This window comes from Actinoplanes sp. NPDC051861, from assembly GCF_040681145.1.
Lineage (GTDB): Bacteria > Actinomycetota > Actinomycetes > Mycobacteriales > Micromonosporaceae > Actinoplanes.
Genome location: NZ_JBFAYE010000002.1, coordinates 621,877 through 677,786, shown reverse-complemented (window position 1 = coordinate 677,786; position 55,910 = coordinate 621,877). Strand labels below are relative to the sequence as shown.

Genomic DNA, 55,910 nt, shown 5'->3' with positions numbered 1-55,910 from the left:
ACCCGGTCGCGCCGCACGCGGCGGCGGTGAAGGCGATCCGTTCCCGGCTCACGTGGTGGCTCAGCGCGGAGTCGGACGAGATGGGTTACGGCCTCGCGCTCGTCGGCGTGGCGGCGGCGCATCTGGGCCTGGCCGAGGAGGCCCATTCCGCGCTGAGAAGGATCATGGATGCCTATTGGCGCCCGAATCTGGTGCCGACCCACAATCGCGACCACATGTTCAACGTCGATCTGGCCGGCGGCTTCCCGGCGCTGATGGTCGCGATGCTGCTGCGCAGCCGTGACCTCACCGCGGACGGGGTGGCCCGCTTCGACCTGCTGCCGGCGCTGCCCGCCGCCTGGCCCCGCGGCACGGTCCGCGGCCTGGTCGCGCGGGGCCCGGTCGTCGTCGACCTCACCTGGTCGCCGTCCGGTTTCGAGGCCACGCTGACGTCGCCGGTCGACCGCACCGCCGAGGTGGGCCACCCCGGGGGCCGCACCACCGTCGCCCTCGTGGCCGGGCGGCCCGCGAGGATCAGCCCTTGACGGCGCCGATGATCACGCCCTTGGTGAAGTGCCGCTGCACGAACGGATAGATGATCAGCGCCGGCACGATCGTCACCACGACGACGGCCATTTTGATCGCCAAACTGGGCGGGGTCGAGTTGCCGAGGCCGGGGATGTAGACGGCGGCCCCCGACGACGCCGGCGACTGCCCGGCCAGGATGAACTGCTGCAGCACCCGCTGGACCGGCTGCAGGTCGTTGCGGTCGATGTAGAGGACCGCGTTGAAGAAGGCGTTCCAGTACCCGACGGCGTAGAACAGGCCCACCACCGCGGTGACCGCTTTGGACAGCGGCAGCACGATCCGCGTCAGGATCCGGAACTCACCGGCGCCGTCGATGCGGGCGCTGTCGATCAGCTCGTTCGGGATGCTCATGAAGAACGCCCGCAGCACGACCAGATTGAAGGCGCTGATCGCGGTCGGCAGGATCAGGGCCAGCAGGTTGTCCTTGAGACCGAGCCCGGTGACCACCAGGTAGCTGGGGATCATGCCAGGGTAGATCAGGAACGTCAGCAGGAAGTAGAACAGGATCGGGCGATGGGCCAGGGTGCCGGGGCGCGACAGGCCGTACGCGGCCAGCACGGTGACCACCAGGCTCAGCGCGGTGCCGACGAACGCGACGAACGTGCTGACCAGGATCGCGTCGGTGATCTGCCCACCTCGGAAGATCACGACGTACGCGGCGGGATCGAACTCGCGCGGGAGGAAGACGTACCCGCCCGCCTCGTTGATCGTCTTCTCGGAGGAGAGGCTGGTGATCAGCACGACCCAGAGCGGCACGAGGACGGCCGCCACCACGAGGGTGAGTACCGTGCCCTTGCCCAGCTGCCCGGCCAGTGAGGGCTTCTCCTCCCACACCGGCCGGAGAGTGTTCCCACGTACGCTCATGATTTTGAATAGATCCCTTGCTCGCCGAACCGGTGCGCGATCTTGTTGGCGCCCACGATGAGCAGGAGCCCGACCACCGCCTTGAACAGGCCGGCGGCCGCACCGACGCCCCATTGCTGGACCGCGATGCCCTGGTAGTAGACGTACGTGTCGAGCACCTCGGCCGCTTCCCGCCCGACCGCCTCGCGCTGCAGGACGAACTGCTCGAAGCCGACGTTGAGCGCGTCGCCGAGACGCAGGATCAGCAGCAGGACGATGACCGGGCGCAGGCCGGGCAGCGTGATGTGCCACAGCCGCCGCCACCGGTTGGCCCCGTCCGCGGCCGCCGCCTCGTAGAGCGAGGTGTCGATGGCCGCCAGCGCCGCCAGGAAGACGATCATGCCCCAGCCGGCGTCCTTCCAGACCGCCTGCGAGGTGATCAGGAAGATGAACGTGTCCGGGTTGGTCATGATGTCCGGCGCGGTGAATCCCGCCTGGCGCGCGGTCTGCGCGATCAGCCCGGCGCCGCCGAGCATCATCTGGAACAGCGAGACCACCAGCACCCAGCTGAAGAAGTGCGGCAGGTAGACGACGCTCTGCACGACCGACCGGACCCGCGGCGACATGATGCTGTTGAGCAGGATGGCCAGCGCGATCGGGATCGGGAAGTAGAACAGCAGCTGGAACGCGGTGATCGAGAGCGTGTTCACCACCGAGTCCCAGAAGGCCGGGTTCTTGAACAGGTACTCGAAGTTGCCGAACCCGATCCACTCGCTGTACAGGAACGCCTCGAGCGGGTCGTCGCCGGCGAACGGGTTGTAGTCCTGGAAGGCGATGATGTTGCCGAGCGCCGGGATGTAGTGGAACACCAGCAGCAACAGCATGGCCGGGACGCACATCAGCAGCAGCGGCCAGTCCCGGCGCAGGCGCGCGCCGAACGACAGCTGCTTACCGGGGCCCAGCGGCGCGGTGGAGCGCGGGGCCGGCTTGGTGCCGGCCCCGGTCTCCTCGATCGGTGGCGCGCTCATCAGCGGCCGTTGTCAGCCAGGACCTTGGCGTAGAAGTCGCGGGCCGCGTCGCCGCCGCCGGCCCTCCACTCGTCGACCACCTTCGGCAGGTCGGAGAGCGGGCGACGACCACGCTGGATGTCCGTGATCTTGTCGTCGGTGGGCTGCTGGATGGCCGCCTGCTCGGAGGGGACCTCCACCTTGATGCCCTCCCACGGGTTCTTCTCGAGGTACTGCGCGGCGTCGTTGCCCCAGGTCACGAAGTCCTTGGCGTACGAGGGGATGTCCGGGCCGCCGACCACGACCGGGGGACGGCCGCCGAGGAAGATGAACTGGTTGGCGAACTCCTTGACGTACAGGTCGTTGGTGACCGGCGCGCCGCTGGCGTCCCGCTTGAAGTGGGTGCCCTCGACGCCGTAGTTCTGCAGTTCCCACTCCTTGGTGCCGAACGGCGCCGCGGTGTAGTTGAGGACCCGCAGGAGCTCCTGGACGCGCTCCTGACCGAGGTCCTTCTTGATGAACGTCCACATGATCGACGGGGTGCCCTGCCAGCGGACCGGCGGCTTGCCCTTGTCGGCGCCGAAGACCTTGACGGCCTGCATGTTGAAGGTGGGCGTGATCTGCACGGCCGGCCGCCAGACCTCCTTCCAGGCACCGCCGCCGTCGGCGAACATGAAGATCTTGCCGCCCTTGAAGAGCGTCTTCACGTCGCCGCCCTTGGTGCTGGCCAGGTCGGGGTGGATCAGCTTCTCCGCGTAGAGCCGGGTCATGAACTCGACGGCCCGCGCGTACTCCGGGGTCTCGTAGCGGTGGTAGACCTTGCCGTCGGCGGCCTTGGCCCAGCCGTTCTGCGACCCGGTGTTGCCGCAGATCTGCAGAACCTCCTGGAAGATGTCGCCGAACGCCCACTCGCCCTTGTCCGGGTTGGTCATCTTCTTGCCGAAGTCGTAGACCTCGTCCAGCGTGGTCGGTGCCGCGATGCCGCGCTGGTCGGTGACGTCCTTGCGGTAAAAGAGGACGGTCGGGTACGGCGAGTCGGTCGGGAACGGCACGCCCATCAGCTTGCCGCCCCACACCGAGTCGTTCCACGCCTTGGTGTCCAGGCCGGCGAGCAGCGGGTACGCGTTGACCTTGTCACCGGACAGGTGTGGTGTGAGGTCCTCGAACAGCACGTGCACGCCCTCGGAGAACCGGGCCAGCTTGTTGATCTCCCAGCCCGGGATGCAGGTCAGCTCCGGTACGTCACGGGCGCCCAGCATGGTGTTGAGCTTGTCGCCGTACGTCACACCGTCCTGGATGCTGAAGTTGATCACCGCACCCATGTCCGCGTTGACCGCCTCGACCAGCTTGTTGGAGGTCGGCGGCGCGGGGCCCCACCACGGCGTGGTCGCGGTGACCGGCTTGCCGCTGGTCACCGCCTTGTCGGTGACCCCGTCGACGAGCGTCGTCGGGTACTTCACGTAGCCGTCGGCCATCGGCCGCACACCCTTGACGTCCGGCTGGACCAGGGTCGAGTCCTTGAACGTCGGCACCACGCCGGCCGCCTGCTCGGCGGTGGTCGCCGAGCCGCTCGTACCCGGGTCCTTGCTGCAACCGGAGAGCAGCCCGCCGCCGGCCACCGAGGCCGCGCCGAGGCCGACCAGCCCCAGGAAGTTCCGTCTGTTCGTTGACGCGCCCTCGAGCGGGTTCCGCACGGCGCACCACCCTTCCGTTATGGGAATAGTTTGGCTAGCGTCTAAACTAAGTACATCGAGGACAAGCTAACCGACGTGGCGAACCCTGGACAAGAACCATTTGGGAGCGCACCCATCGGAGCTGATGCGGCAAGATGACGATGCGGACAGTGAGCGGCCGGGCCGAGAGCGGAGCTTGATGTGAAGACCCAACGGGCCGACTTCACCGACGTGCGGGCCACGAACCTCGCCGTGGTCCTGCGTCATCTGCGTGTCAACGGCCCGAGTTCCCGCGCCGCCATCGCCGCGTCGACCGGCCTCAACAAGGCGACCGTCTCCAGCCTCACCAGCGATCTCATCGACCAGCGGCTGCTGCGCGAGACCGGGCTCACCGGCAACCGGATCGGACGGCCGTCGACCGCGCTGGCACTCGACGGTTCGGCGTACGCGGCGATCGGCCTGCAGGTCACCGCCGACCGCCTGACCGCGCTCGCCGTGGACTACGCCGGCGAGCAGCTGCTGCTCTGGCACCGGGTCTTCGAGAAGGGCCGGGTCAGCGCGATCACCGCCCTCGCCCAGCGCGCCGCCTCCCGGGTGCGCCAGCAGGGCCGCCACGTCCTCGGCCTGACCGTCGCCGTCCCCGGGTTCGACCGGTTCGGCGCCGACCTGGGCGGCGTGCTCTCCGGATCGCTGCGCCAGCCCGACCTCAGCGTCGCCGTGGCGAACCACACCGGACTCGCCGCGGTCGCCGAGTTGCGCCACGGCGGATACCCCGACGGCACCAACCTCGCGTACGTCACCGCGGCCGCCGGCATCGAGGCCGGCCTCGTGGTGGACGGGCGGCTGCTGCCCGACGCCGGCCGGATCGGCCGCTTCTCCCTCGGCCCGGCGGGAGCGCCCACCCTGGAGGATCTGGCCGGCGTGGGCCAACTGGTCCGCCGCGTCCTGCAGGGCGCGGACCCGGAGTCGCTCGCCGATCTCTCGCCCGCCGTCGAGCAGGTGACCGCCCAGGCCAGGGCCGGTGACACCGGGACTCTCGCGGCGCTCGACGACACCGGTCGCTATCTCGGCCAGGGTCTCGCCCTGGTGGCGAACCTGGTCAATCCCGAGGTCATCGCACTGGGCGACCACTACGCGGCACTCGCCACGTGGCTCGTCCCGGCGGCCGAGGCGGAGATGGCCCGGCACACCGAGAGCAGCGCCCGCCTGGTCGCGTCCGCCCTCGGCCTGCACGCGGCGGCCCTCGGCGGCGCGGTCGCCCACCTTGATCGCATCGACACCGGCGAACTTCCCGCGCATCCCAGAGATTGATGGATTCATGGCTATCGTGCCTTGACCCAGACGTAACAGGGTGCGAGCCTCAGGGAACTCCGAGAAGAAACATCTGCGAAATCACTCGCGGAGGCTTTACTCGCTCGGTTGTCGAAGCGCTTCGACGTGGCCCTTCGACGACCGGGCTCGGCCCCGAAGGACCACGTTGTGAACGAATCCCCCTTTCGTGATCCACAGCAGAAGCTCGCAACGCGGGTCTCCGACCTCCTGGGCCGGCTCAGCCTCGCGGAGAAGATCGGCCTGCTCCACCAGCACCAGGCACCCGTGCAACGACTCGGCGTGGCCGGTTTCCGCACCGGAACCGAAGCTCTGCACGGGGTCGCCTGGCTCGGCACAGCAACCGCTTTCCCCCAGGCGGTAGGGCTGGCCAGCAGCTGGGACCCGGACCTGCTGCGCCGCGTCGGCACGGCGGTCGGCACCGAGGTGCGCGCGATGCACCACCGCGATCCGGACAACGTCGGGCTCAACGTGTGGGCGCCGGTGGTCAACCTGCTCCGCGACCCACGGTGGGGCCGCAACGAGGAGGGCTACGCCGAGGACCCGTGGCTGACCGGGGTGCTGAGCACCGCGTACGCGGGCGGGCTGCGTGGCGACCATCCGCTCTGGCTGCGGACCGCGCCGACGCTCAAGCACTTCCTGGCGTACAACAACGAGACCGACCGCTGCCTGACCTCCAGCAACATGCCGCCGAGGGTCCTGCACGAGTACGAGTTGCCCGCCTTCCGCCCGGCTCTCGCCGAGGGCGCCGCGGTCGCCGTGATGGCGTCCTACAACCTGATCAACGGCACCCCGGCGCACCTCAGCCCGCTGATCAACGAGACGCTGCGCACCTGGACCGAGGACGACGTGATGGTCGTCGGCGACGCCTGGGCGGTGCACAATCTCGCCGGTGACCAGCACTGGCACGACGATCATGTGGCCGGTTTCGCGGCCGCCGTCCGGGCCGGCGTCGACTGCCTCACCGAGGACCACGACGCCACGATCGAACGCCTCACCGAAGCGGTCGCGACCGGCCTGCTCACCGAGTCCGACGTGGACGCCGCGGTGCGGCACATCCTGTCGGTGCGGGTCCGGCTCGGCGAGTTCAACCCGCCGGAGAAGGACCCGTACCGCGACATCGGGCCGGAGGTGATCGACTGCGCGGAGCACCGGGTGCTGGCCCGTGAGGCGGCGCGCGCGTCGGTGGTGCTGCTGAGCAACGACGGCATCCTGCCCCTCGATCCGGTGCCGGGCACGATCGCGGTGATCGGCCCGCTCGCGGACGCGGTTCTGGACGACTGGTACAGCGGCGAGGCTCCGTATCGCACGACGCTTCGCGCGGCTCTGGCCGACCGCATCGGCGCCGGCTCGGTGCTGCATCACGAGGGCGTGGATCGCGTCGCCTTACGCTGCGCGTCCGGCTTGCTCTTCGCGGGTCCTTTTTTGACGGTACGGGCAAACGACACCGTTTCCGACGACGCCCTTTTCGACCTGCTGGACTGGGGGCAGGAGACGTTCTCGCTGCGTTCGGTCGCCACCGGCGGTTCGGTGGGAGCCGAGGGGCTGGGCCCGTCGGCGCACCGGCTGGTCACCGATCGTCCCGGTCCCAACGGGTGGGAGGTCCGCGAGACGTTCCGGTTCGAGACCGCGCCCGCCGGCGTCCTGCTGCGTCACGTGCAGAGCGGCCACTACCTGGCCGTGGACGCCGACGGGCTGGTGCGCACCTCGGCCGCCACCGCCGACGACGCGACCGTGTTCACTGTGGACGCCCTGATCGACGGGGTCGCCGCCGCCGCTGAGGTCGCCGCGGCCGCGGACGTGGTGATACTCGCTCTGGGCAACCACCCGCTGGTGGCCGGCCGCGAGACCGAGGACCGGCGCGACCTCGATCTGCCCGGCACCCAGGACGACCTGATGCGCGCCGTCGCCGCCGCCAACCCGCGCACGGTGCTCGCGCTGACCAGCAGTTACCCGTATGCCGTCGGCTGGGCGAAGGACCACCTCCCGGCCCTGCTCTGGTCCTCGCACGGCGGCCAGGAACACGGTGCCGCCCTCTCCGACATCCTCTTCGGCAGCGAGCCCACCGGCCGTCTCACCCAGACCTGGTACACCGACGCCACCCACCTGCCCGACCTGCTCGACTACGACATCATCACGGCCGACGCCACCTACCTCTACTACCGAGGCACCCCGCTCTTCCCGTTCGGCCACGGTCTCGGCTACACCCGCTTCGGCCACTCCGCCATGTCCGTGAGCGCACCCGTCGCGGACCTCGGCGACACCGTGACCGTCTCCGTCGACGTGGTCAACGAGGGCGAGCGGCCCGGTGTCGAGGTGGTTCAGCTCTACACCCGGCAGCAGCGGTCGCGCGTGAAACAGCCGGTGCGCCGGCTGCGTGGGTTCCAGCGCGTCCGTCTCGCACCCGGCGAACGTGCCACGGTTCGCTTCGAGATCGCCGTCGACGATCTGGCCTTCTGGGACGTCACCCGCTCCCGCTGGGTGGTCGAGGACGCGGTGCACACGATCGCGGTCGGCCGCTCCAGCACCGACTGGGCCGCCACCGCGACGCTGCGGGTCCGCGGCGAGCGGATCCCCGCCCGCTCCCCGGGCGCCGGCCTGCGCCTGATCGACAACGACGGTTACGCCGAGACCGTTCCCGCCCCGGACGACGCCCTGCGCAGCCTGGCACCGGGTGCCTGGGCCGTCTTCGACGACGTCGACTTCGGCACCGGCCTGACCTGGGTCCGGGCTCAGGCGTCCGGGCCCGGCACCCTGACCCTCAAGCTGGACGACCCCTTCACCGGCCCGGTCCTGGCCACCCTCCCCGCCCCACCCCACCCGGCGGACCTGGTTGCTCAGGTCGCTGTCTCCGGGGTCCGTTCGCTTTACGTCCTGTTCGAGGACCCCGGTCTCACCGCCACGACAATCTCCTTCACTCCCTGATTCCGTCGTGCCAGAGTTGGCGGCGGACAGAGGGAGGCGGGGATGACCTCGGTTGGGCAGGTCGTGGCGTTCGCGGGGGTGATCGCCCTGGCGGCGGCGTCACCGGGGCCGGACTTCGCGGTGGTGGTGCGACGGTCGGTGGTGGCGGGACGGCTGCACGGGATGGCCGCGGGCCTCGGTGTGGCCGTGGGGGTCTTCGTCTGGTCGGTGAGTGCCGCCATGGGTGTGGCGGCACTGCTGGCCGCGTCGGCGATCGCCTTCACCGTGGTCAAGATGGCGGGCGCGGCCTACCTGCTCTGGCTCGGCATCACCGCGCTGCTGGCCGCCCGCCGCGCGGGGACCGCACTCGACGATCCGGATCGGCCGCGGGAACAAGCGCGCGTCTGGACGTCCTTCCGCGACGGCCTGCTGTGCAACGTGCTCAACCCCAAGGCCGGCGTCTTCTTCGTGGCGGTGCTCCCCCAGTTCGTCCACACCGGCGGAGCAACGGCCGACGTCCTGCTGCTCTCCCTGACCGCGGTCGTCATCACGATCGCCTGGTTCAGCACGGTCGCCAACCTCGTGGCCGCCCTCCGCGGCTTCCTCTCCCGCCCAGCCGTCCGCCGCTCCCTCGACGCCCTCACCGGCACCGTGATGATCGCCCTGGGCCTGCGCCTCGCCGCCTCCACCACGCCCTGACCCGTGATCTTGGGCACCCCGCGGATGCCCAAGATCTCGGAGAGGGCGTCAGGGGGTGCCGGTCACCGTGGTGCCGGAGCGGGTCACGTGGTAGGTCAGGGTGTCGCCGCTCCAGAAGTAGAACTTCAGGGTGACGGGAGCGCCGTCGGTGACCTCGGCGAAGAAGTCGGGGGTCAGCTTGATGGCGCCGGCGGGATAGTCCGGGGTGAACGCGCGGTCGAACTCCTTGAACGGGGTCCAGCTGTGCGGGCCGGCGTTGGAGCCGTCGGCGTACGTGGCGGTCATGGTGGCGAGCCGGTCGCCGTTGAAGGTGGCGGGGATCGCGTAGGCGTCGGTGGTGCCGGTGGCGGCGGCCAGGACCGGGGTGTCGAACGTGACGACGTCGAGGCGCCAGGGCACGCCGCGGGAGAAGCGGAGTGACAGCGCGGCCTTTACCCCGTACCCATGAAGGTTTGTCAGTCGCTTGAGCAACCCGGCAGTGAGGGTGAGCTGATCGCCGGAGACGGTGTAGTCGGGGCCCCGCCGCAGGGTGGTGTTGCCGAGGCGGACGTGGGTGAAACCGGTGCCGTTGAGGTTGAGCGTGATGGTCCGCGCGGTGACCGGTGCCGAGCGGCGCACGAAGAGCAGATCGCTGGCCGCGGTGCCGGAGCGGGTCCGCCAGCTGGAGCTGATCTGGCCGAAGAGCTCGGTGTCGCGCCAGAGCAGGGCGGTGCGGTCGAAGTGCTGGCCGTTGTCCCACAGCATCGTGGCCACGCCGCGGGCTCGCGCCTGCGCACCGAACAGCTCGAAGAACTTGAGCTTCTCGCCCTGCTCGATGGTGCCGGTGTGCCGGTCGAAGCCGAGCAGGCCGTACTCGCCGATGACCGTCGGGATGCCCTTGGCGACGAACGACGTGTGCACGCGGGTGAACATGTCGAGCAGGTCCTGTTGCGCGGTCGCGTCGAAGCGGTAGCCGCCGGCGACGTTGACGCTGAACGGCCAGTAGCCGTAGTAGTGCACGGTCGCGATCAGGTTCGGGTCGTTCAGCGCGGTGAACGTCGCGGTGAGGTTGTCGAGGTGAACCTGGTCGGCGGAGGTGTGCAGGGTCGGCAGAACGAGCGGCCGGGTGGTGTTGCCGCCGCCGGAGCCGCGCACGATCCGGTGGAAGGACGTGTTCAACTCGGCCAGCAGCGCCGCCGGGTCGCCGCCGTTGAACTGCGGCTCGTTGAGGCTCTCCAGGACCAGCCGCGGTGACGTGTTCCGGAACTCCGCCGCGACCTGCGTCCAGATGGCGTTGTAGCGGGCCAGCACGGTGTCGTGGTCGGCCGCCATGTTGTTGATCCACTGCCACGAGTCGTGGTGAATGTTCAGCATGACGTAAAAACCGTCGTCGAGCGCCCAGTCGACGACCTCCCTGACCCGGTTCAGATATGCCGGGTCGATGGCGTAGTCCGGCGCCGGGCCCTGGTGCTGTCCCCAGGTCACCGGGATGCGGATGCTCCGGAAGCCCTGGGCGCGGATGCCCTCGAGCAGCTCCGGGGTGACGCGCGGGTTGCCCCACGACGTCTCGTCGTCACCGGTCGAGTCGAACGTGTTGCCGAGGTTCCAGCCGGGCTGCATGGCGGCGACCACCTGCGCCGGGGTGCGCCCGGCTGGTGCGGCCTGTGCGGGGCCGGTGGTGATGCCGATTGCGGTGATCAGGGCGAGGACGAGGCCGGCGCCCCGTGCACCTCGCTTGCCGAGTTGACGCGACATGACGCTCCTAGCGAGGACATGCGGACTGATCTCGGCAGATTATGTTTGGAGGTCAAACTATGTCAATCGATGGACGGCACAGTGACGGGCCACCCGGGCAAGCAGGGGATGCAAACCTAGCCGAGGTGGCCCGTGTGTCTGACCGGGGTGACGCGTACCGTCGCGTCGTCGAAGGGTGTCGCCAGCGCCGCCATTCCGGCGAGGTGAACGCACGATGTTCATCGCACGAAGGCCTACACTCGGTGTATTCCACAGAAAGGCTGACTCACGGAGAACTGCACTTTCCAAAACCGATTCAGGCCGCCTCACCGCGAATTGCAGACGATGGCTTCGACAGGTACGCTCCCGGCTTCTGAGCTGCAACTTTGCAAGTTGCATCGCGTTTGGCCCCGATAGGTCCCTCCTAACTGGAATTGGCACATCCAATCGGCGTTCACGCATTGTCGTGAGGCTATTGCTCTTCGTACTCTGATGGTCAACTGTCATCGATCCAGATGAGTACGGGATGCGGGCCACTTTGCCGAGTGCCCGCGGGGAGGGCAGCCATGCTTGTCAAAGTCATCGACATCATCACTGACGACGAGATGCACAAGGCCGCCTGGGAACTCTACGAGCGAGCACTCGGAGAGATGCGTTCCCTCGCAGTACAGCGCCACCTGATGTACCAGTCGGAGTTCGGCGAGGTCATGCTGGACCAGCGAATCGAGAAGTACCTCTGTTACAGCGATGAGGGTGTCCTCGTGGGGCTCGCCACCTTCAGCAACGACCTGTCCGCGATGCCGCTGATCTCACCGGAGTACTTCCAGCGCCGCTGGCCGGAGCTCTACCGTCAGCACCGCATCTGGTACGCCGGCTTCGTCGCGGTCGACCGCGATTCGCGCTCCTCACGGGCGCTGCTGGAACTCATGGAGGCGATGTACAACACCGCTTCGAGCCAGAACGGCATGATCGCCCTCGACTTCTGCCGCCACAACGACATGAAGCGCAACATGGGTCGCGCCACCGAGCGGATTCTCCGCCGCTTCGCCGGCGGTGTCATGCGAGCCGAACGCATGGACGAGGAGCAGTTCTGGTCCTACGAGTTCCCGGAAGCCGCCTGATCCCAGCGGAGGGGTCACACCATAGGCGGCCTCCACATCGACCAGATCGGCGGCCCGTCGGGTAGGTCGATCACGGACCGGACCCGGTATCCGTGCCGAAGGTAGAGGTCGCGGTTGCGCGGATCGTTCGCCTCCAGGTAGGCGGGGATCCCGGCGCGGTCGAGCCTGGCGTGATGACGGTCGAGAAGCTGGCTTCCCAGGCCGCGATTCTGCTTGCTCGGGCGTACCGCCAGGAATGCCAGGTAGTGGTGGGGCTCCAGCGGGTGTTCGGCGTCGAGTGCGGCGTCCAGCTGCTGGACCCGATCGATCGCGCCCTCGGTCGCCTCCTTGACCCGCCGCTCGTAGTCCATCGGCGGCGGGATCATGGACGTCAGCGGGAACCAGAGCGCGACGCCGTCCATCCGTCCCGAGTCGTCCGCCGTCCCGTACACCTCCCCGTACTGGACGGCGTGCTCGACGAAGATCTCGAAGTAGCGTGGCGCGTTCCGGCGGCGTTCCATCGGGTCCGGGGTGAGCCAGCGAGCGACCGGCCCGTCCCACATCGCGTCGGACACCAGCTCGGTGATCTCGGCGGTGTCGAGCGGTGACACGTGCCGGACAACGAGCTCCTGAACGGCGTACGTCATTGACCTGTCCCTACCTGATCGACGACTGCTGCATGGGGTTGTTGACGGGAGCGGCGGCGTGCGAGTGCGGGCGGTTGATCATCGCGATGTCGAGAATCGCCCGGCCGTCACCACCCCGCCCGATCGACGCGTAGGCCTGCGGCCGGGTGCGCTTCATGATGAAGGCCCAGAGGACGCCGAGGATGGCGCAGACGACGTATCCGACCGGGAAGACCCATCGGAACGCCGAGCCCTCCGGGACCTGCAGGATGTCGCCCAGACCGATCACCGTGGCGTCCAGGACGACACTGAGCAGGAAGAACGCGATGATCGGCGCGACCATCGCACGCCACACGTTCTCCCGGCCGGGGTTGCGGAGGAAGAACGCGACGACCGCCGCGGACGCACTCCACATCAGGATCAGCACGCCCAGGCCACCGATCGTGGTGAGCCAGGCGAACAGGTACACCAGCGGGTCCGCGTCGATGAACGCGTAGAACACGATCACCGCGAGCGCCAGGACGCTCTGCGCGATCGAGCCGGTCACCGGCGCGCCGGTCCGCGGGTGCGTGTAACCCCAGATCCTGGGCAGCACGCCCTCACGGCCGAGGGCGAACTGATAGCGCGACACCGCGGCGTGGAAGGCCAGCAGGGCCGCGAAGATACTGGTCATGAAGAGCAGGTAGCCGATGCTGATCGCGATCTCCGGCACATGCGGGCTGACCAGGCTGAAGACGAGGTCCGTCTGCTGTTCCGCGGCCACCGCCACGATCCGGTCCGGGCCGGTGCTGACGGACATGGCCCAGGCCGAGAGACCGAGCAGCAGGCCGGCCAGGATGACCGAGAGATGGGTGGCCCGCGCGACGGTCCGGCGGGGGTCCTTCGCCTCCTCGGAGAGGACCACGGTGGCCTCGAACCCGACGAAGCCGGCGATCGCCAGCACCATCATGGCCGCCACCTCGGGGGTGAGCAGCTGGACGGGATCGAGCGTGGCGAAGCTGACGCTGCCGCCGGCCGGGTTGGCGACCATCACGAGGTCGTAGATCAGCACGACCGCGATCTCGGCGGCGAGCAGCACGCCGAGCACCTTGCCGCTGAGGTCGACCCAGAGCATGCCGAGCACGGCGACCAGGCCCCAGGCGACCAGGGCACAGATCTCCCAGGTGGCGACGATGCCGAACGCCTCCAGCACGCCGGAGGCGACCACTCCGAACAGTCCGAAGAGGCCGATCTGCATCATCGCGTACGCCGGTAGGGCGACGAAGGCGGCGGCCACGCCGAGCTCACGCCCGAAACCATGGCTGATGTACGAGTAGAACGCGCCGGAGTTGACGATGTGCCGGCTCATCGCCACGAAGCCGACCGTGAAGATCGACAGGATCGCGGCGACCACGAGGTAGACGATGGGGGCGGCGATCTGGCCGATCACCGCGTACACGGTGGAGATGCCACCGATGACCACGGTCAGCGGCGCCGCACCGGCGACGCCGAAGAAGACCACCTGCGAGACGCCGAGGCGGTTGCTGGCTAGCGCGCGCGAGATCAGGTCGGGTTCTGCGGCCCGGCGGCGCTCCATGAGCACGCGCTCAGCCCACATGTCGACGTTGTCGCGGCGACGTTGATGGCGGCCGACCGGACTCACCGCCGCCCGACCGCGAGGGCGGTGCCCACCGAGGACTCGGTGCACTCGACCAGCTCGCGCAGGTCGTTGGGGAGCGAGGCGATCATGCTCGGCAGGGCGTGGTAGATGTGTGGGTACATCTCGAAGCCGTACATGACGTGGCGCGTGAGCCCCGTGGCGACGACCAGGCCGACGAGCATCCGGTCGGTGAGGTTCAGCTCCATGCCCCGGACCAGCATGTTGGCGACGCGGGTCGACGCCCAGGCGGCAGCGTTGCGCTGGCGTGCCGAGTTGGGCATGTAGAGGACCTGCGTGCTGCCGAGCATGCGGCGCTTGGTGACCATTTCCACGGCGCCGACGCGCATCAGTCGCTCGGCCACCCGGAGTGCGGCGTCCTGTGACAGGAATGCGAGCCAGGTGTGCACGTCGCGGTGCTGTGGCTGCGCACAGAGGAAGTCGAGGATGTCGTGTTCGAGTGCGTCCCTGGGCGGACGCTGATCAATTACGAAGAGCTCGCCGTCGTCGATACCGATTCGGCCTTCCAAGACCAATTCGGCCAGTAATGCGGCGGCCAGACCCAGTCCGGTTGCACGAGGATGCAACCGGGACCGCCCGGTGCGGTCCTCGTGTGCGATCAGGTAATACTGGTCAGCCAACACTCCGCCCACGCCCCTTAGACGCAAGTTCCAATGATCATTTTTCCTATGTTGTAGGAAACAAGACAGAACTCGATGTCCGCAGCATCATGTACCCAACAGCAAGGTCAATACAAGAAGTACTAGACTTCTGGTCCGGGCCTTGATGCACAGCTCGCCATTTTCGATCATGAAAAAAGGCGATCATGAATAGGTGTTTCGGGACCATGGGGTGCCGGTCGTAATATCGACTGCATCAGGACCGTAGGGAGTCCAGGTGTCCGATATCGAGGGTCCGACGCTACGACGCCGCAGACTGGGTGCGGAGCTCAAACGATGCAGGGAGGCCGCCGGCCTCACCCAGCAGGACGTGTCCCGGCACTTCGAGTGGCATGCCGCCAAGGTCACCAGGATCGAGACCGCCCGGGTCGCCGTGACACCGCGCGACGTTCGTGACCTGCTCACCCTCTACAACGTGCGGGATCAGAGCTATCGCGAGGCGCTGGTGGAGCTCGCCCGGCTCTCCCGCGAGCGCACCTGGTGGACCGACTACCGCGACATCCTGCGCCCCGGCAACTTCGTCGGGCTGGAGGCGGCGGCGTCGTCCATGCGGACCTGGGAACCGGTCGTCGTGCCGGGTCTGCTGCAGACCGAGGCGTACATGCGGGCACTGATCAAGACCGGTCGCCCCACCGACCCCGAGCACCACATCGACCGCCGCGTCGCGCTGCGCCTGACCCGGCAGAGCCGGCTCGCCGGCGACCGGCCGCTCGAGCTGTCCGCCCTCATGGACGAGTCCGTGGTCCGCCGGATGATCGGCGGCGAGGGCGTCATGAAGGAGCAACTCGAACACCTGATCGAAGTAGCTAAATTACCGAATGTAATGCTCCAGATCATGCCCTTCACCGGGGGAGAACATCTGTTCCTTGGCGGGTCAGCGGCCCTTTTGGAATTCCGGGAGACCACCCATTTGGATGTTGTCTACCTCGAAGGGGTTGCGGGAGACTATTACGAAGAGCAACCAAGCGAGGTTGCCCGGTACCGGAAGGAGTTCGAGCGAATGAGCGCCAAGGCGCTCGATCATCGGGATACCATAAAGATGATCGAGAGTCTGCTCGTCGCGTAGCACTCCCGAAGAATCCTATATCGAAGGGAGGTGCTCGAGTATGCTCGCGCACCAACTCGACGGTGCCGTCTGGAGGAAAGCCAGTCGCAGTAACGGCAGCGGAGGTTCCAACTGCGTCGAGGTCGCGTTCCTCGACGGCAAGGGAATCGCCGTCCGTGACAGCAAGGACCGGACGGGACCGGCTCTCATGTTCACGCAGGCGGAGTGGACCGCCTTCGTGGACTCCGCCAAGGACGGCGAGTTCGACATCGTTTCGTAAGAGAGCCTACCGATAGCCGCACACCGATGGAAGCGCTCGGCACCGCCTGAACTTCCGCGATGTGCGACTTGAGAGGTCGCGGTGTTCCCCTTTCGGGGGACGCCGCGACACCCATTGCCTTGAGCCCTGTTGCCTTTGCGCAGCAGGGCTGTTTGGCGTTCTCATTCAGACTTGCGGGAGACCACCCATTTGGATGTTGTTTACCGCGAAGGCGGTGCGGGAGACTTCATTCGTTGGGGTGAACCTCAGAAACAATCAAACGAAGCATCGGCCCCATCACACCCCCGCAGACGAATGACGACCCGCGTGCAGGCGGGCCGTCATCGATCCGGCACAGCACCAGTGGGCAGGAGACCCGAAATGCCGCGTATCAAGCCGGACACACCCAGGTTATCGAAGCCCGAACCCCCTGACCAGCGATCAAAAGGTGACCAGGCATCGGTCGCCCGGGCGGTATTGAAGACCGGCGGAACCTTCGCCGCGGTGAACGCCGGAGTCCTCGGGACCGCCGGCCTCTGGGGCCTGGACCTCACTGTGGTCCTGATCGGTCTCGGCGGTGTGTGGATCATTCTCGCGTTGACCTTCGTTCTGGTTTACATCCTGATGAAGCGCTGACTAACGCGACCGGTTGTGATCAGTGGGTCACCCGGTGGAGCCAGCCGCCTCGCTGTTGGTCAGGCGGCCGGCAGGACGACCGGCCGGCGTGTTCCGGTGACCGTGGATTTGGCCCCTCGGGGAAGCAAAATCCGTACCGCGTCGGCCCGGGTCTCGGCGATCGTCGCCTCGCGCAGCAGGCTGTCACGGCTGCGGCGGGCGAGCTGAGCGTCGTGCCAGGCCGCCCGTTCGGCCCGTACGGCCCGCCGGTGCACGCTTTCCAGGTAACCGGCGATCGCCCGATGCACCACCGCCTCCTGCTCGACCGGGTGCAGCCGCGCGTCCCAGCCGCCACGTCCGTGCAGCGCGTCGGTCGACGCCACGGCGGGGAGCTCACCACGGGCGGCGGCCTCGTTCACGGCGCGGTGCAGGTAGCGCTCGCGGGCGGCGTACTCGAAAGTGGTCTTCGCAGTGAACGGTGTGCCGAAGGCCGCCGTTGCCCCGCTGCGAGCCCTGCGCGCCTCCGCGTCCTGCCATGCCTGCCAGCTCGCGTCGGCCCACTGAGCAGCGGCTTCCCAGTGATCTTGCCAGCGCTGCACCGCGTACCCCGCCTGATCTGCCGCCACCCGCACCTCCTCGGCGTAACGCACGGCCTGGCCCGCCTCCTGCCCCCGCCGGAGGCGCTCGGCCTCCCGGCGCTCCTCCCGCCGGCGCAGCACGGCGATCGAGTCGATCAGGGCACGGCGGGGGTCGTGAACGCCGTGGGGGCTGGCCAGGACTACCAGCGCGGGCAGCGTGAGCAGCATGAGGAAGACCCAGATGGCGACCGGGGCCGGCTCGGTGAGCAGCATTTCGGCAAGCATGTTCATGGCGTTCTCTCCGCCTTGAGGGTTCCCTCAGTGCTTCGTCCGCTTCATCCGCTTTGGGAAGCGCTCCGAGAGGGTTCCGCGATTGATTGGGGCACGCGGACGACCCGGGCAGCGGGAGGCGCCGAGCTGCGCTTCGCGCAGCCGGCGGCGGCGAGGTGCTGTCAGGCTGCGTGAGCCTCCATCTGCGCCGGGTCAGGCGGCGGTGGGCGGGGCGCGGGAGGCGTCGGGGCCGGAGGAGCGCTGCGCACGGAGGGCACGCTGGGCGTCCGGCACCGGTCGGGTGGCGGCCGTGATTTCGGCGGCGCCGGCGGGTCCCGTGATTCCGGCGGCGCCGACGGGTCCCGTGATTTCGGCGGCGCCGACGAGTCCCGTGATTTCGGCAGCCCCGGCGGGTCCCGTGCTTCCGGCGGTCGCGGCGGTCGCGGCGGTCGCGGCGGTCGCGGCGGTCGCGGCGGTGCTGGTGGTGCTGGTGGTTGGGGTGGGGCTGGTGGGTCCAGCGGCTTTGAGGGCTCGGCTGGGGCCGGCGGGTGCGGCTGATGCGGCGGGCTGCTGGGCAGGGACCGGCGCCGCGAGGAAGGCGAGCATGAGCGCCAAAAGGAGAGGCAACGACCGGAGCGCATTGGCGCGTCGCGGGGTCGTCGTCACGGGTTCAAACTACCCAAAACGTCCTAAATCGCTCGTCTCGCCACGCCGACTTCAGATCATCTCGGGTACGCGATTCGGATGACATTCGCGGCTCCCGGATAAGCGGAGGCGTCTCGGATCGCTCACCTCAGCGGCCTGGCCGCCGATGGGCAGTTTCGACCCGGAGGCCACCCGGGCCGTTCGGGACGGGAGCGATCATGCGAATGCCAACCGGGGCGAAGGATCCGGTGCTGCTGGCACTCGCGGCGCTGTGCCTGCTGATCATCCCCTGGTTCCTGGTCGGGCCCGGCGGCACGGTCACCTCCTGGCTGATTCAGGCCGCCATCGACTACGTGGACGTGTACCTGGCCTGGAAGCTGGCCACCCACTCCCGGACGACGGTGGCGGGTCGTCGCTTCTGGCGAGTCGTGATCGTCGGCTGCGTCAGCTCGTCGATCGGTGATACGTACCAGACCGCTCTGCAGATCGCCCAGCCCGGCAACACCCGGACCAGTTTGATCCAGACCGGGTTCGTGGTCGCCGGGATGGCCACGGTCGTGGTGGCTACGCTGCGGCACCCGCTCGGCGGCGCCGGACGGCAGCGGCTGCGGCTCTGGTTCGACGCCGCCACAGTGCTCACCGGCGTCTCGGTCTTCCTCTGGTACTTCCTGCTGGCCGGCGAACTGAGCGGCAAGGAGGCCGCCGACCGCTGGGGCGCCGGCGTCACCACGATCGTCATGCTGCTCATCACGTTCGGCGTGCTGAAGCTGATCCTCAGCGGCACCGCGCCGTTCACCCGCAGCGCCGGAGGACTCGGCGCCCTCGGTGTGGCGGGCACCGCACTGGCCGCACCGCTGGCCACCGGCCTGTTCGGCGATCCCGGCCCCCAGGTCATGATCATCGTCGCACTCCTGCCGTGCGTGCTGCTCGCCATCGCGCTGCGCTTGCAGTACCTCCAGCAACCACGACTGGCCGAGCGCCAGAACGGCGGCCCGGCGGCCCGCTCCAGCCGCATGCCGTACCTCGCGGTGATCGCGACCCAGCTCCTGCTCGTGTACTCCCTCCGCGACGGTCACATCGACCTGCGCGTCTGGGGCGTGGCCATCGGCGCCGCCGCGATCACCGCGCTGGTGCTGGGCCGCCAGGTGGCGGCGCTGCGCGACAACGAGCGTCTGCTCGGCGAGTTGGACGAGCAGAGGGACCGGTTCCGCGCGCTCGTCCAGCACGCCTCCGACCTCACGCTGGTCGTCGACGAGACGAGCAGGGTCACCTACGCCAGTCCGGCGGCCGCCAGGGTGCTGGGCCTCCCGGCGGAGCAACTGCTGGGCACCGCGATGGTCGACCGCACGCACGCCGACGACATGCCCCAGGCCGGCGTGCTCGCGGCCGGCCTGGAGGCCAACCCCGGCATGGGCATCACCACGCAACTGCGCTGGCGGCACGCCGACGGCTCCTACCGCTGGCTGGACATCGTCGGCACCGACCTGCGCCACGACCCGAGCGTCGGCGGCGTAGTGCTGAACGCCCGCGACGCCACCGAGGCACGCGCCCTGCACGACGAGCTCGAACGCCAGGCCACCCACGACGCCCTGACCGGACTGGCCAATCGCGTGCTGCTGCAGCGCCGCCTGTCCGAGTCGCAAAGCCGCGTCAGCATGCTCCTGATCGACCTGGACGGCTTCAAGGAGATCAACGACCGCCACGGCCACCACGCCGGCGACAGCGTCCTGCGCACCGTCGCCGACCGCCTGACCGGCATCCTGAACACCGGCGAGGTAGCCGCCCGCCTGGGCGGCGACGAGTTCGCCGTCCTACTGCCCGACACCGGCCCGACCGAGGCCGCCGAACTGGCCGAACAGATCACCAGCATCCTCTCCGAACCCATGACGATCGCCGGCCTCCCCATGTCCGTGGGCGCCAGCATCGGCGTAGCAGCCGGCAACCACGACGACGGCGACGTCCTGCTACGCGAGGCGGACGCAGCCATGTACCGCCGGAAGAAACAGCGCAAGTCCCACGCTCCTGCCTGACCGCCCGCCCACCAGCGCTGCCCAGCCGAGCAGGGCGAGCAGGGCTAGGCAGGGCCGCGCCGGGCAAGGCGAGCAGGGCCGGGCAGGCGAGGCAGGTGGGCAGGCCGGGTAGGCCGGGTAGGCCGCGCAGACCGGGTAAGCCGCGCGGGCCCGGAGGACCGCGCAGACCGGGCGGGCCACACAGACCGGGCAGGCCACACAGACCGGGCAGGCCACACAGACCGGGTAAGCCGCGCAGGCCCGGAGGACCGCGCAGACCGGGGAAGCCGCGCAGACCGAGTAAGCCACGCAGGCCGGGTGGGCAGGGTCGGCCAGGTGGGCGGGGCAGGCCGGGCGCGGCGGCCGGGCGGACCGCGCAGGCCGGGTGGGCAGCGCTGGACAGGGCCGCCAGCAGCGCCCCGGCCCGAGAGGAGCCGAAGCGCTGCCACCAGCGCCGACTCCTAGAGCAGCATCCCGCCGCTGGCTTCGATTCGCTGGCCGGTGATCCAGCCTGTGCCCTCGGCGAGGAGGGCGGCGATCACGCCGGCGATCTCCTCTGGTTGGGCGACGCGGCCGAGGGCGGTCTGGCTGCCGATGTGGGTGCGGATCTGGTCGTTGTCGCGTAGGAGGCCGCCGCCGAAGTCGGTTGCGGCGGGACCGGGGGCCACGACGTTGGCGGTGATGCCGCGCGGGCCGACCTCCTTGGCCAGGTAGCGGGTGAAGACCTCGACGGCGCCCTTCATCGAGCCGTAGGCGGCATAGATGCCCTCGCCGGTGAAGCGGGCCAGGCCGGTGGAGAGGTTGATGATGCGGCCGCCGTCGGCGATGAGCGGAAGGAGTTTCTGGGTCAGGAAGAACATGCCGCGCCAGTGGACGTTCAGCATTTCGTCGAAGGCCTCGACGGAGGTGTCGGCGATTTTGCCGGCTCGGCCGACGCCGGCGTTGTTGATGAGGAAGTCGAAGTCGGTGCGGCCGAAGCGGTCCTCGAGTGTCTGGCGGAGCGTTGCCGCGAAGTCGTCGTAGGAGTCGATGTCGCCGACGACGAGCGGGAGCGCGATGGCGTCGATCTTCTCGCCGGGGTCGCCACGGTAGGTGTAGATGACCTCGACACCCGCCTCGATGAGGGCCAGGGCGGTGGCCCGGCCGAGTCCGCGGTTGCCGCCGGTGATCAGGGCGATTTTGGGCATGGTGGTGCCTTTCTGCGGGTTTGGAAATCTCGTTTACGCGACCGCGGAGAGCAGCTGGAGCTTCTCGTAGCTCACTGAGCCGGGCACCGCGGTGAAGACCAGCAGCGTCTGGAGCTGGTCGGGGTCGAACAGGTTCTGGCAGAAAAGATCGAGGGCGCCGAGCTCCGGATGGAGCAGCGTCTTGCGGTCAGTGTGCGACAGGCCGACCTTGTGCTCGGCCCAGATCGCCGCGAACTCCTCGCTCCGGGCGAGCAGAGCGTCGACGATCTCGCCGGCCCGGCCGTCGGGTGCCGCCGCATAGGCCGTGCGCAGCTGGGCCGCGAAGATCCGCCCGTGTTTCGGGTGGTGCTCCGCGGGATAGAGCCGCCGGGCCACCGGGTCGCCGGTGAACCATCTGAACCAGGCACTGCGGGCCAGGCCGGTGTATTTCGTCTCGTCACCGACCAGTGCCACGGCGAGCCGGGTCTGGCGCAGCGTCTCGCCATAACGCGAGATGACCATTGCGGGGGTGTCCTCGAGGCGGTCCAGGATGCGCATCACCCCGGGGCTGATGTGGTCGTCGCGCAGGAGCCGCTGCGGTGCCGGGTGCCCGCCGAGCCGGAACAGATGGTCGCGCTCGTCGAGGCCGAGGTGCAGGGCACGGGCGAGCGAGGCCAGCATCTGCTCGGAGGGCAGAGGCCCGCGCTGCTGCTCGATGCGGCCGTAGTAGTCAGCTGACATCCCGGCGAGCGCCGCCACCTCCTCGCGGCGCAGACCGCCGGTGCGCCGGCGCTGTCCCCGTTGCAGCCCGACATCCTCCGGCTGCAGTGCCTCGCGGCGAGTGCGGAGGAAGTCGGCCAGCTGTGCTCGATCCATGGACCAAGCTTGGCCCACCGACCGGACCGGATGAAGGGCGACTTCATCCTGGGACAACTAGTCCCTGGCTCCCGAGGGCAGAGCGACGGCAAGCTGTGTCACACCGGCCGCCAGGGCGTCGAACCCGGACTGACTGATGTCCTCGTCCTCCTGCAGGTCGGCGAGCTTCTCGGCGAAGTCCTCGAGCTTGTCACGGGCCTTCTCCGGGTCACGTTCGAGGCGTTTCGCCACGTCCTCGAGGCGGCGCCGCAGCGACCTGGCGTCGCCGTCGTCGAGTTCGTCGCGCTGCTCCAGCGAGTCCACCACGGCGATCAGGCCGGTGACCACGTCAGCCGCCCGGGGCGGCGACGAGAAAGCAGGAGAGGAGGAGGTGGAAGGAGAAACAGAGGGAGAGGCAGAGGGAGAAGGAGTCTCGGGTGGAGACGTGACCGGCCCAGTGACGACCGGCACCGCCGAAGGAGGGGAATCCCCAGATGATGAGATCAGCCACACCACCAGGAGCAGCAGCACCAGACCACCGCCGGCGCCGGCCAGCACCGCACGACGACGATGGCCGGCCGCGCGGTAGACACCGACCACCGGCAGCTCCGCCGTCGGCGACTGTTCATGCGACACGGGCGACTCATGCGACACGGGCGACATTAAAGCAGCCGGACGGGAAGTTCCTCCAGGCCACGAAGCAGCTGACCGGGCCGCCACCGCAGATCCTCCGGCGCGACGGCCAGACTCAGGCCGGGGTGCCGGTCCAGCAGTGCGGTGAAAGCGATCTGCGCCTCGAGGCGAGCCAGTGGCGCACCCAGGCAGTAGTGGATTCCGTGTCCGAACGCCAGGTGCGCGTTCAGCGTACGGTCAAGGCGCATTTGATCTGCCCCGGAGAATCGCTCCTCGTCGCGGTTGGCGGAGAGCAGGACGACCACCACCGGATCGCCCGCGGGCACAGTGACGCCGCCAATCTCCACGTCCTCGGTGGCGACCCGGAACGTGGACGTCTCGACCGGCCCCTCGAACCGCAGGAACTCCTCGATCGCGGTCGGCAGCAGGCTGCGGTCGGCACGCAGCCGCTCCCACTGGTCCCGGTCGCGCAGCAGCAGACAGGTGCCGTTGCCGATGAGATTGACGGTGGTCTCGTGCCCGGCGATCAGCAGCAGGAACACCATTGCGGAGAGCTCCGCCTCGGTGAGCCGGTCCTCGGCGTCGCGCACCTGGATCAGGCCGGAGAGCAGGTCCTCGCCGGGATGGGCACGGCGCTGCGCGATCTGGCCGAGGATGTAACCGACCATCGCCCGGATCGCCGGCTCCAGGCGGTCGCCGGACTGCGCTCCGGCAACGATCACATTGGACCACTCGCGGAACGCGTCACGGTCCTCGGCGGGCACGCCGAGCAACTCGCAGATGACCTGGATGGGCAGCGGGAACGCGAACGCGTCGATCAGGTCGGCCCGCTCGCGACCCTCCAGCGCGTCCAGCAGGTCGTGGGTGATCTCCGCGATCCGCGGCCGCAGCGCCTCGATCCGGCGGACCGTGAAGGCCGCCGACACCAGGCGGCGCAACCGGGTGTGATCCGGCGGGTCGACGGCGAGCATGTGCCGGGAGAGCACCGCCGCCGGGCCGTCCGCCCGGTTCGCCGTCCGCGACGAGCCGATCGAGAAAGCGGACTCTTTGGACAGTCGTGGGTCGGCCAGCGCACGGCGGGCGTCCTCGTAACGGGTGATCAGCCAGGCGTGCACCCCGCTGGGCAACCGGGTCCGGCGGACCGGCCCGGTGCGGCGCCACTGTGCATAGACCGGGTGAGGGTCGGCCTGGAAGGCCGGATCGGTGAAGTCGATCTGCGCGTCCTGGCTCACGGCATCCGACGATACCTGTCGATGAAGTCAGCCGGAGTGCCGTTTCAGCGCGGGCGATCGGCGCCGGCCCGGCGCGGCGAGCGGGGCGGTCGCAACGGCAGGCGCGGACGGCGCGGTGAGAGCCTGCGCGGCCGCCGGGGCCTCGGGCCCACGCAACGGAGGCGGGGTGGGTCGATGCTGGGCATGGGAGGCACTATCCGCCTCGTTTCGCACCGCCGCGACCGTATTGAGGCATTCTTAATGATCATCTTAAGGAGTGGTGAACCATCGACTACCCTTCCGGGGTCACCCCTGCCCCCGGACGGAGCAACCGCAGCACCATGACCTCTCGCCGTCGCCGCACCCTCAGTGTCGTTCTGGCCCTGGCAGCATTGCTCGCCACCGCCGCGTGCGGGCCACGGAGCGGAAACGGGAGCGGTGCGTCGGCCGCCGCGGCGTCCGCGGCACCGGAAGAAGCAGCGAGCGTACGCCCGAACATCGTCTTCGTGCTGACCGACGACCTGTCCGAGAACCTCGTGCCGTACATGCCGAACGTGCTGGCGCTGCAGCGGGAGGGCACGACGTTCACCAACTACACAGTGACCGACTCGCTGTGCTGCCCGTCGCGGGCGTCCATCCTCAAGGGACAGTTCCCGCACAACACCGGCATCTTCAAGAACCACGGGTCGGACGGCGGCTTCCGGCTGTTCCACAGCCGTGGCGAGGAGTCCTCGACGTTCGCCACCGACCTGCAGGCGGCCGGTTACAAGACGGCCTTCCTCGGTAAGTACCTGAACGAGTACAACGCGCGGAACCCGGGCGGGCTCGGTAAGCCGTACACGCCGCCGGGGTGGGACCTGTGGGTGGCCGGGGGGAACGCGTACGGCAACTTCAACTACGCGCTGAACGAGAACAACGTGGTCCGCAAGTACGGCAACCAGCCGCGCGACTACCTGACCGACGTGATCTCGGCGAAGGCGTCCGAGTTCATCACCACCTCGGCGGCGGCCGGCTCGCCGTTCATGGTGGAGGTGTCGACGTACGCGCCGCACAGCCCGTACACGCCGGCGCCGAGGGACGCGAACTCGTTCCCCGGCCTCAAGGCACCCCGCGGCGCGGCCTTCAACCGGCTTCCCGCGGACGCGCCGCCCTGGCTCCGCAACGTTCCGCCGCTCACCGCGGACCGGCAGGCGACCCTGGACGTCGAGTTCCGCAAGCGGGTGCAGGCGGTCCAGTCGGTCGACCGGATGCTCGGCGCGCTGCGGGCCACGCTCACCACAGCGGGCGTCGCGGACCGTACCGTAGTGATCTTCAGCTCGGACAACGGCTATCACCTGGGTGAATACCGTCTGCCGTCGGGCAAGCAGACCGCCTTCGACACCGACATCAACGTGCCGCTGATCGTTGCGGGCCACGGTGTGGCCGTGGCGCGCACGGTGACCGCCCCAGTGGAGAACGTCGACCTGCGGCCCACCTTCGCCGATCTGGCCGGTGCGGAGCCGCCCGCCGAGGCCGACGGGCGCAGCATCAAGGGCCTGCTCGCGGGTGAGACGCCGGCGAAGTGGCGGACGGTGTCGCTGATCGAGCATCGGGACCCGGCCACCGACCCCGCGGATCCGGACTTCCAGCACGACAGCGTGAACATCCCACCGGCCTACGACGCGATGCGGACCGTGCGGTACACGTACGTTAAATATGTCGATGGATCCCGGGAGTACTACGACCGGATGAACGACCCGCTGCAGATGCGCAACCTGGCCCGCAACCTCTCCCCCGCCGAGATCGCCGCCTTGGACAGGGCGCTGCTGGCGCTGACCCGGTGCGCCGGCGCCGACTCCTGCCTGGCAGCAGGCCAAGCGATCAACTAAAGGGCCAAGCGATCAACTATAGGGGCCAAGCGATCAACTGAAGGGCCGAGGGATCAGCTGAAGTCACTGGGCCACCGCTTCGGCGGCCCGGTGCGGAACCCCGGCGCGCTCTGCTGCTGGATCACCGGGTAGACGCTGGAGTGCGCCTGCCACGACGGCTGCGGCCGGGCCTCACCGCCGCCGGCCAGGCCGCGGATCAGCGCCTGCACCATGTCCTGCAGCGCCATGTGCAGCCGGGAGTCGGTGATCAGGCCGTCGGCGCCGACCGTGCTCATCTCCAGCGGGATCCGGATGCAGGCGGGCCGCAGCAGGCGGGCACCGGCGTGCTCGAGGACCGACTCCAGCGACGCGCGGGCGCCGTCGTCCTGCCCGGGACCCACGACCGAGAGCCAGGCCGCCGGTTTGCCGGTCAGCTCGCCACCGTCGACCAGCCAGTCGAGCAGGTTCTTCAGGCTGCCGGGCAGCGAGCCGGCGTACTGCGGGGTGCAGAAGAAGAGCGCGTCCGCCGCGACGGCCTGCTGCCTCAGCGCGGTCACGCTTTCCGGGAGAAAGGCTTCACCGGGTACGAAAGCCGGTAGTTCGCGCAGCCCGTCGAACAACACCGCGGTGATCCCCGGTGGCGCATGCCGGGCGGCTGTCCGCAGTGCGGCGGTGTGCAGGGCGCCGTCGCGGGTGCTTCCCGAGACCAGAAGGACGCGCGTCATGGCGCCGACGATACGGCCCATCGGGCTCCGACCGGTCGGTTCAACTCGCCCTTTAGTACCAAATGGGTCTCGGCGTATAGCCATGCCGGAACCGGGGCGGCAGCATGAGCAGACGGTCCAACGGGTGGAGACCGCCCAGTTCCGCCCTCCGCGCAGGAACTCGGAGCACGATGTCACAGCCGCCTACCCCGCCGCCGTACGATCCGACGCAGCCTTTCGGGCAGCAGCCGGAGTACAACCAGCAGCCGGAGTACAACGCGCCGGACAGCGCCCCGCCGACCGCGCCGTTCCCGCCGCAGTCGCCGTTCCCCGCTCCGGACAGTGCACCGCCCACCACGGCCTACTCACAGCCGCCGCCGACCGCGCCGTTCCCTCCTCAGGCGCCGCCCGCGCCGTTCCCGCCGCAGGCTTACCAGGCGCCGGACAGCGGCGCGCCCTACGGCCAGCCCTATGGCGCGCCGGAGAGCGCCCCGCCCTATCCGCCGCAGCCCTATTCGGCGCCGCCGTCGTCGGGTTACCCGCAGTCCCCCGGCTACCCGCCGCAGGCCGCAGGCTATCCGCCGCAGTCCCCCGGCTATCCGCCGCAGCCCGGATACCCCGCACCGCCGATGTACCAGCCGGTCATCGTCGGCCGGATCGGCCCACCCACCTCGGGCTGGGCGGTCGCGTCGATGGTGCTCGGCATCGTGGGCCTGGTGCTCTGCGTCTTCACCTGGGGCATCCCGTCGCTGCTCGCGATCATCTTCGGCCACATCGGACTCGCCGAGACCAAGCGCGGCGACAAGTCGGGCCAGGGCATGGCCGTAGCCGGCCTGGTCCTCGGTTACGTCCTGTTCGCGCCGGCCATCCTGATCGCCCTGTCCGGCGGGCTGAGCGCCCTGAGCACGCTGTAGATGACGAAAACCCCGCCCGGAGAACCGGGCGGGGTTTCGCTGTGGTGCGCCGCGTAGGACTCGAACCTACAACCCGCGGATTAAGAGTCCGCTGCTCTGCCAGTTGAGCTAGCAGCGCCTTCCAACGAGGGAGAACGTTAGCACACGGCCCGGTCAGCCCCGGCCACGGGGCAGGCAGCACTTCTTGTACTTCGCGCCGGAGCCGCACCAGCACGGCTCGTTACGGCCGGGCGGCCACGGCATGCCGAAGGCGGTCTGGCTCTCGTAGCCGGCTCGGACCACCGGGTCGGTCGGCTCACCACCGCTGCGGGCGGCGTAGGCGGCGAGCCCGTCGGCGGTTCCGGGCGCCATCGCCGAACCGGGCGCCAGTGCGCCGAGCGTCCTCTCCAGCTGGGCGCGATGTTCGTCCCAGGTCCGGCCGTAGACGTCGCCGAGCGACGGCCAGCGCATCAGCATCCGGTCGAACTCGGGCCGCGCCCAGAACAGCGGTGCCGGACCGGCCGGTGCCGAGTCGCCGTAGCCGTACTGGACCAGCAGGGCCGCCTCGTCCCGCTCGTCCGGGGGCAGGCCCAGCTCGCCCCGGATGCGCAGCCGGGCCCGCAGCAGCTCGGAGACCACCGCGACGCCGTCCTCGTCCGGTTCCTCCTCCCGGTCGAGCAGCGAGTCCAGGGCCGAGGTCAGCCACTGCTCCGCGATCGTCGCGCGCCCGCACTCCTCCATGGCCTCACTGAGGTAGGTCGCGGCGAACGCCTCCCGGACCAGGCGCGGGCGCAGGACGGCGAACTCGGCGGACGCGTCGTCATCGCGGCCCATGCGGGCCAGCAGCAGGCCACGGTAGGAGCGGGCGTACCCGTCGCCGCCCGGCTGGTGCACCGCCACAGCCCGGTCCACCAGCGCGAGAGCACCCGGCAGGTCGCCCTGGCGCTCGGTGGACTCGGCCGCCAAAGTCAGCGCGTAACCGGCGTCTGCCGGGTCGGCGAGCCGGTCGCGGTCGACGGCGTCGACGAGCCGGGTGATGAACGGCAACGGGTCCGCCGCGTGCAGAGCCTCGTGGCCGATCGCGTCCAGATCATCACCGGTGAGCACTCGTCACCCTAACCCGCGGTTCCGGTTCTGCTGCCCGACTCACTCTTCGGGGGAACGCCGTCGCCGGCGCGGGAGGAGCCCACGCCGGCGACGGTCTTCGGGGAACGGAATCAAGCTCGTGCCGGACGGCCGATCGACGACCGTCGCTGTCTCATTGTTGAGAGACAATCAGCCCGAGTCAACGGCTATTACCGAGAAATTTCCGAAACTTTCGGACGCAATGTGACCAGGGACTTGATGAATCGTTTCGATGCGCCGCGCCGAAACTATCAGGGACGGTTTTCGTAAACTTTCAGGCCCAGCGCGACGAACGCCTCGGCCGCGTCCCGATGGCGCGGAAGGCCGGCGAGGAACCTGCGCCACACCTCGAGGTCGTCACGCCACGCCGCCAGATATCGGACACAGAAGGCCGGATCGATCACCAGGGAGCGACCCCTGGCCCCGATCAGCGCCTGTGTCATCCGGTGCCGCCGGTCTCCGGCCGGCTGCTCGGCCAGCCGCCCCAGGATCAGGTCGATCATGCGGCGACGGTCGTCCAGGAACGCCCGCCAGTAGTCCTCGGTGGCGGCCTGCACCGGCCGGTCCTCGCCGGACAGGGCGAACAGCCCCTCGGCCAGGACGTCGCCGAACTCCTCGGCACGGGCGCGCGCGGGCGATAGGTACGGGTCGTACTCCCGCTGGCTCACCTTGCCGCACACCGCGACCCGCTCGATCCTCTTGCGCCCGACCAGGAACAGCCAGTCCTCGTTGTAGATCGTGGGGAAGAACGAGGTCTGCGACGTGACCCGTACGGCCATCGCGCCACCGCCCACGAACGTGTCCTGGGTCAGGTCGACCTCGCGGCGCGCGTGGCACACCACCGAGTTGTCCGGGAAACCCACGTTCTGCAGCGCCGCGACGTTGTGGGCCCGCAGCAGCCCCGCCGCCGTACGTATCGCGTCCGGCTGCAGGTCGGTGATGTCGTCGTCGAGGAAGACCACGCCGTGCCAGCCGAGCATGCGGGCCACCGTGATGCCCAGGTTGCGCTTGCGGCTCACGTCGTTGGGCCGGTCGAGCCCGATCATGGCAGCCTCACGCACCAGCGAGTCGCAGGCGAACGCGGGCAGCGCCGACCGCTCGGTGACGTCGACGGCGATCACGTGCGCGCCGATCATCTCGGCCTCGCGGCACACCGTCTCCGGCGACGACCAGCGGCTGCACAGCGCCACAACCGGGCGGGACAGCTCCTTGCCGAGGCGCAGCGCGTCACGGATCGCGGCCGGGTTGCGGATCGTCGGCACCACGATCGCGGGCACGTCGCCCGGCGCCGTGGGACCCGCGTGGACCAGCAGATGGCCGTGCGAGAAGCGATGGCCGATCCTGTGGGTCATGCCCTTCGCGACCATTCGTGCAGAACGGTTCCGTCGAGGGTCCAGTCCGGAGTGGTCATCATGCCCTGCACGATGTTGACCCGGGCCAGGATGCTGAACGTGGCGCCGGCGCCGAACCGGTCCTCCACGTAACCACGGTTGCGATCGCGGAAGCGGGGGTCGGTGAGCGTACGGACTGCCGCCAGCGTGCCCCGGCCGTAGTTGCCGTTGCAGATGGTCACCGTCCGCCGCTGGTTGAACGGGTTCGGGCCGCGGCAGAACTGCGCGACGTCCTGCACCAGCCGCGGGTGTGGCTCGGCCTCCTCGAGCACCGACCGGAAGACCTGCTCGCGGTCGCCGTCGAACACCCGGAACGCGCCGATGTCGGGATCCTCCTCGCGCAGCTCCTGGCTCACGGGAACCTCCAACGCGTCGATCACTGCCCCGGTCATGGGGTTCCAGTCCACACCACCCAGAAGTACGAGATGGTTGGTGAGATCGTTCGGTGTGAGCTGGCCGGCGAGCTTGCGGTTGACCGCCACGCCCGGATTCGCGGCGACCAGATGGCCATAGAGTTCCATCAGGGCGTCAAGATCAGCGTAGGTATACAACTCGATGTAATCCGGGCTTTCCGGAGATGTGTACTGCAGGTCGGCCCGCAGGTTCTTCGGCAGCGCGGCGCACACGATGGTGACCGGCGCCCGGTCCGGGAAGTGCCACATGCCCTCCTGTGGCGCCTTGGTGCCGAAGACACCGGGCGCCTCGAGCGAGGGCCGCAGATGGAACAGCTCCGCCCGCAGGTCGCGGAACCGCTGAAGCTCGGCCTCCTCGAAGTCGGCCACGTCTTTACCGGTGTCCCCGCCGAGAGCGAAGAACCGCGCGTACCCCTCGATCCGCTCCGGTGGCGGCACCGCCTTGCCGTGCTCCCAGGAGGAGATCAGCGGCACGCTCACGCCCAGCGCCTTCGCCAGCGCCTGCTGCTTCAGGCTCCCGCGCAGCTCACGTAGCCGGTGAGCCAGCACGTCCGCTCCGGGCTGAGCCATCACGCCACCCCTTCAGCAAGGTTAAAGAGGCACCTTAATGGGTGCACTGCCTCGATGGTCCATCTCGTCATCGAGTTGTTGCTTCAGACATTACTGAAGTTTAGCCTGAAGGCAATCCTAAGACTTAACCAAGGTTAAGGAGTTGGTCGAGGAGGTCCGATGACCCCGTCCGCACGATCACCGACCGAACGTCGGCACGTCAGATCCGCACCGGACAAGCGACAACGTCCCCGGCTGCCACCGAGGACGTTGCAGGTAATCCACCCAATCTGAGCAAAGGGGAGACACCATGCTTACGGTAACTCTGAACGCGGCCGAGTCGAACACCTCCGGTGGCCTCGTGGCGATCCTGTTGATGGCCGTCGTCCTGACGGCACTCGCGATCCGGCTGCTCAGCACGGCTCTCGGCCCGTTCCGCGAGGTGATCCGCGCGGCGACCGCGGCGGTCGGCAGCATCCTTCTCGTCTTTCTGATCCTGATCATGCTGATCGCATCGGTGGCGATGTCGGCCCGGAACTGATCAGCTCACTTCGGGATCGCCACCGGCGCCGGTCCCGAAGTGAGGCGGCGGGTACCGAAGTGACGGGCGTCGCCATCGGCAGGAGACGAAAGGCAACGATGCGGGACATCGACATACGACACGCCGGGCCCGCTGATCTCATCGTCCTGGAGCAGGTGTTCGGCCCGTTCCAGGCCGGCGTCTACCGGCGGCGGCTGGAGCTGCCGGGTCGCGTACTGATCGCAAGTGTCGACCGCAGGCCGGCGGCGGCGATGTTCGTCTCCACCGGGATGCCGGACGAACCGGAGATCGTGGAGCACCTCGGGCGGGTCCCGATGCTGCACCGGCTCATGGTGGTGTCGCACCGAAGGCGTACCGGCCTGGCCACCCACCTGATCGCCGCCGCGGAGGCCGGGCTGCGGGAGCAGGGATACCGCGAGGTGGCGGTCGGCGTCGATCTGGAGAACACCGTCGCGCTCCGCCTCTATGACCGCGCTGGTTACCAAGAGTGGTCGCACGGGCGACTGAAAACGTTCCGGGAGCATCTCGACGCCGACGGCAATGTGCGCATCACGCCGGACGAGTGTCTGGTCTTTCACAAAGACCTGTGAAGTGCGTCGCGTAGGACTCGAACCTACAACCCGCGGATTAAGAGTCCGCTGCTCTGCCAGTTGAGCTAGCGACGCTCGCCGTAACGAGGAAAACGGTAGCACGCTCCCAGGAGTTCCTTGAAATCGGATACTTCCCACCTCAAGGGGGACCCGCGACTTGCGTCCATGAGTCAGTATGTCTGCGCTGAGAACTCCAGAACGGGGCCCCACCGATGGTTGACGTCCGCCGCTCCCTGGCGGCGATCTTGGCACTCGCCCTGATCGCCCCTCTCGCCGCGTGCGGCGACGACTCGAAGCCGACCTTCTCCGATCCCGCTGCCGCTGAGCCTGCCGCGTCCGGCGGTCCGTCCGCCGCTCCGCTACCGGAGAGCACCACGGTGGCCACGCCGGTGTCACTCACCGTCACGCCGGCCAAGGACAAGAAGAACGTCCCCGTCAGCGCCGAGATCGGGCTGACCGTCACCGGCGGCGAGGTGACTTCGGTCACCCTCAAGGATGCCAAGGGCAAGGCCGTCGCGGGCGAGATGCGCGAGGACAGGTCCAGCTGGGTGCCGAGCAAGCCTTTGAAGACCAAGCAAGCGTACGAGGCGACGGTCGTCGCCACGGCGGGAGACGGCACCACGACGACTCAGACGACGTCGTTCACCACGATGGGCGCGCCCGGCCGCCGGACCGGGACGGGTCTCTACCTGTTCGACGGGAACACCTACGGCGTCGGGATGCCGGTCGTGGCCGAGTTCAACCCGGGCATCAAGAAGGCCGACCGGGCCGCGGTGCAGAAGCGGATGTTCGTGGAGACCAGCCCCGCGCAGCCCGGCACCTGGTCATGGACCGAGAGCGGCACGCAGGCGTATTACCGCGCACCCGACTTCTGGCAGCCGGGCACCACGCTGAAGGTGCGCATCGCGGTCGGCGGGCTGCCCACCGGCAAGAACATCTACGGCGACCGGGACCGCTCGGCGACCGCCAAGATCGGCCGCAAGCTGGAGATGAAGGTCGACAACGCGTCGAAGAAGATGACCGTGCTGCAGGACGGCAAGACGGTCAAGACGATGCCGGTCAGCCTCGGCAAGAAGAGCACGCCGTCGTCGAGCGGGACCATGGTGGTCATGCAGAAGATGGCACAGACCGTCTTCGACACCACCGACACCGACGGCGCGGACGGCTACCGCACCGAGATCCAGTACGCGCAGCGACTGACCTGGAGCGGTCAGTACATCCACTCGGCCCCGTGGTCCACAGGTGATCAAGGTCGCCGCAACGTCTCGCATGGATGCGTCAATGTCTCGCCGTCCAACGCGCGCTGGCTGTTCGACAAGACCCTCATCGGCGACCCGGTCACCGTGGCGGGCACCGGGGACAGGCTGGAGTACGGCAACGGCTGGACGCCATGGAACGTGAGCTGGGAAAAGTTCGCCGCGGGCAGCGCGCTGCCGGTGCCCTCCGGCCTCGGCTGACAGGTCACACCCGCAACGGAGTGGTTCGATGCCCCATCCGGGGTACATCGATGGAACCGGACCGGTCGCGGCACGAACCCGGGATTGGTCAACCGGCGATTTTGGAGCACACTTGGGCGCCGGGGAAACGACGCCGTAAGGGGACCAGGGAGATGGACGCAAGCCGAGCCGGTCACCGACGCCGATGGCGCACGGCCGTGGTCGCGCTACTGGCCGGAACTCTGCTGTTGACCGCCGCGTGCAGCGGCGGCGACGACTCGCCGTCGTGGCAGGGCGGCGGAGACGGTGCGGCATCCGAGGCGCCGTCGCCGGAGCCCACCCTGAGCACGGTCGCGGTGACCTCCCCCGCGCTGGACGCCACCGACGTCGAGACCTGGTCCGAGGTCAAGTACAACAGCGAGGACCCGAGCAGCACCACCGTCAAGGTGACCGACGCCAAGGGCGGCGAGGTCAAGGGCACCGTCGACAAGGACGAGAGCGTCTGGCGCCCGACCGAGTCGATGGACTGGGGCACGAAGTACACGGTGACCGTGACCGGCCCCGAGGCCGAGGGCAAGAACAACACCACCACCAGCACCTTCACGATCATGAAGAAGCCGAACAACCTCGTGCGCGTCACCAGCTTCCTCGGCGACGGCAACAAGGTCGGCGTCGGCATGCCGTTGATCATGAAGTTCGGGCGGGCGATCCCGGAGAAGTACCGGGCCGACGTCGAGCGCAAGATGGTGGTCACCGCCACTCCGGCACAGGAGGGCACCTGGCACTGGATCAGCGCCACCGAGGTCCACTACCGCCCGAAGGTGTACTGGAAGGCCGGCTCCAAGGTCTTCTACAGCGTGAAGCTCAAGGGCGTGAAGATGGGCGACGGGTGGTACGGCCGGTCCGACCTCACCGTCGACCTGAACATCGGGCGCTCGTTCGTCATGACCGTGTCGAACAAGACCAAGAAGATGACGGTCAAGCAGGACGGCAAGGTCATCAAGACGATCCCGGTGAGCCTCGGCAAGCCGAAGACGCCGTCCTCGAGCGGCACCATGGTGGTCATCGAGAAGAAGGAACACACCGTCTTCGACACCACCGCCGAGCTCGGCCCCGAGGACGGCTACCGCACCGACATCGACTTCGCGCAGCGGATCACCTGGAGCGGGCAGTTCATCCACGCCGCGCCGTGGTCCGAGGGCGTGCAGGGCCGCAGCAACGTCTCGCACGGCTGCGTCAACGTCTCCGAGGCGATGGGCAAGTGGCTCTTCGACCGGACGCTGATGGGCGACGTGATCACGGTCTCCGGCACCGAGGAGAAGCTGAAGAACGGCAACGGCTGGACCGACTGGAACATGAGCTGGGAGGAGTACAAGAAGGGCAGCGCCCTGAACTGACTCCCCACCGTGCATGACGCGGGCTCGGTCCTTCAGCTGACCGGGCCCGCGTTGCTGTCAGCGGAACAACCTGCCGAGCCGCCGTGCCAGGCGCGGACCCTCCCGCTCCTCCTGGTCACCCTCCTCACGATCTTCCGCACCGAACTCGTCGTCGTCGTCGATCTCATACTCGTCGTCCCACGAGTCCCCACGCGACCAACGACGCTGCGCGGCAGGACGCGCGGGCTGAGCGGGCCGGTTCCGGGCCGTCTCCGGCAGGCTTTCAAGATTCAGGCGTACGCCGGTGAGCTGCTCGGCCAGCGCCAGAGCTCGCTCCCGATGCCGCGCGTCACCGGCCGTCACCGTGTCAGCGTCGTCGGTGCTCAGGTCAAAGCCGAGCCGCTCCAGCACCTCGACGAGACCGTCCGGATCGCTGCCCCGCCGGTTCCCCGCATCCGCGGGATCGAACTCGAGAACCACCTCGCCGTCACGCACCCACTCAAAGAGCGACGCGGAGTGCGCAACCACCACGGTGCCCCGCGACAACTCCCGAACAGCCCGCCCACCGTCGCCCCGAACCCCGTCCGGTTCCACGATCAGCGTCCACTCACCGAGCTCACTCACCGCAGCCGCCCCACCAAGTCCACTCGCGATGGGCCCGCTCGCGGCGCCCCCGCGCGCGGCGCCCCCGCTCGTGGCGCGCCCGTGCACCAGCGTCAGCCGGTAGCCATCGGCGAGTTCCGGGCACTGCTCGGTGAACCAGGCGTAGTCGTCGGCGCTAACAACCATCCGGCGATCATGCCGCAACCCGGCACCCCGAGCCAGCATCCCCGCCGCAAGATCCGTTTCCCCCGCCCAGCGCGACCGCCAACCGTAGCCTGAGCGATATGGCGCGATTCGTCCGCTTCGCTGCGGCGCTCATCCTGCTGGCCGCCCTCACCGGCTGCTCTCGAGACTCCGACTCCCCGGCCGATTCCGGCACCACCGCCGACACCCCAGCCGGCTCCGGCGCCACGGCCGATTCGCGGGGCGGTTCCGGCGCCACGGCCGATTCGCGGGGAGGCTCCGGCACGGCCGATTCGCGGGGAGGGTCCGGCGACCCGAGCGAATCGCGGGGTGGGTCCGGCGGCCCGAGCGAGAACGGCTCCGCGCCGCTCGTTGACGACCCGCCCGGGCTGATCACCTGCCGGGAGGTGGCGGCGGCGCTCCGGGACGCGACGCTGATGGACCCCGGCGTCGTCGACCACATCGTCGCCAGCAGCGCCACCGCCGACGCCCCGGTCGCCGACGCCGCCGCCGCGCTGGCCGGCGCCTACGCCCGGGCGGTGGCCCAGCATGGCAAAACCGGCGAACCGGACGCGATAGCGGCGGTCAGCGGCGCCGCCGCCGACATGTCCAAGATCTGCGGCGAAAGCGGCCTGGAATCAGTCGGCTGACCGGGCCGCCCCACCAGGCTGAGGCAGGCGGCCCGGACCGGCCGAGGCGGGCGGCCCGGACCGGCTGAGATGGGCGGCCCGGACCGGCTGAGGCGGGCGGCCCGGACCGGCTGAGGCGGGCGACCCGGACCGGCTGAGGCGGGTGGATTGGGTTGGGTCAGTTTGTGGTGAAGGCGCCGGTTATCTCGGCTCGGTCTGGGCCGGCTGTGGCGATGGCGCCGTAGGTGTCCGCGCGGGGGTCGCGGGGGCCGGTGGCGTGTTGGTACTGGGCGGCGAAGACGTAGTCGCCGGGGGCCAGGGTTCGGCCGGGGTTGAGGGTGAAGCGGTAGAGGAGGGCGTCCTTCTCCTCGATCAGTCTCACCGTGATCATCTCGGTGGGCACCGTGCTCCAGCGGCCGGCGTCGGTGACGCCGTCGGTGCGGATCACGCTGATCACCAGGTCGAGCGTGGTGATCTCCTTGGTGGTGTGCAGGGTGAGGTTGCCCTGGGACCAGGTCGCGTTCGAGTGGCTGTCGACGACCGCGTTCGAGCTGAGGAAACTCATGTCAGGGCGGAATGTGGCAGCGGTGGTGCGCTGTGTCTTTCCGGGCCTGGCGGTCTTTTCCGAGTGCGGCGCCGAGGCGGACGGGGCCGTGGCTGACGGTGACGGCTGTGCCGGTGAGGTGGTGGGTGCCGCCGGGGTGCTGGTCTCGGTGGCGGCCGGAGTCCCCCGGTCGTCGGCCAGCCTGATCCCGGCGAAACCCGCGACGAGGACGGCGACCACCGAGGCAGCGGCGGCGACCGGGCGCAGGGCGGTGAACGCCCACCGGCCGCGCGGCTCGGTGCGGCGCTGGGCGATGCGGGTCAACATGGCGTCCCGGTCGGGCACGTGCCGCTCGGACTCACGGCGCAGCACCGTGCCCAGGTCGGGCTGGCGCTCAGCCATGGTGACCTCCCGTCATCAGCGGCATCCCGTTCAGGTACTCGCTCAACTGGGCGGCGCCGCGCGAGGTGTGACTCTTCACGGCACCGATCGAGATGCCCAGGATCGTTGCCACCTCACGCTCGGGCACGTCGAAGGCGTACCGAAGAATGACGCACTCACGACGCCGCAGCGGAAGCCGCCGCAGCGCCGCACGCACATCGATGATCGCGGGGGTGTCGCTCTCGCCGCGGTCGCGGCGCAGCAGGCCCAGACGCAGCAGGCCGGCGCGCTCCCGGCTCTGCCGCTTGATCCACTGACGGGCCAGGTTGGTCACGATGCCGCGAGCGTACGCGATCGGGCTCTGCGCCGACTGAACCCGCTCCCAGTGCCGCCACACCTCCACGAACGCGTCCGCCGCGAGGTCGTCGGAGGCCTGCGAATCACCGGTGACCAGGTACGCGAGACGAGACAGGTCGGTGTGATGGTCGTCGAAGAACCGCCGGAAGGCGTATTCGGCGTCAAGCTCGGGCACGGGGCCGTTCCCGACCGTCAGCCGATCTTCACTGAGTACGCGGTGGTGTCCAGCCGGCCCGATCCCGTGAAGATCTCGGTGCCGGCCTGGACGCTGGACAGATATTTGGTCTTGGCGAGCCATCCGCGTGCCACCAGATCGTTTGTGAAGGCGGTCAGGTCGAGGGTGGCGGAGGAGGTGTTCGAGGTACGCACGAACGAGTACACCTCCCAGCCGATGTTGCCCCGGTACAGGTCCCAGGTCGTACCCGCGATCGACACGGTCGCCTGCTTCGTGCCGACCGGCCCGGCGCCACCGGACCGGTAGAGCCAGACCATGACCTCGTCGGTCGGGTTGTTCTGCCAGTCCGGGTTCGCGATGTCGTGCAGCCACAGGTCGTACGCGACGTTCATGACGTTGCTCGTCGTCTGGGTGACCGTGAAGTTCCAGCTCGCGTCGACGGCTCTGCCCGCACTGAGCGGGACCGGCAGACCGGTGCCGGTGGCCTTCCAGCCCCAGTGCCAGCCGAGGACCGCGCTCGCATAGGACTTGACCTTGGTGTTGTCGCCGGCCCAGGTCCACCGGGTGCCCCAGCTCAGGGTGTCGCCGCTGAGGCCGTTCTCCCAGACACACTGGGAACCGGTGCCGTCCGCCTTGCCCCAGACGTTGTTGTTGACCCAGTACTTGCCGCGGGTCAGGGCCGCGAAATCAGTGCAGTCCTCCGGACCTTGGGAGGCGGTCGCGGTTGGTGCCGCAGTCGGAGCAGCCGTCGCAGTCGGAGCAGCCGTCGCAGTCGGAGCAGCCGTCGCAGTCGGAGCAGCCGTCGCAGTCGGAGGAGCGGTCGCAGTCGGAGCAGCCGTCGTCCCGGGGGAAGAACCGCACGTCACCCCGTTGACCGTGAACGAGGCCGGCACCCCGTTCCCCCCGCTCCACGTCCCGTTGAAACCGACCGCGACCTCCCCGCCCGCCGCGATGCTCCGGTTCCAGCCCGCGTCAGTCACGACGACGTCGGCGCCGCTCTGCGTCCACGACCCGTTCCAGCCGCCGCCGACCTTCTGCCCGGACGGAAACGCGAACCCCAGCCTCCACCCCTCGATCGCCGCGCCGCCGGCATTCCGGATCCGCACGTCACCGCTGAAGCCGGTGTTCCACTGGCTGGTGACCGTGTACGTCACGGAACACGCGGTGGCCTCGGCCGCGTCGGCGTTCAGAACGCCGGCGACCGCGGCGGCCGAGCCGAGCGTCAGCACCGAAATCGGCACGACGATGCGCTTGGCGAGCATCCAAGTCTCCCGGGGGACGAAGGTTGATCCACTCCCCAGTGGCCGTCCGGCCCGAAAAGGTTGCCCGCTTCCCCGAACTTTTTGGAGCGCTCCCAAGCGACAAGGGTCCGCGAACGAAAAGCCTAGGAATGACAAAAGGCCCGGTCGACTGACCGAGCCTCTCGCTCACAACATGGGGTGATCGACGGGACTCGAACCCGCGACCCCCGGGACCACAACCCGGTGCTCTACCAACTGAGCTACGACCACCATGCCCACGGGAAACCGTCCCCGCCGTGCCGGACAATCATAGCCACACCGGTTGCGGGGCCGTCGAGCGGGTTAGGGTGCCTCACAACTCCGCGGCGACGGCCTTGGCCGCCTCGACGTCCGGGCCGGGCTGCGGGACGAAGATGGTGCGGCGGTAATACTCCAGCTCGCGGATGCTCTCGCGGATGTCGGCGAGTGCGCGGTGCGACAGGCCCTTGGCGGGCTGACCGAAGTACACCCTCGGGTACCACCGGCGGCACAGCTCCTTGATCGAGGACACGTCGATCATCCGGTAGTGCAGGTGCGCGTCGAGCGCCGGCATGTCACGGGCCAGGAAGCCGCGGTCGGTGGCGATCGAGTTGCCGCAGAGGGGTGCGGTGCGGGGGTTGGGCACGTACTCCCGGATGTACTCCAGGACCGCCTCCTCCGCCTCGGCCATCGTTATGGTCGACCGCCGGACCTCCTCGGTCAGGCCGGACTTGCCGTGCATGTCGCGCACCACCGGGGGCATCGCGTCGAGCGCCGCGTCCTCGGCGTGAATGACCAGGTCGACGCCCTCACCGAGCACGTTGAGTTCGGGATCGGTGACCAGCGCCGCGACCTCGATGAGCTTGTCCTTGCCCAGGTCGAGACCGGTCATCTCACAGTCGATCCACACCAGAAGATCCGCCACGGCGTTCAGCGTACGCCGGGAGAGCCGCGGCCGTTTGACGCCTACGGCCGATCGCGGCCCGCCTTCCAGTTGTTTGTCCGGTTTGTAGCCAGGACTTCCCACTTGGCCGGTTGCGGGGTAAAGTGCACTTAACGGACGAAGCCCCCCTTCGGTTACTCCGTTCCCCCCGGTAAAGGGCCCTCCTCGTCGGCAGCGCGGAGGGCCCTTCACACTTCACGGCCGCCACGACCGGTCGAACGCCGTTCCGCTGAGTTCCACCCATCGCACCTCACCGGGCCCCGGCACCGTGAACTCCAGCAGCCGCCCGGCCTCCGTCTCCACCGCCGCCACCTCGGCCGGCGCGAGCGGACGGAACGGCGCGATGCTCAGCGTGGAACCCTCCAGCGCCCAGACAGCGCTCACGAACCCGTCCACCAGGACCGTCGGGCGCACGACCGACCAGCCCGGCATCACGATCGCCCGATCACCCGGGTGCAGGATCCGCGAACGGTCCGCGTGCCCGAGGACGGCGTTGTCGAACTCCGGCAGGAACACCACCGGCGCCGGGCCGTCCTCGTCGATCAGTGGTGCGTCTGTCACGTCGTACAAATCAATGCCGTTCTCGTCCTTGAAAACCGTCAACCGAGGCCGCATCGCACTGAGCAGCGCACCCAGACGCGTGAGACCCGACCAGGTCTGCATGTCCTTCACCGATGCCGGGCCGAAAGCCGCGAGGTAACGCATCACCAGCGATTCCGGGTCCGGCTCGGCCTCCGGCCTCCCCAGCCATTCTTCGGCGAGCACGCACGTCACTCGCCCTCGGTGCCGCCACGTCCCGGCAGGCGGTGGGTGCAGCAGAGACAACTTCAGATGTACGACGTACGAAAGCGACTTCGGGTCGATCCCCGGAAACTCGGCAACCAGCCGCCGAGACAGCTCAGGCCGGGTCGCCGGACCGTTGGCCAGCACCTCGCGCGCGATCGCGGTGAACTTCTCCATGTCCACACCGGTCAGGTTGTTGCCCCGCCCGGCGAACCGGTCCAACGCCGGCTGCAGCGACGCCCGCACCCAGGGGTAGTCGGCGGCCGAACTGAGATGCTGCGTCCCCCGCAGAAGCGGACTCCGCACGACCTCCCGCCCGGTCAGCAGATCGGTGAGGTCCTCGATCGCGAAGTCGGACGACCGGGCCCGGAGACTGAGGTACGGGGAGTCGGCCTCCTGCCCCTGCAGCGCCACGAGGTGCTCGATGATCTCCCGGGCTGGCCGGGCGGTGCGCTCGGCGAGGAGCTGGCGGTGCAGGTAGGTCCGGTTGAGCTCGCGGGTGCTGAGAACTCTCATACCGTCAACGGTAGGAGGGATTGCGGCCACTTTTTGTCCGCTACCTTCAGCGAGGAAGCGGGCCACGTCTGCGGCCCGCTTCCTGTCTCACTCGCTCTTCGGGGCGTCCCTGCCCTGGTCCCGCTCGGTGGCGGGCCGACCGGCCACGGTGCGCCGGCGGCGGCGTTCGGGGTTGCCGGCCAGCAGCTCAGCGGCCTCCTCCCGATAACTCAAAATCCGCGAGTTGCTCGCTGCTCCCGATTTCGCGGTGGGCGCGCTCACCACCGGCTTCCCGGCCGGCGCGGCCGGCGCCGGCTTCCCGGTCGGCGCGGCCGGCGCTGGCTTCCCGGTCGGCACGGGCGGCGCCGGCTTCTCGGCCGGCGTGCCCGGCGCCGGCTTCTCGGCCGGCGTGGCCGCCGCTGGCTTTTTTGCCGGCGCGGGCTTCGTGGTCGGTTTGCTCACCGCCGGTGTCCCGGTTGCGTCGGCTTTCGGTGCCGCCGGTTTTGCCGCCGTCTCGGGTAGTGGGGCCCTGGTGCTCGGCGCTTTGCTCCCCTGCTGGGGCGCCGCGGTCTTGCTCGCGGCCACCACGCCGGCTGCGGCGACCGAGCCCGCGGCCGGACCTGTCGGCGGGGTGGGCTTCGCTTGAACGGCCGCGCCCGCCCCTTGCACGGCCTTGGCCGCAACGGGCTCGTCGACCCCGTGCGCCGCCCTGGCCGCAACGGGCTCGTCGGCCCCTTGCACCGCCCTGGCAGCAACGGGCTCGTCCGCCCCTTGCGCCGCCCTGGCGGCAACGGTCTCGGCGGCTTTGATCCACGCCGCCGGGGCTCGCCGGGCCGCGCCCTGCTTCCCCGGGGTGGCGGGAGTCGCTTTGCCGGCGGCCCGGTTCTGCGCCCGCGACAACGGGTTGTCCGACCGACCAGGCCGAGGGGCGGCGGGCTTCCGCGGGCTCTCCGCCGCAGCCGGACCGCTCTGCCCCGGAACCGCCGGGGCAGCCTCGGCCTTCGCCGGGCCGGCATCGGCCTTTGCCGGGGCAGCATCGGCCTTTGCCGGGGCAACCGCCGCCTTCGCCACAGCCGCCTCGATCGTCGTCGCGACAGCCTCGATCTGCGTCGCGACAACCTCGATCTGCGTCGCGACAACCTCGATCGTCGGCGCGACGGCCTCGATCTGCGTCGCGGCAGTCTCGAACCTCGTCGCGGTGACTTCGGTCTTGCCTGCGGTGGCTTCGGCCTTTTCCGGTGGGGCCTCGGTCTTGCCTTGGGCAGAACCGGTCTTGCCCTGGGCAGACTCGGTCTTCGGCTGGGCGGTTTCGGTCTTCGTTTGGCCGTCCCGCTCTACCGCGTGCATCGACGCTCGCTCTGACTTGCCCGGTCGCGGAACTGTCCGCTCGCCCGCCTTTTCCCTGCCGGCCTCCGGTTGAGTGGGCGGGTTCGGCAGCGGGTTGCCCGCGACCGGGCGGCCCGACTCGATGGCGTGCATCGACGCCCGACCCGGTTCCACCCGAACGGCACCCGACCCGATTTTTACCTTTTTATCAGCATCAGCCGGGGCGGCGTCCCGACTGTCGGTCGGTTCGCCGTCCGCAACGGGGCGCGTGGGGAACGGAACAATCGGGCGCTTCGGAGCGTCGGCCTTGCTCGGTTCGGCGTCGCCTGGCCGAGACTCGGGCTCCTCCGCCGGCGGCACGGGAGCAGCCGTGCTCTTCGGGGCGGGTTTGGCTGCGCGTGGCGGTTCCGGCCTTGGACTGGGCTTCGTGGCGCGTGGCGGTTCCGGCTTTGGACTGGGCCTTGTGGCGCGTGGCGGTTCCGACTTCGGGCTGGGCTTCGTGGCGCGAGATTGGTCGGGCTTCGGGGAGGCGGGCTCGGGCTTCGGCGGGGCGGGCTTTCTTTGGAGCATGTCGCTCAGTTCGACTCTGGTCACGCCGGTAGCGGTCCAGTCCGTCGCGGCCGGCCCGGTCCGCACTACGACCCGGGATGGGCTGACGGGCTCGGCGCCTTGCGTGCCCTCGACGGAGCGTTCCGACACAGCCGGCTTGACCGGAGTGGAGGGCTTGGGCACGGCGGGCTTGAGCGGGATCGGTCGTTCGGGGGCGGTCGGCTTCGCGGCCGTGGGAGGGGCAGTGGCTGAGGTTGGCTCGGGCTTTGCGGTCGCGGCGGGAGCGGATGTTGGGGTTGGGGCGGGCGTTGTGGCCGGGTTTGGCGGATTGGGGTCGTCGGTGGGGTGGGGGGCTGTGGCGGGCATTGCCAAGGGGGAGCCGTCGCGGGAGGCGGGTTGGGAGGGTGCGGTCTTGCCGGCGGCTTTGCGGGCGGCGGCTTCGGCCAGGCGGGCTGCGGCGCGGGCCTCGGTTTGGCGGGCGCGTTCGGGGGCTGTTGCGGCTACCCAGGCGCCTACCGCGGTGGCGTGGAACTCGGGCAGATCGGTTGGGGCCGGGGGACGGCGGCGTTCGGTGCGGCGGGCGGTCAGTGGTCCGGGCTGTAGGCCGGCCAGGGCGGGGGTTTCGGTGAGCAGATTGAGTGGCTGGCCGGGTGCCGGGGTCTGCGACCCGGCTGCCGCGACATGGAACGCGGAACCCGGCGAGCCCGCCACCACGACACGGGCTCCGGAAGCCTGGGAGCCGACGCCCGCGGAGGCGGAAGCCTGGGAAGCGACGCCCGCGGAGGCGGAAAGCTGGGAGGCGGAACCCGGGGAGGCGGCGCCGGTCGTGGTGGTGTGAGGGGTGGGAGCGTCGAGGGTTGGGGCTGAGCCGCCTGAGAGTGGGTCGGAGTCCAGGACGGAAGTGGGGGCGGAGGAGAGCGCCAGCGGCGCGGAAGCCGGCTCGCGGGTGGGTGGCCAGGAGAACTGGGGCAGCGCGGGTGGGCGGGACGGGCGGGTGTCGGCCAGGGTTCGGGGGCGGTGGGCGCCGCCGGAGCGGCCCGCGTGTGGGGGCGTTACGGGCAGGGGGGAGCCGGCCAGGGGCAGCGGGGCGCCGATTGCCTGCATCAGGTCGGGAACCTGGCTGGGTTCGACGACGTAGACCACCTCGCGGCGCCGTCCGGGCCAGGCCAGGACGATGACGCTGGCCATCACCAGGAGCGTGCCGAGGGTGAGCAGCCCCCAGGTGCTGGAGTTGAGCCAGCTGGGCCACACCTCGGCGGCCGCGCCGAGTTTGTTGAGCGGCTTGGCGGTTGGGTTCATCAGGACCAGGCTGTACGGGCCGTCGGTGAGCTTCCCGGGTGTCCAGATGAGCTGGCCCTCGCCGGCCAGGGTCCAGAACGGCTGCCGGGCGGGCAGGCCGGCCGGTGCCACCCGGCCGGGTACGCGCCCGGAGGTGATCGGCAGCGCTCCGGTGCCGATGTCGACGGCGGCGACGCGGCTGTGCGGGACGCCGGCCAGGTACCGCTCGACGGCTGCGGTGGGTGCCAGGCCGACGAAGGCGGGGCCGGTGGGGGTGATGGCGGAGAGCCGCAGCCGGGTCTCGCCGATGCGCGCGAACGGTGCGTCGTCGCGCAGCAGCCGGTCGATGTCCGGGACCACCATGGCGTACCCGGGCACGGTCTGGCCGCGCAGCTGGCCGCTGAACGCGCCACCGGGATCCCGGTGCTGCATCAGTGCCCACAGGCCGCCACCGGCCAGCAGTGCGGGTAGTCCGATGGTCAGTAAGAGCATGCCGAGGATCGTGCGGAACACCCGCATCTGTCTCTCCCCCTTCCCGGGCCGTACTGCGGGGACCATACCGAGTCAAATAACCCCAAAGTGGTCAAACGGGCACGGTGGCCCACGATAGATATGGGAACGGCCCGGCCCACCCGGGCCGGGCCGTGAAAAGGCGGGATCAGTTGATGGTCGCCGTCATGGTCAGGGTCGACTGGTCGATGTCGCTGGTGCGTGCGGTGAACTTGAAGGTCCACTCCCCCGCGGCCGGCAGCGCGATGTCGCCGATGGCGTGGAAATCGGTGATCCGCAGCAGCGGGACCTCGATCGGCTCGATGCCCTTCGAGGCGAGCGCCGCCGTCGCCTTCCACTCGACGACCGGCAGCGGCTTGTTGTCGAGCGTGTACGCGTACAGATGGATCGAGTTGTTCCCGACGGTGGCCGGGAAGATGTCCACCTGCATCGACATCTTGTCGGAGGTCAGCATCTGGGTGACGGTGGTGTTCGTGGCGCCCACCTCGGCCGCCTCAGCCGTACGCGGCGGCGGGATCTGCACCAGCGCGGAGGTGACGCCCAGCACCACCACGGTGACCGCCAGCTCGGCGAACACGATCCGGCGCAGCGGTCCTGGCGACTCCTCGGCGGCACGCGAGCGCACCAGCCGCCGGGAGAAGAAGGCCACCCCGATCACGGTCGCGGCGAGCCCCACCTTGACCAGGATCAGCCGGCCGTACGTGCTGTTGATCAGACCGTCCAGCGACGCCACCTCGATCAGCGCCTGCACGACCCCGGCGAAGATCAGCGCGCCGACGGCGGTGGCCGCCCAGCGCGACCAGATCGGCAGGATGGCGCCGAGTTCGCGGGCGTCGGCGCGGGGCAGCAGGAACCCGAAGAGCATCACCAGGCCGCCGAGCCACACCGCCATGGCCGCCAGGTGCAGCGCGTCGATGACCACCGACACGCCGGCCACCGGTGAGGCGGTCGGGTGCCCGGTGAGCGGCCAGGTGGCCAGGGCGGCCACACCGAGTACGCCGAGCAGCGCCAGATCGAGCTTCGACTCCCCGCCGGCCGGGCCGGTGAGCAGCGGGCGGAGCAGGAAGGCGGCGGCGGTCACGACTCCGAGGCGTACCAGCATCACCGCACCGAACGTGCTGCCCAGCACGTCGCGCAGGTCGTCGATCCCGACGTCGAAGAGCCCGGTGCCCAGCGTGTAGGGCGCCTGCAGCCACAGTCCGAGCAGGGTGCTGCCGGCGACCAGCCCGATGCCGGTCCAGGCCAGTCGTCCCGGACCGCGCCGGTCGAGACGGTGCGGCCAGAGCAGCGCGAGGACCAGGACCGGGCCCACCAGCAGCACGAGTCCCGCGTACCCAAGGAATTTGCCGACCGGAATGAGTGCCCGGACCACCGGATCGACCGCGACGTCCTCCTCCGTCGCCGTAGGCGGCGCCGAGGCCGCGCCCACCGAATAGCTGATCGTGCCCGCGACCGGGTGGCTGTCCGCCGAGATCACCCGGTAGCTGACCAGGTAGGTCCCCCGGCCCCCGCCGGCACGCAGCGGGACGGTGACCTGGGTGCCGGCGGCGACCGGATCGCCCTGATCGGCACGGGAGCCGTCCGGCGCGATCACCCGGATCTTGCCGGAGAGCAGCTGCACCGACTCGCTGAACGTGAGCGTCACCTTGTTCGGCGCGTCCGGCACGATCGTGCCGTTGCCGGGATCACTGCCGACCAGGGCGGCGTGCGCGCTGGCCGGCGCCGCCGCCAGCAGCGTCCCGAAGAGCCCGAGCAGCAACCCGGCCAGTACGGCCAGGACCCGGCGTCGGTCTGTCATGCACGCACTCCGTTCCGGTCATGGACTTAGTCGCCCGAAGCCCTTGCATGGTTCCAGATGGCGACCCGGGGCGCAGATGCGCGTACCATCTGGCCCGTGACCGAGGGTGCGGATCCGACGGATGAGACCACCGCGCTGGCCCTGGCCGCCCGCGAGGGCGACCCGCTGGCGCAGGCCGCATTCGTGCGTGCCACCCAGGCCGAGGTGTGGCGATTCACCGCCGCGCTGATCGACCCCGGCGCCGCTGACGATCTCACCCAGGAGACCTACCTGCGGGCCTTCCGGGCGCTCGGCAGCTTCGCCGGCCGCTCCAGCGTACGGACGTGGCTGCTCGGCATCGCCCGCCGCACCTGCGCCGACCACCTGCGCTCGGTGGTGCGCCGCCGCCGTCTCGACGCCCGGCTCGCCGCGCAGGCCGTCACCGATCTGCCCGCACCGGACCCCGCGCACCGGCTGTCCAGTGCCGACCTTCTCAGCCGGCTCAGCGACGAGCGCCGGACCGCGTTCGTGCTGACCCAGGTGATCGGCCTGTCGTACGCGGAGGCCGCCGAGGTCGAGGCCGTCCCGGTCGGCACGATCCGCTCCCGGGTGGCCCGCGCCCGCGACGAGCTGATCACCGCGGTGGCACGCGCCCAGGCGAGTTAAAGGTCTTTCGCCCCTGTCCGTCCCCCCTTCGGTTCCGGTCAGAATGGACGGGAACTCGATCGCGACGGAGACCGTCTAACGGGGCGTGACCATGGAAACCCTGCGGCTGAAGCCGGCGGCCTGGCCGTGGATCTCGACCGCCGCCCGGCTCGGCCTGGCGGCGGTCTGGCTGATCGCCGGTGGCCTCAAGGTCGGCGACCTCGCCGCCTCCGCCCGCGCCGTGAACGCCTACGAGCTGATGCCGTACGACGCGGCCAAGGTGGTCGGCGCGATCCAGCCGCTACTGGAGATCGCGCTCGGACTGCTTCTGCTCGCCGGGCTCGCGGTCCGGCTCACCGCCGGCATCTCCGCCGTACTTCTGGTGATCTTCATCGCCGGCATCGTCTGGGCGTGGGCCAACGGCCTGCAGATCGACTGCGGATGCTTCAGCACCGGCGGCCAGCTGGCGGCGGGCAAGGACACCGCGTACGGCGTGGACATCCTGCGCGACCTCGGGTTCCTGGTCCTAGCCGGAATTCTGCTGTGGCGGCCGCGGACCCGGTTCTCAGTCGACGGAGTCCTCATGGGGGAACGATGACCAAGACAAAGCGCGACCGGAACATCAAGGCGCGCGAGATCGTCCAGCACCAGCGAGCCGCCGAGCGGCGCCGGACCGTGACGCTCTGGACCTCGGTGGCCGTGGTGCTCGTGCTGTTCATCGCCGGGATGGTCGGGTGGAGCATGGTGTCCGGTGACGACAAGGGCACGCTGACCACCCCGACCGTGGCGGTCGACGAGGGCACCGCGTTCGCCACCGGCACCGGCCCGGTCACCGTGGACGTCTACGAGGACTTCATGTGCCCGGCGTGCAACGCCTTCGAGCAGTCGGCCGGCGCCACGATGAAGCAGCTCGTCACCGACAACAAGATCACGCTGCGGTTCCACCCGGTGGCGATCCTGGACCGCTTCTCCAACGGTACGGAGTACTCGACGCGCGCCGCCGCCGCGTCCGCCGCCGCCGCGCAGGAGGGCAAATTCAGCGAGTACCACGACGTGCTCTACGCCAACCAGCCGGCCGAGAACACCACCGGGCTGGACAACGCGAAGCTGATCGAGCTGGGCAAGTCGGTGGGCCTGACCAGCGAGACTTTCGCGAAGGCGGTCAATGAGGGTACTTACAAGACATGGGCTGTCCAGGCCACCGAGAAGTTCTCCGAGCGCGGTTTCACCGGCACGCCGTCGATCGCGGTCAATGGCGAGAAGCTGACCGGGCCGAACGACACGCTGCCCACACCCGAGCTGCTCACCCAGGCGGTCGAGAAGGCGGCCGGGTGAGGCGGTTCCTCCCCGTGCTGTTCGCGGTGGCCGGTGCGATCCTCGCGCCGGCCACTCCCGCGTTCGCGCACACCGGCGACACGGACGGGGTCAGCTCGTACCGGGTCATGGTCACCGGGCTGAGCACACCGGCTGACGGGCTGAGCGTGCGGGTGGTGGAGGGCGGTGCGCGACTCGAGTTGCGCAACGACACCGGGCGGGCGATCGAGGTACTCGGGTACTCCGGGGAGCCGTATCTCGAGATCCGGCCGGACGGGACCTATCAGAACGTCAGCTCGCCGGCGGCGTACGTCAATGAGACCTTGAACGGTGACACGCCCCTCCCCGCCGGCGCCGACCCCACGCTGGCGCCTTCCTGGCGCAAGATCTCCTCCGGGACCACCGCACGCTGGCATGATCAGCGCACGCAGTGGCGGGAGGCCGGTCTCCCCGCGCAGGCCGCCGCGGAGCCGGGCCGGGAGCACCGCATCAGCGAGTGGGTGGTCCCGCTGCGTGATCAGACGCGGACATTCGAGATTCAGGGCACCCTCGATTACGAGCCGGCCCCGCGGGAGTGGGCCTGGTGGGCCGGTGCGGCCCTGCTGGGCGTCGCGGTCGCATTGCTGGCCCAGCGCTTCCCGGCCTCGGTGCGGCCGGTCGCGCTTTTCGGCGGTCTAACCACCATGGCGTACGCGACGACGCGCGCTCTGGACGGTGGATCATGGTCCGGCGTGCTGATCCTGGCCGGGTTGCTCGCCTGCGCCGCCTCGTTCCGCCACCCGCCGTTCTTCCTGGCGCTGTCCGGTTTCGTGCTGGCCGCGTTCGCCGGCTTCGGCAGCGCCGACGTGTTCAGCGCCCCCGTCCTGCCGGTGGTCGGCCCCGGCTGGCTCGCCCGGACCGCCGTGCTGGTCGCGATCGGCGCGGGAGCGGGGCTGGCCCTGACCGGCATCCTCCGGCTGCGAGCCATCACCCCCGCGCCCGCCCAGCCCGCGCCGCAGTCATAGTCCCGGCCCCTACCCCGGTCGTAGTCCCGGCGCCGGCGGACTCGACCGTGGGTGCTCCCGCGCCGGCCGGGCTCTTCCTAGCGTCGGAACCATGATTGAAGTCGACGGACTCACGAAACGCTTCGGGGACGCCATCGCGGTGGACGGGCTGTCGTTCACGGTGCGCCCCGGGCAGGTGACCGGCTTCCTCGGCCCGAACGGCGCCGGGAAGTCGACGACCATGCGGATGATCATCGGTCTGGACCGTCCCACCTCCGGAACCGCGCTGGTCGACGGCCTGCCCTACCGGCGGCACACCGCTCCACTGCGGGTCGCCGGAGTGATGCTGGAGGGACGGGCGCTGCATCGTGGCCGCACCGCCCGCGCGCACCTGCTGGGACTCGCCAGGACACACGGGATCCCGGCCGGGCGGGTGGACGAGGTGCTGACCGAGGCCGGGATCGCGGACGTGGCCGATCGGCGGGCCGGCGGGTTCTCGCTCGGCATGGGCCAGCGGCTCGGCGTGGCGGCGGCACTGCTCGGCGACCCGGCGGTGGTCATCCTGGACGAACCCGTCAACGGCCTGGATCCGGACGGGGTGCTGTGGATCCGGACGATGCTCAAGGAGCTCGCGGCGCGTGGGCGTACCGTGCTGGTCTCCAGCCACCTGATGAGCGAGATGGCGGTGACCGCCGACCACCTGCTGGTCGTGAGCCGGGGCAGGCTGCTCGCGGACACCACTGTGGACGAGCTGATCGAGCGGTCCGGCGCGGGCCGGTGTCTGGTCCGCTCGCCGGACGCTGATCGGCTGCACGAGGCCCTGGCCGCCGGGGGCGCGACCGTGACCCGGCCGGAGCCGGACGTCCTGGAGGTTTCCGTGCTCTCCGGGCCGGAGATCGGTGCAACGGCGGCGGCCCATGGGTTCGTGTTGCACGAGTTGACGCCGCGGCGGGCCTCGCTGGAGCAGGCGTACATGGAGTTGATGGCGGCATGAGGGTCACGTTCGCCCGCGTCTCTCGCGCGGAATGGGGCAAATTGACCGCCCTGCGCTCCACGTGGGTGGTCTTCGCCGCGGCCGCTCTGATCACAGTGGGCCTGGCCGGAGCGATCAACTGGAACGTCTATCGGCAGCCCGGCGCGGAGGTCTCCGAGCCGCTGCTTCTCGCACAGAGCTTCCTCGGCATCGACGTCATCTCGCTCGTCCTAGGGGTCTTCGGCATCCTGCTGATCACCGGCGAGTACAGCTCGGGCCTGATCCGGGCCACCTTCGCCGCGGTGCCGAGACGGGCGCCGGTGCTCTGGGCCAAGGCGTTGGTGCTGGCCGCCGTCGCCGTACCGGTGATGCTGGCGGTCTGCGCGGCCTCGCTGGCGGTCGCGGAGTTCTTCGTGCCGGACGGGCAGCGGATCCCTCTCGGCGACCTGCCCGTCGGCGCGCTGCTCGGCGCCGCGGCGGCGCCGGTGTCGCTCGCGCTGATCGGGGTCGGCTTCGGTGCGATGCTGCGGCACACGGCCGCCGCCATCACCGTGTACGTGCTGGCCATGCTCGTGCTGCCGGCCCTGATCCAGCCGGCACTACCGGAGTCGGTGGCGGACGACGTGCTGCGGTACGTGCCGGTGGCCGCAGCGCAGGCGATGTACAGCGTGGACACCGGGAATCCGTTCGAGATGCTCACCCCCGGCACGGCCGCGCTGGTCATGACGGGGTGGGTCGCGGCGGCGCTGGTGGGCGGAACGGCGGTCGTGCTCCGGCGCGACCCGTGAGAGCGAGGGAGGTCGGCCATCCACAGTCATGGCTCGTCCACAGCCCTTCCCCCGAAGATCCCCGTTTCCGCGCACACTGTCCTGCGGGGGCTGCCCCCAGGGAGGGCGGGCTCTGTGGTGAGGGCGAGCGGCGGGGTGAGGGCGAGCGGCGGGGGTGACGGCGGGGCTCCCGGGGTGACGGCGGGGCTCCGGGGGTGACGGCGGGCTCCGGGACGACAACGGGCTCCGAGACGACGGCGGGCTCCGGGGGTGAGAGCCAGCGACGTGGATGACGCCCAGGAGCGCGGGTGACGGCCAGCGGCGCGGGTGGCGGCGGGGCGCGGGTGAGAAGCGAGGGGTGCGGGTGAGGGCGAGGATGCCGCTGAGAGCGCGTGAGATTCGGGCTGTGGCCGGGCGGCACCCGCGGATCGTGGACGCCGGGATCGCCGGTGCGCTCGCCGTCTTCTGCGGCATCGTGCTGACCGGGCGGACCGGGGCGACCGTCGACCCGGCCACCCCGCTCGACTGGGTCGCCATCGTCGTTGTGTCGGCGCCGCTGATCTGGCGCCGGCGCGCGCCGGTCGTCGTGTTCCTCGTAACGACGGCGCTGTTCTGGTTCGCTGCGGCGGTCGGTGCCCAGTCACCGGCCTCCTTCCTGGTGTCGCTCACCACGGTGCACGCGGTCGCCCGCTATCGACCGGCACGTTTCGTCTGGCCCGCGGTACTGCTGAGTGTCGTACCGGCTATGGCGAACCGGCCGTCGGACGGTCCGGCCTGGGGTGCGTTCTTCGCGGTTTCGGCCGTGACGGTGACGGCCGCGCTGATCGGCGTCAACCAGCGCACGCGCGCCGCGTACCTCTGGAATTTGGAAGATCGCGCCCAACGGCTGGAACAGGAACGCGATCAGCGCGCCCGGCTCGCGGTCGCCGAGGAGCGTGCGCGCATCGCGCGCGAGATGCACGACGTGGTCGCGCACCACCTCGCCGTGATGGTCGCCCTGTCGGACGGCGCGGCGGCGACAGCGGAGGGTGCGCCGCAACGGGCCGCGGGCGTGATGACGCAGGTCTCGGCGACCGGGCGGCAGGCGCTGAGCGAGATGCGCCGGGTGGTGGGACTGCTGCGCACCGCGTCGTCGGGCGAGCTTCGCGCGCCCTCACCGGGGCTGCCGGACATCGACGGGCTGGTCGAGCGGGTCCGGGAAGCGGGGGTACGGGTGAGCGTGATCCGGGATGGTGTGCCGGGCGACTGGGGGCCGGCGGCCGGGTTGACGATCTACCGCATCGTGCAGGAGGCGCTGACGAACACGCTGAAACACGCGGGACCGCGGGCGAGTGCGGAGGTGACGCTGCGCTACGGGCCGGAGGGGGCCGAGGTGACAGTGGTCGACGACGGCGCGGGGCGGCACGCGCGCGAACCGGAGCGGGCGGAGCGGCACGGGCTGGCGGGGATGGTGGAGCGGGTCAGCGCGTACGCCGGGAAGGTTGACGCCGGGCCCCGCACCGGACCGGGATGGCGGGTGCACGCCCGGCTGTCCCTCGGTGGTGAGTCGTGACGTCCGTGCTGCTCGCTGACGATCAGCCGCTGCTGTCGCTCGGCTTCCGGATGGTGCTGGAGGCTCAGCCGGACATCACCGTGGTCGGGGAGGCTGGCAACGGCGCCCAGGCGGTCACCATGACCCGGGCGTTGCGGCCGGATGTGGTGCTCATGGACGTACGCATGCCGGTCCTCGACGGTATCGAGGCCACCCGTGAGATCGTGGCCGCCGGCAGCCCGGCTCGGGTGCTGGTCCTGACCACTTTCGACCTCGACGAGTACGTCTATGCCGCGCTCCGGGCCGGTGCCAGCGGGTTCCTGCTCAAGGACGTGCCGCCGGCGGACCTGATCAGTGCGATCCGGGCTGTCGCCGGCGGGCATGCCGTGGTCGCGCCGGCGATCACCCGGCGGCTGCTGGACACGTTGTTGCCGTTGGTTCCCGGTTCCCGTTCTGATGACAGGGTTTCCCGCCTCACCGAGCGCGAGCACGAGGTGCTGCTGCTCGTCGCGGACGGGCGGACGAACACGGAGATCGCCTCGGCGCTTCATCTGTCCGAGGCGACCGTGAAGGCGCACGTCGGTCGGCTGCTCAGCAAGTTGGAGCTGCGCGACCGCGTACAAATAGTGATTTTTGCTTATGAAAATGGATTTATACGCCGGTGATGTCGTCGACGTTGACGTTGACCGCAACGACGTTCAGGCCGTAACCGGTCAGCGCCTCCTTGACTCTGGCCTGCACCTCGGCGGTGACGTCGGCAACGATCCGGCCGGCCTCCAGGACCAGCACCACGCTGACCGTCACGTCGTTGCCCTTGACCTTCGCACCGACGCCGCGGGTCGCGTCGCCGACCTCGTCCAGGCCGACCCTGTCGAGCACGCTGTTGAAGAACCGGGCCACGTCACCACCGAGTTCCGCGACGCCGGGAACGCCGCGGGCGGCGGCAGCGGCGATCTTCTCGACGACCTCGCTGGAGACGGTGGTGTTGCCGTTCGTAGCCTCGCTCATGCCCCTGGTCCCCCCACGCTCATGATGTCCGCGGCATGCTACCGCGAGTACATCGCACCGTGCGTAGAACGCCATCGATAACACGTTTTCCGCCCTTCACGGAATCGGGAAACAACTGTCGTGGATGCGCTCGGAAACGGATTCCTGAGTGCCGAAAAATGGCATGTTCATCCACAGTGAGCAAGCGGTAACGTTCAGTTATGAACCACTACGGCGACGAATTGACGCTCCGGCTTTCCGGCATCGCCGACACCCGGCTGCTCCTGGACGACCAGGCGCTCACCACCTTCATGAACGACCTGGTCACCCGCATCGGGATGACCGTCATCGCCGGGCCGCTCGTCGCCACCGAGCACGGCCCGCCCGAGAAGGCCGGCAAATCAGCGGTCGTGATCCTCGCCGAATCGCACGCCGCCATACACACCTATCCGCACCTGCGGGAGATCTTCGCCGACATCTTCTCGTGCAAACCGTTCCGCGAGGCCGACGTCCTCGACGAGTTCCATCGGCTCGTCGGCGACTTTCACGTCTCCGAACGCACCCTCAGCCGGCGCGGCGAGGAATGGCCCCGTGACGTGCAAGCCGCGCGTCACCTCTGGAGCGGGCGCCGAACTATCGTCGTCGCATGACTGAAAACGTGCGTCTCAGCGCCGGCGACGCCGCGCCCGACTTCTCGCTGCCCACCGACACCGGGGAGACCCTCGCCCTCAAGGATCTTCGGGGGCGCAAGGTCGTGCTTTACGCGTACCCCGCGGCGATGACGCCCGGCTGCACCAAGCAAGCGTGCGACTTCCGCGACTCCCTCGCCTCGCTGCAGGCCGCCGGCTACGAGGTGGTCGGCATCTCCCCCGACAAGCCCGCCAAGCTGGCGAAGTTCCGCGAACATGACGCCATCACGTTCCCGCTGGTCAGCGACGAGGACAAGAGCGTGCTGACGGCGTACGGGGCGTTCGGCGAGAAGCAGCTGTACGGCAAGACCGTCACCGGCGTGATCCGCTCCACCTTCGTGATCGACGAGAACGGGGCGATCGAGCGAGCCCTCTACAACGTCAAGGCCACCGGCCACGTCGCCAAGCTGCGCCGCGACCTCGGCCTCGACTGACCTCCCTGCGACAAAACTGGTCAAAACCCTGCAAGTCCGGGCTGAACGCGCCGATGAGGAGGGCAATCGCCACCGACCCCCGGGTTGGCGCGGCGCCCGGGCTCACGGCGGCCGTCATGCGGTACCAACCCGCAAGGCGGCCGCCGTGCACGCGTTCTGGCACGAAAATCAAGCGGCGGACCCTGGATGCGACCAGCTGTCGCTCATAAACTTGCTTTATGACTAGAGTCAAGTACACCGCCGAGGTTCTCGCCGCCGCGGCCGCGCAGGCTCAGAGCATCGCGGGGGTGCTCAGAGTCCTCGGTCTCCGGCAGAGCGGCGGTTCCCACGCGCACATCAGCCGCCGGCTGAAGCGTCTCGGCATCGACACCTCACACTTCACCGGATCCGCTCACAATCGAGGCGATCGCGGGGTGTGGAACAAGCCACCCCGAGAACGACTCGTGCGCCTTCCTGAAGGGTCCCGACGGGTGCCCGGCGAGCGACTGCGACCAGCGATGCTCCGCATCGGCCTGCCCGAACACTGCGAGAAGTGCGGCTGCGGCACGGTATGGAACGGGCACCCTCTCGTGCTTCACGTGGACCACATCAACGGCGATTTCCTGGACAACCGGCCGCGCAACCTGCGGTTCCTGTGCCCGAACTGCCACAGCCAAACCGCCACCTATGCGGGTTCCCGCCGCAGCCCGTCGGCCCCTGACGACGTCGTCTACGACGATCAAGCCACCACGCCGACGGGGATTCTGCTAGGCAGAAGACTGCCTGGTCAGCAAGAATGACCGTGGGATGTGTACATTTATGCGCTCAAGGGGCCGTAGCCCAATTTGGCAGCAGGCACATGGTTTAGGTCCATGACAGTGCGGGTTC

At 69.5% G+C, this 55,910-nt stretch carries 53 protein-coding genes and 4 tRNA genes (2 of these 57 only partly in view); 28 read left to right on the top strand and 29 right to left on the bottom strand.

What is annotated here, in order from left to right; translation table 11 throughout:
• Positions 1-524 carry the 3' end of a glycoside hydrolase N-terminal domain-containing protein gene (locus tag AB0M02_RS09850; protein ID WP_364224082.1) on the top strand. It extends 1,549 nt beyond the left edge of the window, so the window shows 524 of its 2,073 coding nt (coding positions 1,550-2,073); the start codon falls outside the window, past its left edge; its stop codon occupies positions 522-524.
• Here the strand turns inward: AB0M02_RS09850 and AB0M02_RS09845 are convergent.
• The 3 genes from AB0M02_RS09845 to AB0M02_RS09835 are packed head-to-tail and all read right to left on the bottom strand — an operon-like array spanning position 514 to position 4,111.
• The gene (locus AB0M02_RS09845) at positions 514-1,431 is read right to left on the bottom strand and encodes a carbohydrate ABC transporter permease (protein WP_364224080.1); all 918 of its coding nucleotides are present in this window, start codon (positions 1,429-1,431) and stop codon (positions 514-516) included. The genes AB0M02_RS09850 and AB0M02_RS09845 overlap by 11 nt on opposite strands.
• Positions 1,428-2,438, bottom strand: coding sequence for an ABC transporter permease subunit (locus AB0M02_RS09840; RefSeq protein WP_364224078.1), 1,011 nt, complete (start codon positions 2,436-2,438; stop codon positions 1,428-1,430). Before AB0M02_RS09840 ends, AB0M02_RS09845 begins: the two co-directional genes overlap by 4 nt.
• The gene (locus AB0M02_RS09835; RefSeq protein WP_364224076.1) at positions 2,438-4,111 is read right to left on the bottom strand and encodes an extracellular solute-binding protein; all 1,674 of its coding nucleotides are present in this window, start codon (positions 4,109-4,111) and stop codon (positions 2,438-2,440) included. The genes AB0M02_RS09840 and AB0M02_RS09835 overlap by 1 nt, the downstream gene beginning before the upstream one ends.
• A gap of 180 nt (positions 4,112-4,291) precedes the next feature.
• On the opposite strand from AB0M02_RS09835, the gene AB0M02_RS09830 reads away from it, so the two are divergent.
• The 3 genes from AB0M02_RS09830 (at position 4,292) to AB0M02_RS09820 (ending at position 9,022) form a co-directional block, all read left to right on the top strand.
• Complete coding sequence (locus AB0M02_RS09830) at positions 4,292-5,401, top strand: ROK family protein (RefSeq protein ID WP_364224074.1); 1,110 nt, start codon at positions 4,292-4,294, stop codon at positions 5,399-5,401.
• Between the two features lie 168 nt (positions 5,402-5,569).
• Entirely contained in the window at positions 5,570-8,344 is a 2,775-nt protein-coding gene (locus tag AB0M02_RS09825) for a glycoside hydrolase family 3 C-terminal domain-containing protein (protein ID WP_364224072.1), read from the top strand.
• A 42-nt stretch (positions 8,345-8,386) separates the two neighbouring features.
• On the top strand, positions 8,387-9,022 hold the full coding sequence (locus AB0M02_RS09820) for a LysE family translocator (protein ID WP_364224070.1): 636 nt from the start codon (positions 8,387-8,389) through the stop codon (positions 9,020-9,022).
• 48 nt (positions 9,023-9,070) lie between these two features.
• On the opposite strand, the gene AB0M02_RS09815 is transcribed toward AB0M02_RS09820, so the two are convergent.
• The gene (locus AB0M02_RS09815) at positions 9,071-10,756 is read right to left on the bottom strand and encodes a cellulase family glycosylhydrolase (RefSeq protein ID WP_364224068.1); all 1,686 of its coding nucleotides are present in this window, start codon (positions 10,754-10,756) and stop codon (positions 9,071-9,073) included.
• A 545-nt stretch (positions 10,757-11,301) separates the two neighbouring features.
• Between AB0M02_RS09815 and AB0M02_RS09810 the strand changes: the two genes are divergently transcribed.
• Positions 11,302-11,856: a hypothetical protein gene (locus AB0M02_RS09810; RefSeq protein WP_364224066.1), complete on the top strand. Its 555-nt coding sequence runs from the start codon at positions 11,302-11,304 to the stop codon at positions 11,854-11,856.
• A 14-nt stretch (positions 11,857-11,870) separates the two neighbouring features.
• Here AB0M02_RS09810 and AB0M02_RS09805 read toward each other — a convergent pair whose 3' ends face one another.
• Genes AB0M02_RS09805 through AB0M02_RS09795 form a run of 3 tightly spaced genes read right to left on the bottom strand, consistent with a single transcriptional unit; the run spans position 11,871 to position 14,741 of the window.
• Positions 11,871-12,482 (bottom strand): GNAT family N-acetyltransferase, encoded by a 612-nt coding sequence (locus AB0M02_RS09805; protein ID WP_364224064.1) that lies wholly within the window; start codon positions 12,480-12,482, stop codon positions 11,871-11,873.
• Between the two features lie 10 nt (positions 12,483-12,492).
• Positions 12,493-14,058, bottom strand: a complete 1,566-nt coding sequence (locus tag AB0M02_RS09800; protein WP_364224062.1) for an APC family permease — start codon at positions 14,056-14,058, stop codon at positions 12,493-12,495.
• A gap of 41 nt (positions 14,059-14,099) precedes the next feature.
• A complete protein-coding gene (locus tag AB0M02_RS09795) occupies positions 14,100-14,741 on the bottom strand; it encodes a GPP34 family phosphoprotein (RefSeq protein WP_364224060.1) in 642 nt (213 codons plus the stop codon).
• Positions 14,742-14,994: 253 nt separating this feature from the next.
• Here AB0M02_RS09795 and AB0M02_RS09790 point away from each other — a divergent pair, with 253 nt between their 5' ends.
• The 3 genes from AB0M02_RS09790 (at position 14,995) to AB0M02_RS09780 (ending at position 16,717) form a co-directional block, all read left to right on the top strand.
• Positions 14,995-15,843 (top strand): helix-turn-helix transcriptional regulator, encoded by an 849-nt coding sequence (locus tag AB0M02_RS09790; protein ID WP_364224058.1) that lies wholly within the window; start codon positions 14,995-14,997, stop codon positions 15,841-15,843.
• 40 nt (positions 15,844-15,883) lie between these two features.
• Complete coding sequence (locus AB0M02_RS09785) at positions 15,884-16,102, top strand: DUF397 domain-containing protein (RefSeq protein WP_364224056.1); 219 nt, start codon at positions 15,884-15,886, stop codon at positions 16,100-16,102.
• Positions 16,103-16,462: 360 nt separating this feature from the next.
• Positions 16,463-16,717, top strand: a complete 255-nt coding sequence (locus AB0M02_RS09780; protein ID WP_364224054.1) for a hypothetical protein — start codon at positions 16,463-16,465, stop codon at positions 16,715-16,717.
• A 59-nt stretch (positions 16,718-16,776) separates the two neighbouring features.
• On the opposite strand, the gene AB0M02_RS09775 is transcribed toward AB0M02_RS09780, so the two are convergent.
• Positions 16,777-17,565: a hypothetical protein gene (locus tag AB0M02_RS09775; protein WP_364224052.1), complete on the bottom strand. Its 789-nt coding sequence runs from the start codon at positions 17,563-17,565 to the stop codon at positions 16,777-16,779.
• Positions 17,566-17,757: 192 nt separating this feature from the next.
• Positions 17,758-18,171, bottom strand: a complete 414-nt coding sequence (locus tag AB0M02_RS09770) for a hypothetical protein (protein WP_364224050.1) — start codon at positions 18,169-18,171, stop codon at positions 17,758-17,760.
• 236 nt (positions 18,172-18,407) lie between these two features.
• Here AB0M02_RS09770 and AB0M02_RS09765 point away from each other — a divergent pair, with 236 nt between their 5' ends.
• Positions 18,408-20,219, top strand: a complete 1,812-nt coding sequence (locus AB0M02_RS09765; RefSeq protein ID WP_364224048.1) for a sensor domain-containing diguanylate cyclase — start codon at positions 18,408-18,410, stop codon at positions 20,217-20,219.
• A gap of 440 nt (positions 20,220-20,659) precedes the next feature.
• Here AB0M02_RS09765 and AB0M02_RS09760 read toward each other — a convergent pair whose 3' ends face one another.
• The 4 genes from AB0M02_RS09760 to AB0M02_RS09745 are packed head-to-tail and all read right to left on the bottom strand — an operon-like array spanning position 20,660 to position 24,084.
• Entirely contained in the window at positions 20,660-21,385 is a 726-nt protein-coding gene (locus tag AB0M02_RS09760) for an SDR family oxidoreductase (protein ID WP_364224046.1), read from the bottom strand.
• Between the two features lie 33 nt (positions 21,386-21,418).
• Entirely contained in the window at positions 21,419-22,240 is an 822-nt protein-coding gene (locus AB0M02_RS09755; RefSeq protein ID WP_364224044.1) for a helix-turn-helix transcriptional regulator, read from the bottom strand.
• A gap of 57 nt (positions 22,241-22,297) precedes the next feature.
• Positions 22,298-22,855: a hypothetical protein gene (locus tag AB0M02_RS09750; protein WP_364224042.1), complete on the bottom strand. Its 558-nt coding sequence runs from the start codon at positions 22,853-22,855 to the stop codon at positions 22,298-22,300.
• 26 nt (positions 22,856-22,881) lie between these two features.
• Complete coding sequence (locus tag AB0M02_RS09745; protein WP_364224040.1) at positions 22,882-24,084, bottom strand: cytochrome P450; 1,203 nt, start codon at positions 24,082-24,084, stop codon at positions 22,882-22,884.
• A gap of 320 nt (positions 24,085-24,404) precedes the next feature.
• On the opposite strand from AB0M02_RS09745, the gene AB0M02_RS09740 reads away from it, so the two are divergent.
• A complete protein-coding gene (locus tag AB0M02_RS09740; protein ID WP_364224038.1) occupies positions 24,405-25,931 on the top strand; it encodes a sulfatase in 1,527 nt (508 codons plus the stop codon).
• A gap of 53 nt (positions 25,932-25,984) precedes the next feature.
• Here AB0M02_RS09740 and AB0M02_RS09735 read toward each other — a convergent pair whose 3' ends face one another.
• A complete protein-coding gene (locus tag AB0M02_RS09735; protein WP_364224036.1) occupies positions 25,985-26,635 on the bottom strand; it encodes an NAD(P)H-dependent oxidoreductase in 651 nt (216 codons plus the stop codon).
• 170 nt (positions 26,636-26,805) lie between these two features.
• Here AB0M02_RS09735 and AB0M02_RS09730 point away from each other — a divergent pair, with 170 nt between their 5' ends.
• Positions 26,806-27,528, top strand: coding sequence for a DUF4190 domain-containing protein (locus AB0M02_RS09730; protein ID WP_364224034.1), 723 nt, complete (start codon positions 26,806-26,808; stop codon positions 27,526-27,528).
• Between the two features lie 42 nt (positions 27,529-27,570).
• On the opposite strand, the gene AB0M02_RS09725 is transcribed toward AB0M02_RS09730, so the two are convergent.
• The 4 genes from AB0M02_RS09725 to AB0M02_RS09710 form a co-directional block, all read right to left on the bottom strand.
• Positions 27,571-27,646: transfer RNA gene (locus AB0M02_RS09725), tRNA-Lys, on the bottom strand.
• Between the two features lie 35 nt (positions 27,647-27,681).
• Positions 27,682-28,614: an SEC-C domain-containing protein gene (locus AB0M02_RS09720; RefSeq protein ID WP_364224032.1), complete on the bottom strand. Its 933-nt coding sequence runs from the start codon at positions 28,612-28,614 to the stop codon at positions 27,682-27,684.
• Positions 28,615-28,883: 269 nt separating this feature from the next.
• Complete coding sequence (locus tag AB0M02_RS09715) at positions 28,884-29,984, bottom strand: hypothetical protein (protein ID WP_364224030.1); 1,101 nt, start codon at positions 29,982-29,984, stop codon at positions 28,884-28,886.
• Entirely contained in the window at positions 29,981-31,006 is a 1,026-nt protein-coding gene (locus AB0M02_RS09710; RefSeq protein WP_364224028.1) for a helix-turn-helix domain-containing protein, read from the bottom strand. Before AB0M02_RS09710 ends, AB0M02_RS09715 begins: the two co-directional genes overlap by 4 nt.
• Positions 31,007-31,295: 289 nt before the next feature.
• Between AB0M02_RS09710 and AB0M02_RS09705 the strand changes: the two genes are divergently transcribed.
• Both AB0M02_RS09705 and AB0M02_RS09700 read left to right on the top strand, forming a co-directional pair.
• Entirely contained in the window at positions 31,296-31,526 is a 231-nt protein-coding gene (locus tag AB0M02_RS09705) for a hypothetical protein (protein ID WP_364224026.1), read from the top strand.
• Between the two features lie 98 nt (positions 31,527-31,624).
• The gene (locus AB0M02_RS09700; protein ID WP_364224024.1) at positions 31,625-32,116 is read left to right on the top strand and encodes a GNAT family N-acetyltransferase; all 492 of its coding nucleotides are present in this window, start codon (positions 31,625-31,627) and stop codon (positions 32,114-32,116) included.
• Between the two features lie 2 nt (positions 32,117-32,118).
• Here the strand turns inward: AB0M02_RS09700 and AB0M02_RS09695 are convergent.
• Positions 32,119-32,191 (bottom strand) — tRNA-Lys (locus tag AB0M02_RS09695).
• Positions 32,192-32,328: 137 nt separating this feature from the next.
• On the opposite strand from AB0M02_RS09695, the gene AB0M02_RS09690 reads away from it, so the two are divergent.
• Positions 32,329-33,573 carry an Ig-like domain-containing protein gene (locus AB0M02_RS09690; protein WP_364224022.1) on the top strand — a complete coding sequence of 415 codons (1,245 nt, stop codon included), beginning with the start codon at positions 32,329-32,331 and terminating at the stop codon, positions 33,571-33,573.
• Positions 33,574-33,725: 152 nt separating this feature from the next.
• Positions 33,726-34,949 carry an Ig-like domain-containing protein gene (locus tag AB0M02_RS09685; protein WP_364224020.1) on the top strand — a complete coding sequence of 408 codons (1,224 nt, stop codon included), beginning with the start codon at positions 33,726-33,728 and terminating at the stop codon, positions 34,947-34,949.
• A gap of 57 nt (positions 34,950-35,006) precedes the next feature.
• On the opposite strand, the gene AB0M02_RS09680 is transcribed toward AB0M02_RS09685, so the two are convergent.
• Positions 35,007-35,717: a DUF6461 domain-containing protein gene (locus AB0M02_RS09680; protein ID WP_364224018.1), complete on the bottom strand. Its 711-nt coding sequence runs from the start codon at positions 35,715-35,717 to the stop codon at positions 35,007-35,009.
• Between the two features lie 98 nt (positions 35,718-35,815).
• Here AB0M02_RS09680 and AB0M02_RS09675 point away from each other — a divergent pair, with 98 nt between their 5' ends.
• Positions 35,816-36,364 carry a hypothetical protein gene (locus tag AB0M02_RS09675; protein WP_364224016.1) on the top strand — a complete coding sequence of 183 codons (549 nt, stop codon included), beginning with the start codon at positions 35,816-35,818 and terminating at the stop codon, positions 36,362-36,364.
• Positions 36,365-36,521: 157 nt separating this feature from the next.
• Here the strand turns inward: AB0M02_RS09675 and AB0M02_RS09670 are convergent, their stop codons facing one another.
• The 8 genes from AB0M02_RS09670 to AB0M02_RS09635 form a co-directional block, all read right to left on the bottom strand.
• Positions 36,522-37,289, bottom strand: a complete 768-nt coding sequence (locus tag AB0M02_RS09670) for a hypothetical protein (protein ID WP_364224014.1) — start codon at positions 37,287-37,289, stop codon at positions 36,522-36,524.
• A complete protein-coding gene (locus AB0M02_RS09665) occupies positions 37,282-37,800 on the bottom strand; it encodes a SigE family RNA polymerase sigma factor (protein ID WP_364224012.1) in 519 nt (172 codons plus the stop codon). Before AB0M02_RS09665 ends, AB0M02_RS09670 begins: the two co-directional genes overlap by 8 nt.
• A 17-nt stretch (positions 37,801-37,817) precedes the next feature.
• Positions 37,818-39,062, bottom strand: coding sequence for a cellulose binding domain-containing protein (locus AB0M02_RS09660; protein WP_364224010.1), 1,245 nt, complete (start codon positions 39,060-39,062; stop codon positions 37,818-37,820).
• Positions 39,063-39,235: 173 nt separating this feature from the next.
• A tRNA-His gene (locus AB0M02_RS09655) sits at positions 39,236-39,311 on the bottom strand.
• 82 nt (positions 39,312-39,393) lie between these two features.
• Positions 39,394-39,984 (bottom strand): oligoribonuclease, encoded by a 591-nt coding sequence (gene orn, locus AB0M02_RS09650; RefSeq protein WP_364224008.1) that lies wholly within the window; start codon positions 39,982-39,984, stop codon positions 39,394-39,396.
• A gap of 213 nt (positions 39,985-40,197) precedes the next feature.
• Positions 40,198-41,301, bottom strand: a complete 1,104-nt coding sequence (locus AB0M02_RS09645; protein WP_364224006.1) for a winged helix DNA-binding domain-containing protein — start codon at positions 41,299-41,301, stop codon at positions 40,198-40,200.
• An 87-nt stretch (positions 41,302-41,388) separates the two neighbouring features.
• Positions 41,389-44,952 (bottom strand): hypothetical protein, encoded by a 3,564-nt coding sequence (locus AB0M02_RS09640; protein ID WP_364224004.1) that lies wholly within the window; start codon positions 44,950-44,952, stop codon positions 41,389-41,391.
• A 139-nt stretch (positions 44,953-45,091) separates the two neighbouring features.
• Positions 45,092-46,741 carry a copper resistance protein CopC gene (locus tag AB0M02_RS09635; RefSeq protein WP_364224002.1) on the bottom strand — a complete coding sequence of 550 codons (1,650 nt, stop codon included), beginning with the start codon at positions 46,739-46,741 and terminating at the stop codon, positions 45,092-45,094.
• Between the two features lie 87 nt (positions 46,742-46,828).
• On the opposite strand from AB0M02_RS09635, the gene AB0M02_RS09630 reads away from it, so the two are divergent.
• From AB0M02_RS09630 to AB0M02_RS09595, 8 genes are all read left to right on the top strand, one after another.
• Positions 46,829-47,386, top strand: coding sequence for a sigma-70 family RNA polymerase sigma factor (locus AB0M02_RS09630; RefSeq protein ID WP_364224517.1), 558 nt, complete (start codon positions 46,829-46,831; stop codon positions 47,384-47,386).
• A 91-nt stretch (positions 47,387-47,477) separates the two neighbouring features.
• Complete coding sequence (locus AB0M02_RS09625; protein ID WP_364224515.1) at positions 47,478-47,963, top strand: MauE/DoxX family redox-associated membrane protein; 486 nt, start codon at positions 47,478-47,480, stop codon at positions 47,961-47,963.
• Complete coding sequence (locus AB0M02_RS09620; protein ID WP_364224000.1) at positions 47,960-48,700, top strand: thioredoxin domain-containing protein; 741 nt, start codon at positions 47,960-47,962, stop codon at positions 48,698-48,700. Before AB0M02_RS09625 ends, AB0M02_RS09620 begins: the two co-directional genes overlap by 4 nt.
• Positions 48,697-49,683 carry a hypothetical protein gene (locus tag AB0M02_RS09615; protein WP_364223998.1) on the top strand — a complete coding sequence of 329 codons (987 nt, stop codon included), beginning with the start codon at positions 48,697-48,699 and terminating at the stop codon, positions 49,681-49,683. Before AB0M02_RS09620 ends, AB0M02_RS09615 begins: the two co-directional genes overlap by 4 nt.
• Positions 49,684-49,774: 91 nt before the next feature.
• Entirely contained in the window at positions 49,775-50,656 is an 882-nt protein-coding gene (locus tag AB0M02_RS09610) for an ATP-binding cassette domain-containing protein (protein WP_364223996.1), read from the top strand.
• Positions 50,653-51,423: an ABC transporter permease subunit gene (locus AB0M02_RS09605; protein WP_364223994.1), complete on the top strand. Its 771-nt coding sequence runs from the start codon at positions 50,653-50,655 to the stop codon at positions 51,421-51,423. Before AB0M02_RS09610 ends, AB0M02_RS09605 begins: the two co-directional genes overlap by 4 nt.
• A 385-nt stretch (positions 51,424-51,808) precedes the next feature.
• A complete protein-coding gene (locus AB0M02_RS09600) occupies positions 51,809-52,954 on the top strand; it encodes a sensor histidine kinase (protein ID WP_364223992.1) in 1,146 nt (381 codons plus the stop codon).
• Complete coding sequence (locus AB0M02_RS09595) at positions 52,951-53,598, top strand: response regulator transcription factor (protein WP_364223991.1); 648 nt, start codon at positions 52,951-52,953, stop codon at positions 53,596-53,598. Before AB0M02_RS09600 ends, AB0M02_RS09595 begins: the two co-directional genes overlap by 4 nt.
• Here the strand turns inward: AB0M02_RS09595 and AB0M02_RS09590 are convergent.
• A complete protein-coding gene (locus AB0M02_RS09590; RefSeq protein WP_364223989.1) occupies positions 53,585-53,941 on the bottom strand; it encodes an Asp23/Gls24 family envelope stress response protein in 357 nt (118 codons plus the stop codon). The two genes, AB0M02_RS09595 and AB0M02_RS09590, sit on opposite strands and share 14 nt — an antisense overlap.
• A gap of 200 nt (positions 53,942-54,141) precedes the next feature.
• On the opposite strand from AB0M02_RS09590, the gene AB0M02_RS09585 reads away from it, so the two are divergent.
• The 4 genes from AB0M02_RS09585 to AB0M02_RS09570 all read left to right on the top strand — a co-directional run.
• A complete protein-coding gene (locus AB0M02_RS09585) occupies positions 54,142-54,570 on the top strand; it encodes an S-adenosylmethionine decarboxylase (RefSeq protein WP_364223987.1) in 429 nt (142 codons plus the stop codon).
• Positions 54,567-55,043, top strand: a complete 477-nt coding sequence (bcp, locus tag AB0M02_RS09580; protein WP_364223985.1) for a thioredoxin-dependent thiol peroxidase — start codon at positions 54,567-54,569, stop codon at positions 55,041-55,043. Before AB0M02_RS09585 ends, bcp begins: the two co-directional genes overlap by 4 nt.
• A 218-nt stretch (positions 55,044-55,261) precedes the next feature.
• Positions 55,262-55,822, top strand: coding sequence for an HNH endonuclease signature motif containing protein (locus tag AB0M02_RS09575; RefSeq protein WP_364223983.1), 561 nt, complete (start codon positions 55,262-55,264; stop codon positions 55,820-55,822).
• 29 nt (positions 55,823-55,851) lie between these two features.
• Positions 55,852-55,910: transfer RNA gene (locus tag AB0M02_RS09570), tRNA-Leu, on the top strand; it runs 17 nt beyond the window's last position.

What these genes read in the sequence shown, in the direction of transcription:
- AB0M02_RS09775 (WP_364224052.1), bottom strand. Translation starts at nt 17,565, where the DNA reads ATGAACATGCTTGCCGAAATGCTGCTCACCGAGCCGGCCCCGGTCGCC.
- AB0M02_RS09605 (WP_364223994.1), top strand. Translation starts at nt 50,653, where the DNA reads ATGAGGGTCACGTTCGCCCGCGTCTCTCGCGCGGAATGGGGCAAATTG.
- AB0M02_RS09625 (WP_364224515.1), top strand. Translation starts at nt 47,478, where the DNA reads ATGGAAACCCTGCGGCTGAAGCCGGCGGCCTGGCCGTGGATCTCGACC.
- AB0M02_RS09620 (WP_364224000.1), top strand. Translation starts at nt 47,960, where the DNA reads ATGACCAAGACAAAGCGCGACCGGAACATCAAGGCGCGCGAGATCGTC.
- AB0M02_RS09785 (WP_364224056.1), top strand. Translation starts at nt 15,884, where the DNA reads ATGCTCGCGCACCAACTCGACGGTGCCGTCTGGAGGAAAGCCAGTCGC.
- AB0M02_RS09735 (WP_364224036.1), bottom strand. Translation starts at nt 26,635, where the DNA reads ATGACGCGCGTCCTTCTGGTCTCGGGAAGCACCCGCGACGGCGCCCTG.
- AB0M02_RS09710 (WP_364224028.1), bottom strand. Translation starts at nt 31,006, where the DNA reads ATGGCTCAGCCCGGAGCGGACGTGCTGGCTCACCGGCTACGTGAGCTG.
- AB0M02_RS09645 (WP_364224006.1), bottom strand. Translation starts at nt 41,301, where the DNA reads ATGAGAGTTCTCAGCACCCGCGAGCTCAACCGGACCTACCTGCACCGC.
- AB0M02_RS09675 (WP_364224016.1), top strand. Translation starts at nt 35,816, where the DNA reads ATGGCGCGATTCGTCCGCTTCGCTGCGGCGCTCATCCTGCTGGCCGCC.
- AB0M02_RS09800 (WP_364224062.1), bottom strand. Translation starts at nt 14,058, where the DNA reads ATGTGGGCTGAGCGCGTGCTCATGGAGCGCCGCCGGGCCGCAGAACCC.
- AB0M02_RS09815 (WP_364224068.1), bottom strand. Translation starts at nt 10,756, where the DNA reads ATGTCGCGTCAACTCGGCAAGCGAGGTGCACGGGGCGCCGGCCTCGTC.
- AB0M02_RS09575 (WP_364223983.1), top strand. Translation starts at nt 55,262, where the DNA reads ATGACTAGAGTCAAGTACACCGCCGAGGTTCTCGCCGCCGCGGCCGCG.
- AB0M02_RS09845 (WP_364224080.1), bottom strand. Translation starts at nt 1,431, where the DNA reads ATGAGCGTACGTGGGAACACTCTCCGGCCGGTGTGGGAGGAGAAGCCC.
- bcp (WP_364223985.1), top strand. Translation starts at nt 54,567, where the DNA reads ATGACTGAAAACGTGCGTCTCAGCGCCGGCGACGCCGCGCCCGACTTC.
- AB0M02_RS09715 (WP_364224030.1), bottom strand. Translation starts at nt 29,984, where the DNA reads ATGACCCACAGGATCGGCCATCGCTTCTCGCACGGCCATCTGCTGGTC.
- AB0M02_RS09740 (WP_364224038.1), top strand. Translation starts at nt 24,405, where the DNA reads ATGACCTCTCGCCGTCGCCGCACCCTCAGTGTCGTTCTGGCCCTGGCA.
- AB0M02_RS09610 (WP_364223996.1), top strand. Translation starts at nt 49,775, where the DNA reads ATGATTGAAGTCGACGGACTCACGAAACGCTTCGGGGACGCCATCGCG.
- AB0M02_RS09640 (WP_364224004.1), bottom strand. Translation starts at nt 44,952, where the DNA reads ATGCGGGTGTTCCGCACGATCCTCGGCATGCTCTTACTGACCATCGGA.
- AB0M02_RS09805 (WP_364224064.1), bottom strand. Translation starts at nt 12,482, where the DNA reads ATGACGTACGCCGTTCAGGAGCTCGTTGTCCGGCACGTGTCACCGCTC.
- AB0M02_RS09635 (WP_364224002.1), bottom strand. Translation starts at nt 46,741, where the DNA reads ATGACAGACCGACGCCGGGTCCTGGCCGTACTGGCCGGGTTGCTGCTC.
- AB0M02_RS09685 (WP_364224020.1), top strand. Translation starts at nt 33,726, where the DNA reads ATGGACGCAAGCCGAGCCGGTCACCGACGCCGATGGCGCACGGCCGTG.
- AB0M02_RS09690 (WP_364224022.1), top strand. Translation starts at nt 32,329, where the DNA reads ATGGTTGACGTCCGCCGCTCCCTGGCGGCGATCTTGGCACTCGCCCTG.
- AB0M02_RS09760 (WP_364224046.1), bottom strand. Translation starts at nt 21,385, where the DNA reads ATGCCCAAAATCGCCCTGATCACCGGCGGCAACCGCGGACTCGGCCGG.
- AB0M02_RS09780 (WP_364224054.1), top strand. Translation starts at nt 16,463, where the DNA reads ATGCCGCGTATCAAGCCGGACACACCCAGGTTATCGAAGCCCGAACCC.
- AB0M02_RS09700 (WP_364224024.1), top strand. Translation starts at nt 31,625, where the DNA reads ATGCGGGACATCGACATACGACACGCCGGGCCCGCTGATCTCATCGTC.
- AB0M02_RS09765 (WP_364224048.1), top strand. Translation starts at nt 18,408, where the DNA reads ATGCGAATGCCAACCGGGGCGAAGGATCCGGTGCTGCTGGCACTCGCG.
- AB0M02_RS09670 (WP_364224014.1), bottom strand. Translation starts at nt 37,289, where the DNA reads ATGGCTGAGCGCCAGCCCGACCTGGGCACGGTGCTGCGCCGTGAGTCC.
- AB0M02_RS09585 (WP_364223987.1), top strand. Translation starts at nt 54,142, where the DNA reads ATGAACCACTACGGCGACGAATTGACGCTCCGGCTTTCCGGCATCGCC.
- AB0M02_RS09840 (WP_364224078.1), bottom strand. Translation starts at nt 2,438, where the DNA reads ATGAGCGCGCCACCGATCGAGGAGACCGGGGCCGGCACCAAGCCGGCC.
- AB0M02_RS09820 (WP_364224070.1), top strand. Translation starts at nt 8,387, where the DNA reads ATGACCTCGGTTGGGCAGGTCGTGGCGTTCGCGGGGGTGATCGCCCTG.
- AB0M02_RS09680 (WP_364224018.1), bottom strand. Translation starts at nt 35,717, where the DNA reads ATGGTTGTTAGCGCCGACGACTACGCCTGGTTCACCGAGCAGTGCCCG.
- AB0M02_RS09755 (WP_364224044.1), bottom strand. Translation starts at nt 22,240, where the DNA reads ATGGATCGAGCACAGCTGGCCGACTTCCTCCGCACTCGCCGCGAGGCA.
- AB0M02_RS09660 (WP_364224010.1), bottom strand. Translation starts at nt 39,062, where the DNA reads ATGCTCGCCAAGCGCATCGTCGTGCCGATTTCGGTGCTGACGCTCGGC.
- AB0M02_RS09705 (WP_364224026.1), top strand. Translation starts at nt 31,296, where the DNA reads ATGCTTACGGTAACTCTGAACGCGGCCGAGTCGAACACCTCCGGTGGC.
- AB0M02_RS09810 (WP_364224066.1), top strand. Translation starts at nt 11,302, where the DNA reads ATGCTTGTCAAAGTCATCGACATCATCACTGACGACGAGATGCACAAG.
- AB0M02_RS09730 (WP_364224034.1), top strand. Translation starts at nt 26,806, where the DNA reads ATGTCACAGCCGCCTACCCCGCCGCCGTACGATCCGACGCAGCCTTTC.
- AB0M02_RS09590 (WP_364223989.1), bottom strand. Translation starts at nt 53,941, where the DNA reads ATGAGCGAGGCTACGAACGGCAACACCACCGTCTCCAGCGAGGTCGTC.